The following is a 57,671-nucleotide window of genomic DNA, read 5'->3' on the forward strand; positions in this document are numbered from 1 at the left end:
AGCAAATATTATCTCGTATCGTTCCATCCACTAGAGGACTTTCTTGAGACACATAGCCAATATGCGAACGCCAAGATTGTAAAGAATAATTGGTAATCGGTTCCTGACCTAATTTAATTATACCCGAAGTTGGTGTATAGAATCGCTCGAATATTGAGAATAAAGTCGTCTTGCCGCCTCCACTTGGGCCGACAATCGCAGTTACTTTTCCTTGCGGAATCGTAAAGCTGATATCTTCAAGAATATTCTCGCCTACTGTATAAGCAAAATGAATATGTTCAACGCTAATCGGCTTGCTCGCATCCTGTATATCTTTACCGCCTATATGATCTTCCTCTTGTTCCTCCAGAACGGAAATCATATAATCTGTTGCTCCAATTGCCTTCTGCAACTGTGTAAAGGACATCGTGAGCACACTCATCGGCATAATAATTTGAATCAAATATAGAATAAATGCAACAAGGTCACCAGCGGACAGCGCTCCAGATGAAACTCTAAGTCCACCATAGCCAATGATAACAACAAGCAGCGCCATCATTACAAATGACATAATGGGAGAAATAATCGATTGAACAATTCCTTCCTTTATACCAAATCTTAATAGACTCGTGATTCCTCGCTTCCCCTTCTCATATTCCCGTTTCTCCGCATTCGATGCTTTAACTAGTCGAATTTCAGAGAGCACCTGACTAAGAACGGTAGTGAACGATGCAGTTTCATCCTGTAATCCCTTGGATATCTTGAACATTTGTCTGCCTAATGGATACAAGATTAACGCCGCCATCGGAATGATCGCGAGCATAATCAAAGTCATCTGCCAATCCAGATAAAGAAGAACAACGAATGAACCAACAACAGATATAATTCCTGAGAAGAAGCTAGCCATATGTTCTGTAATGAATCCTTTGACAATCGCAGTATCATTCGTAACACGGCTAACCGTTTCACCTGTTTTATGTTCATCATAATAAGACACAGGCAGCACAAGCAGCTTTTGCCATAAACGATCTCTCAAATTTGCCACAACTCGCTGCCCAAGCACATTTAGCATATAGATTGATAATCCACCTGCAATCGCCTGAACGACAAATGCTAAAGCTAATAGCACAATCTGCATCGGCTCCATGCTTGACACCGTGAAGCCATCCACCAAATTCTTCGTAAACATGGGAATGATAAGCGATACCGCAGTCGAACTTATGCTCAGTAATAAAGCCGTTATGAGCAGAAGCTTAGAAGGCTTCGTCTCATTAATTAATCGCGCAAATTTACGCCAGTTGCTGAGTGGACCTTTAGGTGAATCTTTATCCATCACTCTTCACTCCTATTCGATACTTAAATGATCTCTATGTCATACAGCATAGCAAGCGAATTTAAACACAATTTAAACGCAAGAAAAAAAACGTCCTTAGCATTTGGCTAAGAACGTAATTGATTGCTGTTATTGTTGAATAGTCATAACCTTCGACTTCTCTTTATCAATTTTATGTGCTAGAATTTCGTTCTTCAGGAACCAGCAAACGATAAAAGCAGCCACAGACATGACAAGCGCTATAAAATACATGTTATGGAAGGCATCTACAAAAATGCTCTTGATTGATGTAATGAAATCAGGACTTAGATCATGCGGAATGCCGCTTGTTTGTACTTGCTCCGCTACTCCTGCTGGCAGTTCATTCAAGTCGTTAACACCACTCGCGATCTGTGACGCCATCATACTGCCGAACCAGTTAAGACCAATCGTCGTACCTAATGCCTGAAATAGTTGAACCGTCGATAAAGCAATACCGCTGTTTCTGCTATCGACCGATTCCTGCACAATGAGATTATCACCCGCGAACAATACGCCTAGCCCAGCGCCTAAGATGATAAAATAAATCACATATGTGAAAATTGAAGTTTCTAATCCGATCTGCGATAGCAGAAAGAAAGCAATAATCGGCAACACGAACGAAACAATAAACACATTACGATAACGCAGCTTCGTCAACGTAAATCCATTCAGCATACTCATGGGTACAGCACCAAGCATAAATGCCATCGACAGATAACCCGCTCCAGCAGGGGTTAGCCCGATTACATGCTGCGCGTAGAACGGAAAGCCATACATAACGCCCATAACACCTACACCCACAATAAATACAAGTGTGGACAAAGCTACGATATTGCGATTGCGAAATAAATGTAAGGGAATAATCGGTTCCTGCACTCTGGATTCAATCCAGATGAATAAGCCAATCAAGATAACCCCTAGGATCATGAGGCCTACAATAAGAGGTGAACTCCAGCTATAGCCCATTGTATCTTTAAGAACAGGTGTAAGGAGTAACGATACGATGGCTGCAACAAGAGTTAATGATCCAGCCCAATCAATGGAAGGCTTGCCTTCACGACGATTTTCTCTCAAGCCTTTGACCGTAATGATAGCAGATAGAAGTCCAATTGGAATATTAATAAGGAAAATCCAATGCCAATTCCAATGACTGACGATAAAGCCTCCGACGGTGGGACCGATTAATTGTGGTAAAAATAAAAGTGGCCCTATCATGCTTTGAATTTTAGCACGCTGTTCTAGTGGATATGTGTCTCCCATAATCACCATGGCAAGTGGCATTAGACCACCCGCACCCACACCTTGAATCCCTCTACCAATAAGTAACAACTCCATTGAATTTGCAAATCCATTTACAATAGAGCCCGCAATGAACAAGCTCATGCATATCATAAAGATCCGCCTATGCCCAAATAGATCAGCCAGTTTGCCGAAGATCGGCATGAATGCGGTCATTGTTAACATGTATATGCCTGCCACCCATCCAAATAATTGCAGTCCATGCAGCTCACGTATAATGGTCGGCATCGCTGTTGACACGATTGTCTCATCTAGTCCCGAAAAAATCAGACCTATGAGTAATCCAATAAGTACGAGTGTCTTGTTATTCTCTCTCACTACTACCACCCCAGCGTATTATTTATAGCCCAGGAAATGAAATAAATTCCATTTTTGACTACCTTCTTATTGTATTTCATCCAAACAAAAAAACTTCAGTCTATAGACTGAAGTTCTTCTCATTCTTATATCCGATTTAGATTAATGGAGTAAACAAACTAGAACGTCCAATTTCCTTTGCGGAATACGGGTTCAATCGTTCCATCAGCGAGAATTCCATCGATGTCCAGCTCTGCAGAGCCAACCATGAAATCTACGTGCGTTAAGCTGATATTCGCGCCACGGCTTAGCAATTCCTCTTCCGACATCTTCGTTCCATTCTCAAGCGTAAATGGATAGGCACTACCTAAAGCAAAATGACAGGAAGCATTCTCATCCACGCCTGTGTTATAGAAAATCCGATTCAGATTCGAGATCGGTGAATCATCCTGAACGAGCGCAATCTCTCCAAGATGCTTAGCACCTTCATCCGTCTCAAGCAAGTCCTTCAAGTGCTCATAACCAACTTCAGCCGAGTAATCAACAACCTTGCCATTTTCAAAAGTAAACGAGAACTTGTCCACAATCCGACCGTTCAAATTAAGCGGCATTGTGCTTCTGATTGTTCCATTAACACCATCACGCTTTGGCATCGAGAATACTTCCTCTGTTGGGATATTCGCGACGAAGTGAATGCCTTGCTCGTTATGACCACCGCCGCTCATCCAAATATGTCCCTCAGGCAGCTCAACTACTAGGTCAGTGCCAGGTGCTTTATAATGAAGCTTTTTATAATTTTTGCGATTAAGAATTTCTTGCATACTGTTTAATCGATCAAGATGAGCATGCCATGCAGCAACTGGATCGTCATGATCTGCACGTGTGATTTTGAAGATCGTATCCCACATCGCTTGAACTTGCTCTTCTTCTGGAAGCTCAGGGAAGACTTTAGCTGCCCATGCTTTAGTCGGCGCCTTCACCAAACACCAGCTTAGCTTATTCGTGCGAACATATCCTTGGAACTTCTGTCTAGCAACGGAAGCTGCCTTAGTTGAGGCTGATACCTTACTCATATCGATACCATTATATAAATCAGGATTTGGTACCTTAATGTTGATAAGTGCCCCGCCGCCTTCTGCTAGCTGTTCTCTCATCTCGGCAGACCATTTAGGGTAGAATGTGAAGGAATCTTCTGGTGCGTATTCAAAACGAGTACGAGTCGTCTCTTCATCATTCCAATCCACTTCTACATATTTAGCACCTGCTTCATATGCCTTCTGTACGATTTTACGGGTTAAAACTGCTGTTTCAAGCGGAGATTCGATAAGAAGAATTTGCCCCGGCTGAATATTGGCACCTACTTTAACGATTAGTTCAGCATATTTTTCAATATTGTGATCAAAAGCGTTCATGTTACTGTCTCCTCCTTAATTAGTCAAACTCTTTATGTTCCCATTCATCTTCCGGAATATCAATCGCTTCACCTGAGAAGCGCTGATCCTTGAATGGATCTGCTTCATTATGGAATCCTCTTGTTTCCCAGAAGCCCTGACGATCTTCCTTCATAAACTCAATAGCCGTAATCCACTTTGGACTTTTCCAAAAATAGAGCGATGGAACTACGAGTCTTAACGGCCAACCATGCTTAGGCGTTAGTGGTTCTCCATCATATTTAAGCGCTAGCATCACATTATCCGCTGTAAACTGATCCATTGGCAGATTCGCCTCATAGTCATGGTCAGCATGAATCATCACAAACTTAGCATCTTGTGATAGATTCACCCTCTCTAGCAAATCCTTGATCCGTACCCCTTCCCATTCGGTGTCAAACTTCGACCATCTCGTTACACAATGAATATCACACACCATCTTCGTCTGAGGCATGGCGAGTAATTCTTCATAAGTAAACGCAATCTCTTGTTCGACAAGTCCAACTAGCTTTAACCTCCACGTCGACATATCGTACTCAGGAACTTCCCCTTCATGAAGGATTGGAAACCGTTCCCTTAATATTTGACCAGGTGGAAGCCGATGTGCGAGTGCAGGGTCAACGGAGGGAATTTTCATTTTCTTAATACGATCTGCCTTGCTAGTAACCAATCAAATCCTCTCCTATGTCAATCCTGATGTAAATACCTTCATCAAGCATACTAAAAACGCAGCATCCATTCAAGGAGACTGCGTTCTATGTTAGTGCATGGTTGTATAAAAATTCTGTGTATAATAGATGTCGTAATCTGAATGGCTATCCCCTAGTGCTGCTCCTACTCCTAGCGTTTCAAAATGACTGTTCAGCATATTCTTGCGATGTCCTGAAGAATTGACCCATCCTGCATATGCCTCAATTGCATTCGAGTAGCCCGCGGAAATATTCTCACCATACCAGCTATAGTTGACAAGTCCTACTGCTGCCAATCGTTCTTTCACAGATTGCCCTTGCGGATTCACATGATCGAAGAAATGATTAGCCATCATATCGGTGCTATGCTTTCTTGCTGCTGTAGCGGCAGTCTCGTTCCATTGCAGCGTACTAATTCCATTCTGCAATCGAAATACATTCGTTAAATCAAGCAGCTGCCGTTCATACCCTTGGATAATGGCTTGTCCTGCTGCATCCGTATTTGTACTGCGATTCTTCCAATTACCTGCTATAAGCATAATACCATTTACGCGGTTCGAATCTAATGTATCGTAATAGATAATTAATCGATTTCCTTGATACGTATATTCGCCTTTAGTAGATTGCGCTTTGGCTGCACTTTGCTGACCGAGTACGGTCTTCATTTGATCTTGAGATGTTCCAATAGCAATTCCATCGGCAGAAGCCCATCCATTCGCATTGCTGTATAGTGCGACTACAGTTCCATCTGCAATCCCAATTTGGGCGTACTCTTCATATTTGTGATTATAAATATACCAGGTGTAGCCGTCATTCGTTATGTCCTTACGATCTGGCGTACCTCTCTTAGCAATAACCGATTCCTCAGTATCACCGATTGTAATTCCTTGAAAGGCAAGCGCTTTGCTTGCTTGTTTGTTATGTAGTGTATATACGAAGGTCATTGCTTCAGCACGGGTCAACGTATCTGCTGCCTGATAACCTGCAACTGTATTGCCAGACTTCCCATTCGCCAAGCCTTGATCAAGCAAATATTGAATGGCTTCATTCGTTGATAAATTCTTACCCATAACAGCGGCTATCAGCTTAGCGACCTCGCCTCGTGTGTATGGTTCTTCCGTTGTTTTATGAGATACGGGCCACTTCTGCTCATCTGCTAGATGATAGTAGGGACGATACCAAGCCTCATTTGCCTTAGGAGGATCGATTGACAGTTCTGGAGCCGAACGTATGACCATAGCCAGAAATTCAGGTTCGGAAATAATCTGATTTGGTCGAAAAGTCCCATCCTGATAACCTGCCGTAATTTGATGCTCTACACCCCAATTAATTTGCTTCTGTGCCCAATGTCCTTGAATATCGGTAAAAGTAGCGGCACTTGCTGGCGCTGCTGCCATAACACCACTTAAAACAGTCGTTGATATCACTGCTGAAACAATAAGGCTCGATAGCGATTTGCGTGTAATTATCTTAAGGTTATTCATCATAATCCCCCTATCGATTTTATACGCCTATTATACTATCAGCCTCTTTCAATCAGCATGCATACAAGGACCTAATCAATATCAGGATAAATTAACCATTTACAGTGCCGCTTATCACCCATTGTCTCCACTGTTTCGTACGTTTCAAATCAATGGCGAGCCAAGTACTAACTGCCGCCATTACACACATCACAATAATTATTTGTGTCATAGTGCTTGTGTTACCGATGAATTGATCTTGAAATAAATTATGGACGAAGTGAAAAAGAATCCCAGGTATGATGTTGCCTGTCTTCAGAACGAATAGAACTAGTGTAAGACCAATCAATAAGGCATAGATCAATTGCAATACCGTATCTAGCATGTCCTGTCCCGATAATAAATTGAGCATATGGGTGAGGAAAAATAATAGAGTCGATGTGATAACAGCCGCAGGAATGCTCTTTTTAACTAAAGTTTGGAAAATAAGACCACGATAGATTGTCTCCTCTACGAATCCAACTAGCAAAGCAACAAACAGGCAATATAGCACTTCCGACCCAGTGACTGGCTTAATCCCATTCATAGCATACAGGACTAGAACCGCAATAAGAGGTAGATAGTAAAGCCAGTCGCTTCTCGAAATTGTACGTAGTGAACGAAAACCAATACGCTGCCATTTACGTCTCCATGTGAAATAAATCATGAGTGCAAGTGCGATTGGAGCAAAAGCAATCAATACAGGTGCAGTGTAGTCTAATTCCATTATAGTTGCGTAAGCCCCAGCTGCTGTCATGAGGATGATTACAAGCAGTTCGATTATCGTAACGGTCCAAATCGGATGTTTAACTGAAAATGTTAACTTATTATTCATGGGATTACTTCCTCTCCTTAATGTTCTGAATCCATTGTTTACTCATTTGAAAATGGCTTGATCCATACGTTAAAACGGATACTCGGTAGTAATACGAATTCGGATCTTCTACCTGCTTCAACTCTTGCGTCACAATCTGCTCTACTGCTTGCATGCGTCTAATTTCAGTTTCAAGTTTAACCCCATATTCATTTAAGCGTACTTGCCTTGTTTCTTCATCTAAATAGTCGTAGAAGAAAATTTTGAGCAAATGCTCATTCAGTGAAATTTGGAGTGGCTCTGCGAGCCATGCAAGGAACATCTCCTTGCCGCTTGGCAGAATACGATACAGCTTCTTATTCTTGCTGTTCTCTAGTTCAGTAACGGACACCAATCCTTTACTCGTCAATCTCCCTAGTGCCGGATACAAGCTCCCATAGCTTGCTTTATAGAACATACCGATTGTGCTATCAATCGTCTTCTTGATGTCATACCCGCTTAGCTCGCCTTCCATCAGTAATCCAAGGATGATATTCTCTAACATTTGGTCACCTCATAATGTATCGATTCGATATATCTATTTGATATATTGATCATACTCTTTTTTCAAAATATTGTAAAGGGATTTTAAATTAAATAAATTTTGTCCATAAAATAAAACAACACAACCATCTACAGATCATTTTCCTTGTGGAATCTGACGCTTATAGATGGTTGTGTTGTGGCATTACTTCAGAACTTCCGACAACATCGGAATTGAATTTTGAGCTCCCAAACGAGTTACCGCAATAGATGATGCCATTTGAGCTATGTCAACCGCCTCATCCATGCTTTTGCCTGAAGTGATCATGGCTGCTAATGTACCAGAGAAGGTATCACCTGCTGCTGTTGTATCAACTGCCTCTACCTTGTTGCCTTCTTTATATACATTATGTGTACCGTTATAATAAACGATTCCTCTCTCACCGAGTGTGATCAGTGGATACTTGATACCTTTGTCACGAAGCTTATCCAATGCATGAAAGGCATCACCGATACCATCAATCTCCACATTCGTATATAATTTGCACTCGATTTCATTAGGTATAAAATAGTCTATTCCCTGCAGGATCTCATCATCAATCGGGGCGGCAGGTGCAGGGTTTAAGAAAATCGGCACCTTTCCTTTCACTAAGCGTATTGCTTCATAAACAGATTCCATTGGAATTTCAAGCTGAAGCATGATAGCAGATGCAGACAGAAGCTCTTCTTTACGTTTACGAATGAATTCCGGTGTCACCTTACCGTTTGCACCACTATCTAGAATAATACTGTTATCGCCATCACATACGGTAATCGCAGCAACTCCCGTGTTGATACCAGGCTCGACGGTAATGAAATCCTTGTGAACCCCAAAGTCTTCCAAGCTCCCCATCAATGATTGCCCGAACACATCGTCTCCAACTTTCGATAGGAACCAAGTATCTGCTCCCATCTTGGCACAAGCTACTGCCTGATTTGCCCCTTTGCCGCCTGATGATAGAAAGAATCCGCTCCCTAAGATCGTCTCACCAATTAACGGAACACGATTGGTTTGCATCACCATATCCATATTGGCACTGCCAATAACTACAATTCTCATTCTTATCCACTCGCTTTGCTGTATAGATACTAAATCTCTATGAATTTGACATTACGGTAATAGGTTCTAGCTGCCGTTATTGTACTTACTCCATACATGCCGTAAGCAAAAGTATCGTCTGCATACTTGAGTAGCTCTTCCCCATTGATACTGAACGAAATCAGATTACCTTGGATCGTTGCCGTAAATTCATACTCCTCATTCAATTTCCATTCATAATTACAACCTGTAAGCTTCGTATAACCAAAGTCATTCTTAAACAGCGATACTTGACCCGCTCCATCAAATCCAACATGATAACCGCGCATAGCCCCTTGTGCACGTACCGCTACCATATGTGAATCACCACTTTGTGGATTCAACTGAACGGACATCGTATAATCCTTAGCAAAATAATTCCCTGTATAGGCCTCACTAGGCTCAGCCGTCATCAAGTACATGGCATCATCCACAAGGCTCCATGCTCCGTGATTATGGGCAAACGGCGTTACACAGCCAAAATGAATCGCTTGTTTGCTAAAATCAATTGAATACTTGGCTTTATCATAGATTCTAAACTCATCAACGAAGATGCGTCCTAAGCTCTTGAACTTGGCAGGGGTATAGGATTCAAGTACAATCCCTACCTCATCGATTAAATCCCCCTGTGAATCTGGAATTTCGAACTCGACATCCAGCCACTCATTGTTGACAAGCTTAACATATCCTTGTAAAAGATCCTGTTTACTCTTAGCCAAACGAACATACGGAGCGAAACCAAGTGTTTCATTGCCATTCCATTGATCGAGATAAATTTTCATGGATACCTTCTGACCAGAGTATGCCCTAGGTGCAAAGGTAGGTGAATAACGCTCATCACTAAATTCATCTCGATTATAGAAGGGCTTATAATACAGCTTGCATTGTTCTCCACGCGTCATTCGATCGAACATCACCTCAAGTGAACCCGTACCTTGATAAGCACGTTCAGTCGAGTGTTTGAGCTTGCAGAAGAATGGATTCGATAGACGCATATTATGTGTAGAACCTGGTAGTTCGAAGTCAAAGTATACTTCGTCCTCCTTGAAGCTGATTAACAGCTCTTGCGGGCATTCTTCATTAGCTAATCGATAGCCGAGAATGGCTAGTTCTTTCGAATAGGAAGGAATATCTAGGATATTCATGTAACCTGAAATACCTGACATAACAATGGAGTCATTAATCGGTTTGCGATATTTGTCAGCAATACCTTCAATTCCTACCGCTACACCAACTACCGTACCTACATTCCCTGCATTACAGTCTGTATCCCAGCCGCACATCGTTGCGATTTCAACCGTGCGGTTAAAATCTCCTTCCCCGTACATGAGGGCAAGAATGCATATGCCTGCATTCGGGATCATATGGCATACGCCTTTATATTTATCGTAGCCCCAGTCTCTTTCCAGCATATCCCGGCATGCTCTAAAGTCACCTGGATTGGCTGCATGGAATGCAATAACTGCCTGAGCTACCTTCATATACGTAGAATCCGCAGGAACTTGCGCTAACCCGGCTACTACGATTTCATTTATGTCGCTTGTTTCGAATGCTTTGGAAATCGCTGCGCAGAAGAATCTGGCACCATTCACGCCATCTCCGTCATGAGATACACGCGCTGCAGCTTCACCGAAATCTGCCGCCTTCTTCGGATTGCATGGATTGACCAATCCCCATGTATCGATGAAAATTTGTCCACCAATTTGCTCCGCAATAATAGGACCGTTCTGTTCGATGGAGCCTGATTGTGGAGCTGGAATACCTTTTTTCAAATTAATGAATGCAGTGTGCTCCGTACTAACACCATAACCGCCCCACCAGAACATGCCAACACCTTCACGAGAGTAGTTCAGCCATGCTCTTGCGACATCATTCGGCGTAATATCGCGATCTGTTGCATCATCATAGAGTGCACGTAGAAAATAGAACGGACCATTCGCATCATCATCTGCTGCAAAGTTCTTAAATTCCTTTACATAATCCGTAATTTCCCCATATGTATTGTATATTCTTTCATAAGTCCAGATCGTCGGTTCTACAGGCGCGCCTAGCCTTATGCCAATGTTCATTCCTAAATAACCAGCATATATTTTCTCCAAATAATTTGTAGGTATCATATCCACACCGCCTCTAATTGATTGAACTCAGTTGCTGTTGTCTCAGGTTATTAAGTTGCAGATCCTCTTGAATAATAAATGCTGCTGTTTCAATAAACTCATTACAATTCTGCTCGATGTTCTGCTTATTCACTTCTTCCAATACGGAAAGCTCATTAGCGGGAATAGCTGAAACGCCCTGCATCGCACCTAGAATTGCACCGATCATCACACCGATCGAATCCGTATCACGACCTGAACTTACCCCATCCTTGACCGCTTCTTGTAAATCACCTTCATGCAAAATCATGTAAGCCAATGCCAGTGGCAGCTCTTCAATCGAGAATAACCGACTTGGTGTATAGTGATTCGTAGGAATACCTACTTTATTCATGCTGCGATTCACATCATCACCCATAGGCGAATATTTGGCTATCGATTCATGGAATCTAGCAACCACTTCACTTCGATCCTGCTTCTGTCCTCTTAGAGTGACTGCAAGCGTACAAATATCCTGAATGGCCTGTTTCGTACCATCTTTGGCATAACGAAGTGCGGTCTCCACAATATTGTCCACGGTTACACCAGGCTCGAATGCCTTCGCTACACAACTTGCAAGTACACCTGCTGCTTCCAAGCCGTAACTGATCTGATGCCCTGAGGCAAAAAGTATCGCTTCATCATAAGCACCTTTGGGATTACAAGCATTCACAATGCCAACTGGCGCTATATACATCGCCGCACCGCAGTTCACCATATTCCCATAACCACCTTCACGTGGTTCACAGTTTGCAAGCACATGACGATTGAAAATATGCTTCTCCGGATAGAATAGGCGATCCAGAATTAAGGCTTCTCGACCAAACTCAGGAATATATCTCGGCCTGAATGAAATTTCCTTAACAAACTCATTCGCCATATCATATGCATCCAGATGACGCTTCTCAATGCAATATACTCTCATGAGTGCAAGCGTCATGAGCGTATCATCTGTAACGATCCCCTGACCACGCATTCTGCCTAGTCTAACGACTTCCGGCAAGTCTGCCTTCCACCACTTGGTTAAGACGGTTTCCACTCTTCCATATTGTTCTGTAATTTGCTGATGTGTCATCTTCTCGATAACTGCACCCATCGCATCGCCATATGCAGTTCCGAAGACAACCCCTTTTACGCGATCTGCGAAAGAAATCATGCTATTCTCCCCCTCTACAGGGAGTGCGGGGCGTTCAGCCCCACACTATGCTGTTATTATCAAAATAAGTTGTTATTACTTTATGTTCTGATTAGCATACTCTGTAATATCTTTACCGCCTGCGGCGTTCCAATCCTGTACGAATTTATCAAAATCAGCAGCAGTTTTCTTACCGATTACATAATTGGCAGCGAATTCTTTATATACCGCTACACATGCATCCCATTTGGATGCTAACTCAGCAGGCATAATAAATGCGTTATCCTTGGTTGACATAGCTGCTACCATCTCTAAGGACTTAAATGCTGGAGCAGATAAGAACGGTGTAGATGGGTCAAATTCTTTGTCTGGTTTGAAATTCACGTTAGAGTCAACAAAGCGTGCATACCATTCAGCTGATTTCTCAGTAAGCTTAATTTTGCCATCTACGATTTGATATTGCTCTCCTTCAACGCCAAGTTTATCCAGCATTTGTCCTTTAGGACTAGCTAGGAATTCCAATACAGCAAATGCCATATCCTTGTTCTTGGACGTAGTTGATATTGCAAAGCCACGGCTTTCTTTACTTACATCAATCGGCGAGTAACCCTGACCTACACCTTTTGCTGCTGGCAGAGGCATAACAGTTGCCGTTGCACCATTTTGGCTCGTCATTTTTTGATTATAAAGATCGATTACTTTGCCTTGTGTACCTGCAATAACAGCTGCATCTCCATCATAGAAAGCTTTTTCTTTGGTATCCCATTTCTTTGTCAAAAATTCATGATCTAGCAAATCTTCTTTATACAATTTGGCATAGAAATCCAGCTTATTTTTCTCAAACTCTGTTGTTTTACCAAATGTGTACTTCCCATCAGCACCTTTGATCCATGTTGAAGTTAAACCGAACGCTTGCCCGAATAATGTGTCAATTTCCTCTAAATCTCCAGGTACTGTGTAAGCGAATTTCGTTTTATTTTTTTCCTTTAGTTCTTTAAAGAAGTTATAGTAGTTATCTACTGTTGGATTTGCAATCAAATCTTTGCCTGAGGCAGTTTGGTCAAACCAATCTTGACGCACTACCGGAATCTTAGTTGTTGTTGGGGATAGCCATACCAGGTATGGATAGTTCTTCGTTCTTACTTGGTTAAACGGACTCATTGCAGCTTTGACATAGGTTGACTTCTCGATGTATGGCGTTAAATCTTCAAGAATTTGCTGTGTTTTGGCGAATTGGTAGTCTCCACCTTGGAAGTAAATAAGATCAGGGATCGTACCACTTTGTAGAAGTAAGCCTAGCTTCTCGGAGTATGTACCGCTTTGAACTGGAACGATTTCAATTTTTACATTCTTGCCTTCGGCCTTCATTCCCTCTTCAATCCCTTTAATAAGCGGATCGTCAGCTGCTAAGTCTTTGTCCACGATTGTGATCTTGACTGGATCTGCACTTGCTGCTGGAGTTGAGCCAGCGTTAGGTGTTGGTGTTGAGCTTGCCCCTTTGTCTCCTCCGCCACTGCTGCATGCTGTAGTTACAAGCATTAGCATTGCAACTAGTGTAATAAGCATTTTTTTCATTTTTCAATTCCTCCCTTTTTGTAAACGTGCTTATTTATTCTTTAATGCCGCCTTCCATTACGCCACTTGTATAATGTCTTAGGATAATGGGATAGAGCATAAGAATCGGTACCATGGCAATCACGATAGTCGCTGCTTTAAGTGCTGAGAAGTCCAATTGCGCAATATTACTGTTCTTTAGCAGTTCTGCTGTACCAACGAGTGCAGATGTGTCTCGTTCGACGATGAACTGTCTGAGCAATACTTGCAGAACGGTATTGTCCCTACTCGATAGGAAAATACTGGATTTGAAAAATTCATTCCATTTGGCTATCGCATAGAACATTCCTATCGTCATAACAGGAATACGTGCTAGTGGGAATACAATCCGCAGGAACAATTTCATATGACCTGCTCCATCGATTCTCGCTGCTTCAACCAAGGATTCAGGTATCTCTTCCATAAATCGCATCATGATGATCAAGTAGTAGACATTGATCGTTCTATAAATCACCATGGACCACAAATTATCAAGCAAAGATAAATCTTTCATAACCAGATATTCTTGAATGTACCCTGGTTCAAAAATCATGATAATGATGAGCAGAATCATAATTGGTGTTTTGCCAACTAAGTTCTTGCGAGTTAACACATAAGCCGTGATCGTTGTGAAAAAGACGCTTATGCATGTTCCAACTATCGTGATAAACAGAGAGTTCACAAGTGCTTTTCCGACAATCGGATTGTTAAGCACAACTTGAAAATTAATAAGAGAGAAACCCTTGGGTATAATGTCATAGCCTTTGAGTAGATGGACCTTGTCAGGGTTCGAGAAGGCTTTGGCAAACAAGCTCACAATCGGTACGAACATGGTTAGTGTCAAGAGCGTTAAGATAATACCGATCAGGAATTTAGAGACGGTTAACTTTCTCCCTACCATATAGAAGCCTCCTTACCATGCGCCTTTTGAGGTCAATTTTTTGGAAATAAAATGTGTCGATAGCACAAGCACTACACCGATAGCGCTCTTGAATAAATTAGCTGCAGTCGCATACGAATACTGGCCATTCAGCAAACCAACTCGGTACACATACGTATCAATAATATCAATGTGGCTAGCAACTGAATCGTTCGTGAAGTTAAGCACCTGATCGAGACCTGCATTCATAATGAATCCAATGTTCAGAATGAAAATAGTAACCATTGGTACATACAAGTGCGGGAGAACGATCTTGGTTACGATATGCCATCTAGTTGCACCATCGACATAAGCTGCTTCATACAAACTCGGGCTGATGCCAATAATGGCAGCTAGATAAATAATCGAGTCCCAACCGATACTTCTCCAAGCTTCACTGAATACGAGCACCCATCTAATACTGTCTTTATCGATTAAGAAATCCTTCGCTTCAAAGCCAAACAGCTTAATCAATTCGTTGATTGCCCCAGTGGAAGGAGATAGGAATTCAAACCAAATCCCTGCGATAACGACCCATGACAAGAAGTGAGGCAGATACGAAATCACTTGAATCGATTTACGAAACTTGCCATTGATAAATTCGTTCAGCATAAGTGCGAACAGAATTGGAAAAGGAAACACAATAAACATCTTCATCGCACTAATAATCAACGTGTTGGTTAGCACCTGTGTAAAGACATTCGTGCTAAACAGCTCTTTAAAATACTTCAGTCCGACGAAGATATCCTCTCCAATAATCCGGTAATCGTAGAATGCCAGCTTCATCTCAATGATTGGCCAGATATGAAAGATGATAAAATAAACGAGTGCTGGCAACAGCATCAGATAGAGAACTTTATCCATCCAAATTTGTTTGAGCTTGGTGTTCTTCCTTCTGCCAATCTGACCTTCCGTGCTGCTCATAGATCCACCTCCAATTCCATAAGCGGTGCGTGCTGCTGTGCGCCATATACATCACGATCAAGGAATGTTCCCGAGGATACCTTCCGAGCGAACGTAACTTTGAAGCCTAGCGCTTGGTCGAAGAATACGATATGCATAATTTGGTCAGGCTCAATATTATAAAGTCTGGAGATTACCTCTTTATTGATGACTCCAGAATCTTTAATTGTGTGGTAGATAATCGGATCATTAAATAAAGCATCAACTGTAATTTCAAAAGGGCCACTGTTCTTGCTTCTTAGCACTGTAGCTGCGTCATATAATTTCATCTCTACACCTCTACATACTCGCAAGGGAACATTGTGAGCCCATCTGCGACTTCCATCAAATGATATACGGAGAACTCATATACGGCGCCGAATGGCACATCACTAGGAGCAAATGGAAAAGCAAGATTGCCTGCTGTCGACTTACGTCCCTTGTAGCCATAATGCAAGAAGGTTGATCTTACCGAGCTGCAAACTGCATTTGCAAGATCCTGTGTCGCTGCAATAACCTCGAACATAATCCCCAGTTCATGCCCTGCCCGAGGTGTAGGCTCCAGTTCACCTAATACACCGTTCAAGCCATAATTGACAAAATTAATCTGATAATCCTCACGTGGAATTTCATTATAGTAATCATAGACCTGCTGTTTAACGAGTTCTTCAACCTCTTCAATCTGAGCAATGAGCAAGGGATCACGAACACCAGCTACGACAAATGTGCGATACGCTACTTTCATTGCGCCTTCAAGCTTAATTTTGTAAACAGGCGTTTCTTCCACCTGACTACCATGAACCTCCACACTACCATCACCAAGATCTGTGAATGTACAATGCTCCAAGTTCAGCACCAATCCAGGTCCATGTAAAATATAAGGATGATCCTTCTCATAAAAGGTATGGGCAGCAACCGATATCGTCGTGCATTTGCGACTCTCATTCAATGGCTTCACAATAAAGGAATCCTTCTTCAGAATGCCGAGCATACAATCCTTCGTCGTTCCTGGATCCGCACTAAGCGCAGCACATTCGAGAATTTTACCAAGATGATAGGAGAGCGCTGTGCCACATCCGTTATGCATCGCAACAGCTGCGAATGGAGAAGGATCATAGGCTCTACCGCAAATAATGATATCCGCACCTTCTTGAAGCGCTTTCAAAATAGGCTCATGTCCCATCTGTGCTACAATACTGGTCGTCGCTGCTAGACGGTCTGCTGTTAATGACTTCACGCTTAATCCTAATGGCTCACACTCTCCTACAGCTAGCTTCGCTTCTACCGCCTCATGCGGAATGTCCGCCCAAATGGTAGCAACCTTCACGTCATGAATATGATGTTCCTGCAGGATTTCCATAATAATAGCTCGTGTCCATTCCACATGAACCTTTGCACCGCTTCCGCCAGCAGAGCCAATGATTACTGGAATCTTCGCTTCAACTCCGGCTGTAATCATGAGTTCCAAATCTTTTTTGCAAGCTTGCTTGCTTACAATAGCCGTACCTGCGCCAAGCTTATGAGGCCCTGCATCAGTCGATCCGGCATCAACGACAATTGCATCTGGCGAGCAAGCCATTCCATTCCTAAACGACGACTTTGGAAATCCATATCCCAACATTCCACATGGTGCCAAAATTTTGAATTCTTCTTTTGTCATAAGTTCCTCCGCTAGTTTAAGAAGAAACGGGCTTATCCCTACGATGCATAAATCCGTTTCTTATGGTGACATTCCACTTACAAATACATTCTCATCGTTTCTTTATCAGGCAAAGAAGGTTGAGCTCCTTCTCTGCTTACTGTTATTCCTGCAGCTAGACTAGCAAACTTGATCGCATTTGCGATGTCCTTACCTTCTGCGAGCGCTACTGCTAAACCACTAATGAACGAGTCTCCTGCTCCTGTCGTATCAACAGCTTTGAAAGGTGCCGCTGAAAAGTACTCTTTGGTGTTTCTATTGACGAGCAAACAGCCTTTGTCACCAAGCGTTACAATGACATTCTGGAAGTTTTTCTCCAGCAGTTTATAGGCTTTTTCCTCAATCGTATAATCGCCAGGGATCATTAAATCAATTTCGGTCTCATTCGGTACAACAAGGAAGCAATCTTCAAAGCATGTATAATTAATCTTCTGAGCAGGCGCTGGGTTCAAAATCAATTTAATATTGTTCTTGCGACATATCCCTGCTACATATTCAATCGTATCCATCGGAATTTCCATCTGAATCAAGCAATAATCTACTTTGTCAAAGATCCACTCGAATGAATTCACTTGCTCAATGCTTAATCTGGAGTTTGCACCGGGATTAACCACAATGTTGTTATCCCCACTATCCGAAACATAAATATAGGCATTGCCTGTCGGAAGCATTTCATCAAATACGATTCCACTAGCATCCACGCCATTCTTGACCAAGCTGTTGAACAGCTCACGGCCATAAAGGTCATTGCCAACGCGTCCAATCATGAACACTTTGCCACCAAGCTTACCTGCACCAACCGCTTGATTCGCTCCCTTACCTCCAGCTGCGTTCTTAATGTCATAGGACATAATCGTTTCGCCAACCCTCGGAATATGTGGAACCCGTAAAATAATGTCCATATTCAAGCTGCCGACAATAGCAATTCGCTCCCTTGGTATATCGTTAGCACGAAATGGACCCGAAACACTGTCCTTCAAAGCAATTAAAGGCTCATAAACGACTCTTTTTACCTCAGGCTCATTGCGAATTTGCTTAATTAATGTCATACAAGCCGCAAAACCCATCTCATACATAGGGTAACTAATGGAGGTTAGCGTTGGTGTAACGAGATCACAGATATCGGAATTGCCAAACCCAATGACCGATAGTTCATTCGGAATTTTCATGAGCGCTTCACCAGCTGTTAAATAAACGCCACATGCAAGAATGTCATTACTCGTAACAATTGCAGTAACATTCTTAGCGAGAAGCAGCTTCGTTGCTTCACTTCCGCCAATTTTGCAATCACTGGCAACGCTTTCAATTACAAGATTCTTATCAAAACTAATATTATTGTCATACAATGCCTTCTTATAGCCTTCCAGTTTATCCAGTTCATCCTGACTTGAGAGTGAACTGCTGATATAACCAATGACTTCATGCTTCTTCTCAATTAATTGCGTGGTTGCCAGATAAGTGCCTTGTGCGTAATTCAAATTCAACTGACTTACATCGGCTTCATAGCTCCTTCCACCCGTAAAAACAACAGGCAGCTCTTCATCCATATAATGAACAATGTCCTGTTCGGTCAAAGTGGCTGAAGGAGCGAATAATACACCTTCAACATTGCGTTCTCGAAGAATGTCCCAGTGCCGCTTGTCTTTGGACTCAGCTACATCTGTATTGCATAGGATGACACTCATATTCTCTTGATAAGCTGCATCTAATGCACCTTGAACGAATGGCTTATAGAAGACATCAGATACATTATCAATTACTAAACCAATGGTCGATGTTTTGGCAGCCATTCGTTTAATAACCTTCTGATATGGACTATAGTTATGCTCACTAATAATCTTGGCGATCTTCTGCTTCGTCTCTTCTCCAATATCTTGATCCTTGTTGTTCAATACTTTGGAAACGGTTGCAATAGAAACTCCAGCCAATTTAGCAATATCTTTAATCGTCATTGTATTGGATCTTGGGGGTCCTATCCTGAGATGAGTCATTGTTAAATACCTCGCAAAATTCGTTGAATTGATAATATTAGAAAAATTGCGAAAACATTTTAGGAAAATGTTTACTTAAGCTTAAAATAGCACAGCCCATAATGGGAGTCAAATGAATTATTTAAAAATTCATAATGTTATATTATTCACACGGTCATCTATTCCAAACTCCTCATTCAAAATAAAAAAAGAAACCAATCCAACGTATGATGAGATACAACCCAGCATCGTTGGAAGGTTTCTTTATGGATTTTATATAGGGAGACCGTTTGAATGCATATCATGCAGGCAAATTCTCTAGTTTTTGTGAAATTTAGCTTTTGCCTGTATTTCATACATTCAAAACCCATCATTTTCGCCAAATTCACCATATCCGTCACTTTTGACTGTATAAAATGCAATCAAATCCTACATTTGCTCATCTGAGCCACTTTTGACTGTATAAAATGCATTGAACGAGCTCATGGATGGTTAAATAGTTTCCGTCTGTCTACATTTGGAAAAATCTAAAAAAATAGAATTGACGAATAAGTAACCATTGGTTATATTATAACCAGTGGTTACTTATTTTCGCACTGGAGGTGACTCTTATGTCAAAAAAACAAGAGCTTCGCTCTGAAGAAACGAAGAAATCAATCATTACTGCCGCTTATGAGCTTTTTGCAGTAAAAGGATATGAAGCGGTCACGATGAGAGAAATCGCCAAACAAGCAGGGTGCTCTCACACGACAATCTACATTTATTTCAAAGACAAGGAAGTACTGCTCTATGAACTTTCGAAGCCTGCCCTTCTAGAACTAAAAAGCACATTGAAAGCAAAACTTGAAGATCATAAATTACCTGCTGACGAGCGCATTAAAGCAATTAGTCGTCACTTTATCGATTTTTGCCTCATGAATCACAATATGTACTTGCTTATCATAATGACCCAATCTTCTCGGGTTGATCAAGAGCCGCAAATCCAGCCAGAGCTGAACACTTTACGAATAGAATTATTCTCCATTTTGAATCAAGCACTTCAGGAATATCTACAACTATCTAGTGACGATAAAGATAAGCTATTAAGCTGTTCTCGCATTTATTTTTACATGCTGCAAGGAATTGTGAGCACGTACCACTTGAGTGAAGAATCATCGGAAGACTTATTCAAGAGATTAGATCGAACCTTTGAAGAAGCCTTTGAAGTGCTGCTCACTGGATTCAGATACCGAGAGGGGATGCATGATTAATGAGCTTTATCGTGTATATGCTGCTTTTTGCCATACTCTGTTCTTGGTTAGATACCAGGGTCGATTCAGATAGGAGGAAGGTATAATGTTCGCAGGTCATTTTGGTTTGGCTGCCGCAGTAAAGTCCAAATCTCCTGAGTTACCTTTATGGACCCTGATTGTAGCTACACAATTACTCGATGTCTTATTTGTTCCCCTTTATGTTTCTGGAATTGAAACGCTGGAGATCGTTGATCAAGGTGGATACGGTCATGCTATCATTCATGCGGATTACACGCATTCTTTATTAGTCGCTCTAGTCTTATCGTTAGTTGCTGGGTGGTATGCCTTGAAAAAATGGAATAAACGCAACGGTATTGTTATAGGGGCTATGGTCTTTAGTCATTGGATTCTCGATTTGCTTGTGCATCGTGTCGATCTTCCCATTCTTCCAGGCAATTTGGGGGACCTTCCTTTATTAGGATTTAGCTTATGGAAGTATCCTGCAATAAGCATCATGCTGGAAGTACTATTGATCGCTCTGGGGATTGTGCTGTATTTTCGTTCTGTAATCGCAAGAGCACGTATGAACACCTCTTCTAATCACAAGAACAGCCTAAACAAAGCCTATACAGCTGGAATTGTCTTTGGAGGACTCTTAATCCTGTCTCTTATAACCGATATATTAGGATTGGGATAATAATCAAACAACCCACACTTTTCAGCGTGGGTTGTTCTTATTATGTTATGGTTACACCATAATTTTGCACATATCGTTCGTGAATTGAACAGGGTCTTGAATTGGCAAGCCTTCGATTAAAAGTGCTTGGTTGTACAGGAGATTCGTGTACAGGTTCAGCTTATCTTTATCTTGGCTATAGGAAGCCTTAAGTGATTTGAATACTTCGTGATTCACATTGATTTCGAGAACCTTGTCAGCCTTCACATCTTGGCTGTTAGGCATTGCCTTCAAGATTTTCTCCATTTCAATCGTCAATTCACCCTCGGTAGACAAGCAGACTGGATGAGTCTTCAAACGCTTGGAAGCTTTCACGTTCTTCACTTTATCAGCAAGAATACCCTTCATCGCTTCAAAAAGTTCCTTATTCTCGTTCTCTTCATCAGCTGTTTCATTGTCCTTCGCATCAGGCTCAATGCCTAAGTCGCCGCTAGATACAGATTTGAATTCCTTCTCTTTATACGTCATGATCATCTTGATCGCAAATTCATCAATATCATCTGTGAAATACAGAATTTCATAACCTTTGTCCGCTACCATCTCCGTTTGTGGAAGCTTCTCAATACGCTCTACAGATTCACCTGCAGCATAGTAAATGAACTTCTGATCTTCCGGCATTCTGGACACGTATTCATCCAATGTTACCAGCTTCTTCTCTGTGGAAGAATAGAACATAAGCAGATCTTGGAGCACATCTTTGTTGCTACCATATTCACTGTATACACCATACTTGAGCTGTCTGCCAAAGGACTTATAGAATTGCTCATACTTCTCTCTTTCATCCTTCAGTAAGCTTTGCAGCTGACTCTTGATTTTATTCTTAATGTTCTTCGCGATTAGGCTGAGCTGGCGGTCGTGCTGAAGCATCTCTCTTGAAATATTCAGCGATAAATCCTCCGAATCCACCATTCCTTTAACAAAACTAAAATAATCAGGAAGCAGATCCGCACATTTATTCATGATAAGTACGCCGTTGGAATATAACTCAAGCCCTTTCTCATATTCCTTGGTGTAATAATCGAATGGCGTATTCTCTGGTATAAAGAGAATGGCGTTATAAACCGCAGCTCCGTCAGCTTTGATATGAACATGCGTGATCGGCTTATCGTAACCATAACGCTTCTCGTTATAGAAGTTCTCATAATCTGCATCTGTCAGCTCACTCTTATTTTTACGCCAGATCGGAACCATACTGTTCACTGTTTGTTCTTCTTGGTACTCTTCCAGCTCATCATCAGCACCCTCTTTAGGACGCTGACCTTTGACATCCATCTTGATTGGATAACGGATGAAATCCGAGTATTTCTTGATAATTGCCTTCAAGCGATACTCTTCCAAATACTCATCGTACTGATCATCTTCCGTATTGTCTTTGATCGTCATTATGATCGTTGTACCCACTGAATCCTTCTCACAAGGTTCAATTGTGTAGCCATCAGCACCCTTAGATTCCCACTTGTATGCCTCATCACTGCCAAAAGCTTTTGTTGTGACTGTCAAAACATCAGCTACCATGAAAGCAGAATAGAAACCAACCCCGAATTGACCAATAATATTATGGCCATCTTGCATTTCATTCTCTTTTTTGAATGCGAGCGATCCGCTCTGCGCGATAACCCCGAGGTTATTCTCAAGCTCTTCCTTGGTCATCCCGATCCCTGTATCGGCAATCGTGAGTGTTCGGTTTGCTTTATCAGCTGTTATCTTGATGAAGTAATTCTCTTTATCAAACACTAATTGATTGTCAGCTAACACCTTATAGTAAATTTTATCGATAGCATCACTGGCATTCGAGATTAACTCTCTTAGAAAAATCTCTCTGTGTGTATAAATGGAGTTAATCATCATTTCTAATAATCGTTTGGATTCTGCTTTAAATTGCTTCTTAGCCATGGATCGATCTCCTCTCAGTTTTCATTTAGCACTCATGATTGCCGAGTGCTAACCCTTTCTTTTATATAACATAAATTAAATTTCAAAGTCAACTAAAGATGTGGTTCCTGAATAATCGAAGTGGAAAGAAAGTATCGTTAAACAGCTCACTTGTATAAACAACGACCAATCGATCCTCAGGTGACACAATGATATACTGTCCACCATAACCCATAGCAAAAAACACATTCGGATCATACGGCTGTTTCTCCTCATTCGCAAGCACCCAGAAGTGATAGCCATAAGAACCGATGGAATTATACGTATGGAACTTTGCTGTTGTTGAATTTTCAATCCATGAACGCGAGACGACTTGCTTATTGCGCCATAAACCGCCATCCATTAGCATTTGACCTATTCGGAGCATATCAGCAGTTTGCAGACATAAGCCAAAGCCGCCAATTGTTACTCCTTTGGAATCCTTATACCATCTGTAATCTGTTATTCCAAGAGGTTTAAATAACATCTTCTCTGCAAAAGCAGCCGTATTTCCATTTGTTTCCTTCTTTAAAATAATACTTAATAAATGAGAGCTGCCAGAATCGTATACCATATGCTGCCCTGATTGAGACACCATTTTCTGTTCTAAAATAAACTTCTCCCAATGCTTCGTATTAATCATCGGAAATGGGAGACCCTGCCACGTACTAAATTCTCCCCACTCCCATCCAGGCGTCATCGTGAGCAAATGTTCGATTGTAATCTGTTTCTTATCAGCACCTATGTAGGGAAAATAAGTTTCAATCGGAACTTGTACACTTTCAATTAATCCTTGATCAATCGCAATTCCAATTAGAATAGATACAATGCTCTTCGTACAAGAATGGACTTGGAATAACTTAGTCTCCATTTTTCTATTCTTGTAATACTTAAACACAACCTCATTGTTATGGGAAATCAGACACGAGTTTATCTTTTCTTTGCGAAGAGCATGTTCAAATTTCTGTAGTCTTGTAGCCTCTAAATTCAAATCAATTCACCTGCTTAAATTTAATACTTATACCAAGTTTTATAAAATATTAAGATCAGTTCCAAAGCCTGCCGCTTCTTCTTCCATCCTCTCCGCTAGTCTCGCTCTCAAATTCATTAACCACTCAGGTTCATGATCCCAGCTATCTGCAATCGATCGTAGCGTACGGGCATATCCATATAAACCGGCAAATCTCTTGCATGCTGGAACGATTGTTTCCCAATCAGATGGAAGATCGTATTCTGTTCGGTAACCATCTATAAAGCATTGCATCTTTTCGTTATAGACTTCGGAAGGGATGAATTCATGCAAGCATTCAAATACCTGAACTAAATCCATTACATACCAGTGATACATCGCATCATCAAAATCGATAATATTGCATCCCCCAGACTCCTGATCGTAAAAAACATTATCAAATTCAAAATCATAGTGGATCAGCCCATAATGACTTGGTGATTTCGGCAGCTTATCAAAGTAATCCCGCAATATTGCGACTTCCATCCGTGTTTTCGTTTCATTCGGCAAGTCCCTCAATTGATCTTCGATCCAGTCCAGGACATCGCCATATGACCATCTCGGTGCTCCGACAGGTGTGTACTGGCTCGACAAACGGTGTAGCTTACCTAAAGCTTGTCCATAGCGGTAAATAATCGTATCATTCAAATCCGTTCGATCCAGCTGCACGCCAGACACACGTTTAAAGACAGAGGCGTAGTAAGCGCCCCATGGCGTTTGCACTTCAACCAGTTCTTCCCCTGCACAAGATTGAACCGTTTCCAGAACACCACAACCGTTATCGCGCAAATAAGCAATAAACTCAAACTCTGCTAATACATTATCTTTATTTTTCTCCACCACAGGCGCAAATCTTAATAGATGCGTCTTACCTTCGAATCGGAACGGATAAATGGCATTTGACGATATACGATAATATTGAAAAAGTTCAATTGATTCTGGATCATACTTCCAATTCTTTAACAACATTTCAGCTAAATTCTCATTATTAAAAAGATATTTCAATTTCATCATTGGCATACAGCTCCTCGGCTATTTGGTTTTTTGCGCGCAAAAAGACCGCAGGCTATATCTGCGGTCTACGAAATCCTTATATAAAGTGAAGTGGCAAGAAGAAACGGTTTCACCGTCTTTTAGGACGGATGCGTTTCTTACGCATAATCAAATAAACCTCACTTTTAATCAGGAAAAAATAACAGCATATCCTTGAGTGATTGGCGGACCTACGTGTCCACCTGCCTTATTCAGTTCACGATCACCTTAGTAGTTGTATTCATTGAATTAGCCCAGCGTTTCATGCTGCTCACTCCCTTCACAACAAATTAAAATCATTGTATCCTATTTTTACCATGGTAGCAATTAGAAAAATGCATACAATCCATTTTCAAAATACTTGTAATCATCATCTGTAATGATCGTTTCTCCATAGCCATCGAAGAATGCTTGATGGTCATGATCGGTTTGGAAAATGTTCGGCTTCGGCCTAATCGCTAGTGATACATCATATCTAGGATCTCCGAGCGCACCACCACTCCAGTCAATGATCCCAGCTATTCTTCCGTCATGAACTAACACATTGTCTATCGTAAAATCACCATGAATGAGCGTTTGTCTATATGCCTTCGGCTTATTATTCTTTAGTTTATCCAGCTGTTCCCTTGTCCCGTCAACTTGATAATGCAATAGATTATATTCTGCCTGCGTAAGCATATCATCAATCCAATCGCCACTATTCCTTAGCTGATCAGGACAAATTGTCGCATGCAATTCCCGCAATTGACGTCCGTATTGAAAAATCAGTTTATATCTTACAGATGGATTATCCTCACGAGTCAGAACACTCCGTAAAGGTTCTCCCTCCATGTACTCCATTAGAAGCCATCTGATGTATGCCCTTGCCTCGGATAGCTTATCGTATGTATTTCACCTAACGTTTGCATCTCCCACTAACTATATATTCTTCTATATTGAGCGACACATTGATACTTAACTGGAAGTCAATCGTATCCTCATCCTTGAATCTTACGGTATAAGTGACCACATAAGGTGTCTCTATATAGAACAACGTTAGCTCTAAAGCATCTCTATCCAGCCATTTAGCATAGGTTACAACTTCTTGTCTGTGCAAAAGCAGGTCTTTATTGAACACATCTGTCGTATGAATAGGTTTGAACCAATTGAAAGCCAGCACATTGTCCCGCTCGTCCCCGTAACTAGTATGAAGCTCCAATTGATCATCCTTCTGATAAAATCTAATTTCCTTCAGCCCATGAGGATTATTACCCATGATATAGCATCGATTATTTAGATGTAGTGTACACTCCGGAACTGGCATAATCGTTGGAACAGCAGAGCTAGCCATACGATTTAATCTTGCGTGCAACTCCAGTTGATCTTCTTGGCACACAGAATCGCTATTGCCTAAATGATCCACAATATGCTCATAAATCAGATCAAGCAATGTCTGCAATGACTTCATGCTTGGGAAACTAGACGTTGCTGCAATTACAATCTGCTCATTGGGCGCTACAAAACAAACCTGACCAAATGAGCCATCTCCTCGATAGCATCCTCGCCGACACAGATGAAATTGATATCCATACCCCTGGGCAGAATCGTTTCGTTCCGCTCCAAGCCGATTATCGCTTTGCTCCTGTGTAGCTAGTTCGATGTATGACTCCGAAATAATTCTCTTCCCCGCATACATCCCTTTGTGTAACAGCAGCAATCCAATCTTCGCGATGCTTTCCGTGGATAAGCTGAGGCCCATCCCACCAGCGATAACTCCCATCGGGCAAGTCTCCCAAGTAGGTCTTGGTATTCCAAGTGGTTCAAATAATCTCGGCATTAGATAATCGATGAGATTCAGACCTGTTGCTTGTTCCATAATCGCTGACAGCATATAGGTGGAATGCGTGCTGTATCGGTAATAGCTTCCTGGTTCATGTTCTACCTCTTGAGATAGGAACGCTTTAACCCAATCCCGTTCATTTACGACAGCTGCATATATATTATCGTGATGTCCTGAATTCATGGATAAAAGATGATGCACATTCATAGCAGCCAAATTAGATGAAACAACATGCGGCAGTTTGTTCGGAAAGAAGGATATCACCTTATCCTCCAAGTTCAGCAAGCCTTCATCTATTGCAATTCCCACTGCCAAGGAAGTTATGCTTTTGCTTAATGAAAACAACAATTGCGGATGATCCAAACGATAAGGGGATCGAACATACTCCGCAGTCATCCTACCATTTTGCAGTAAAATCAAGCTATTGACCTCTAAGTTAAGCTCATCGATCCTAGCAAAAAAATCAATCAGTGATCTGGAAGTCAAACCATGATTTTCAGGAAGGTCCTTCATAATGCCCATTTTCATTTACCTCCAGTTCAGATTGTGATACGATTAATGGCAATTAAAGCCAAAGGGGGCGTTTGTCGTTATCAAAGAACAAGTACACAAGGGCATATTATATCAAGGGGTATCGCATACTTAGCCCTATAAACTGCGACTTCCCCCTACTTTACAAAGGGGTAATTCAACTATGCAAGCAGCAAACAGTCTATTAATTCGTAATTTTCAACAAACAGATATGCCACAACTTGGTGTATTCTATCAATCCGTCAAAACAAGAGGCAACGTTGTGTTCTGGTGGGTTGGTGACGAGAACAATTATGGTAACGTTTTCTGTGCTTTTGAGGATAGTCTAATGATCGCTAAAGGTCAAGTCGATATCATCAATATTGTTCCACCTGATCGTTTGCCAGATAATAAACATGCTATTTATCTCAATCTCAAAACTCTACCTGACAGAGAGCAAGATTACGAGCTGATGGACAAACTCTATTCGTATCTTTATCAAAGAGCCTTGGAGCTGAAAGAAACTTTACCTCCAGCCTACGAAACACAGCTTTGTGTAGGCAATGATTCTTCAGAGGTGGCTAACAATCAATTTTTTATTCAAAAAGGGTATCGTCATTTGAAGAGCCTGTTTACCATGACGCGAGATTTGAATGAGCCTATTGCTAAGCAAACTCTGCATGAGCAATTTCAATTCGCCTTGTGGAAGATGGAATCTCCTCAGGAAGAAACAGAGTATCTTAAACTGGATGCCGAAATTTGGCCAGATGCAACCATTGGATCCAAGAGATTAGCTGATAATAAGAACCATAAGCTATGGACCTCAATGGTAGTTCGTGAGGGAGATACAATCGTTGCAGGCTTGATGGTATGGCAAGAGGAAGATCAAGGTGCCATTGAGGATGTGTTCGTCCGTGAACCTTGGAGAAAACGTGGGTTAGCTAAATTCCTCCTTACTGCGGCATTTGAATATTTACAATCGCATGGATTGCAATCCGCCTATCTGATGGTACTCACCGATAATGATTCTGCACTGTCTCTATATGAATCTGTGGGATTCCGTAAGGTACAGGAAGAAATCAGGTACTGCATTGAGCTAAAATAAGCTAAACATAGCTTATATCTCACGCATTCGCAAATACGGAACGCCGTCTATACGCAAACATTGAAGTTTGAATGCATTTTGTGCAGTCAAATACCGCCATATGGCGTAAAATAAAGTTTTGCCTGCACTTTGTGCAGGCAAATTTTGTTTTCTAGCCTATTTTGAGCTCAATCCCAACTTTTGAATGTACCAAATGCAGGCAAAACTTATTTTTCTCCATCCAGACGACTTTTGAATGCATAAAATGCAGGCTGGCACAAGAAGAAGCGGTTTCATCGTCATTAAGGACGGATGCGTTTCATAAGCGAATACCTAGAATTTATGACAGCACAATTTCCATTAGTGGTAGAAATCTTCCTTTCGTAACAGTTGACTCTACATCACCAATCCGTTTGGCCCCCATCGATAAATAGAAGCCTTCGGCATGAGGATCGCTATGAATTATCACTTTAGGAATACCGAGTTCCTTGGCTAGCCCCATGATGTGCTGCCACAATACCCTTCCATATCCAAGGCGAACCGCAGATGGATCTATGAAAACATCACTTAGAATACTACTGTCGCCGTCCTGTTCCAAAGCAATGAAGCCTTGGATCTTCCCTTCATCTTCAACCACATATACATGTGCAGCTGCGATAAATTCAGGCGTGATCGTTAATGCTGCTCGACAAGATTCAATAAATTCATCACTGTATCCCCAGTATGCTTTAGAACGAATAGCAAGCTGGGTCAAATCATCTGCTTCCTGTATTACCGCTTTACGAATATTCATAACGGCACACTCCTCCCTTCTAGAATATTCTAAATCTTTTCCTTGATTAATCAACCAATTGAATGATATTCAGTTAGCAGCTATATACGAAAATGCAGCCCTGTAAGGGCTGCAACAGATATTGTATCCTATTATATAAACTGTCTTACATCATTGTTTCTTCCGAAGCGATAGATGGCGATCAAGGCAAATGCAACAGCGAATGCAAGTAAGATTGCGATGTTCAGGTATAAGCTGCCGAATGTTTCTCCTTGCTGCAGCTTATTAATCATATCCAGCAGCCAGTGCTGTGGCGTGAAATTCGAAATTTTGCGAACCGTGTCTGGCATGATATCCACTGGGAAGAAACATCCTGCAAGCAGACAAGTTGGCACGATCACGAGATTCTGCAAAGCACCTGCGCTCGTGCTGCCTTTGGCAAAAGCGATGAGCATAAGCGCTAGCGCAATCGCTGTAAGCGAGAACAGAAGCAGCGCTGGAACTAACTGAACGAAAGATATTCCCGTGTCGATTTGAAGTACGTTCTTCATGACAATGAGTGTGACTACGATCTGAATCAACAGAATAATTATACTGACGACCACATTAGAGAGCACATATGCCCTGGAGGACATAGGAGATGATAGCAGTCGCAAGAAGGTGCGGTTCTCTTTTTCCCTAATAATGCCTTCCATCATATTGAAAGCCGAGAGCATCATGAACATGACGAGGAAACCAATGGATTGATAAGTCATCATCTTCATATTCGATGAATCCTGCAGCGTCTCCGAAGTTAGCTTAAAGTTATGCTTCGTGTATGCTGTATACAAGGTATCGAATGCAGCAGCATCACCATGCGAACTTTGACCAATCGCTGCGACATTGCCAATATAGCTCTGCAGCATTGCCTTCACATACGCTGTCACCTGAGCGCCTTTGACTGAGACAATATCAAGCTGTGATGGCGTACCCGATCGAACGCTATCGGCAAACCCTGCTTTAAATACGATGCCACTATCCAGTTTGCCCGCTGCAATTTCACGATTCATCGTTTCCTCATCGGTTAGCGTAATCTTGACTTGATTCAAACCTTCCACAAAATGAATCGCATCGCTAGTAATCGTCTGATTGCTATCTTGATTGATAATGCCGATTTTCAGCGTGCCTGTATTCACATTGCTATATAAGAGCATGGAAACCAGTACCCCGATAATCGGTAATCCGATATAAAAGAACCAGTTTTTCCTATTCCTAAAAATAACGGATAATGATTTGCGTACCAACCATAACATTTCACTCATATTATACCGCCTCCTGTTTCCGTATGCAGAAGATCGCGAAGATTAAGAAGATCGCTGCGATTCCCACATTCAATCCAATCGTAGACCATGCAGCAGCCACATCATCTGCATAAATGAGCTTTGTTAAAGACGAATTCGCCCAGCGAATAGGAGAAAGATTCGCTAGAATGTCCATAATGCCTTCTCCATCACTAATTGGGAAGTAAGCACCGCCCAGGAAGGAAGCAACTTGCGTGAAGAGCATAACCACCATTCTTGAGCTTTCATTCTTAAATATGAAGCTGATGCCGACCCCCATACTGACTGCGAGTAGAACTTCTGTCAACAAGACGAGGAGGACTATACCGTAATGACTTCCCCATTCCGCATGGAAGACGAATTTGCTAAACAGAACAACGACTAATACACAGAGTAGATTGATAAACGTAGCTCCGATAATACTCCCTGCAAAAAATTCTATTTTTGATACAGGTGACGCCATCAATCGTGCATAAGTGTTACGAAGCTTTTCAGTCTGATACAGATAGCTACCGAGTATGATTGAATAGAATGCGATCATGGTTGACATGGCGACCGCGTAATAATCCATTGAACCGGGCAGCTTATCGTGATCGAGCGAAGTTTCTCGAATGTAATCTCCACTTTGCATGGCACTTGCTACAATCTCCTGAACGGCTGAAGGATTCGCTTCGTAAGCTGCTGCGGTTAAAGAATAGCGATCAGCGAATGTCGTCAGCATGCCTTGCAGAATATTGCTTTCAATCGTCCTCTTACTGCTGCCATAGAACTTGATGCCATCATCCCGAAGCTCAGCATAGGCTGTATATCGATCAGAACGAACCTCTTCCTTGCTGTCCATGCCTGCTTCCGCTTGCGTTACTTGAACACCTTGTTTCTCAATCGCTTCGACAAACCCGTTCCAATAAGGCGTTATTTGCTGATTCGTCCATTCATTCGAAATGAGCAGCTTCATGTCCCCGATCTTCGATCCATCCGTGAATGCATTTGATAGGGCCGTACCCAGAATGAGCATCATGACAATTGGTAGTGCTAGCATGAGCCAAAATGTCATTTTGCTGCGCATCGTGGATTTGATTCTTTTTAGCGCAATATTCCATATGTTCATTGCCACACACCTCCTAGTCCCTCAAATTTCTACCTGTTAACGTCAGGAATACCGTTTCAAGATTTGGCGCCTGCTCTTCTACCGATCGAATTTCAACTTGATCCTTGATGAGCTGCTGAATGATTCGATTCAAATTATTAACCTCAGCTTTCGAAATAATCTGCAGCGCTTGCTCTTCCTGACGAACAGAGACTACACCTTGAATCGTTTTGAGTGACTCAAGCTGGAGGGTATCACCTGGTTTAACGCCGATCCAAATTTCTTTGGAATCCGTAATAATTGCTTTGAGCTGCTCCTTCGTACCTTCTGCTATAACTTTCCCGTGATCAATGATCGCAATATTAGTGCAAATTTCCTCGACTTCTTCCATATAATGGCTCGTATAAATGATTGTACAGCCCATCTCATTCAGCTTCTTGACCGAATTCAAAATATAATTGCGCGAATGCGGATCAATTCCCACTGTCGGTTCATCCATAATGATCAGCTTCGGCTGATGAGCAATCGCACATGCAATATTCAGCCTACGCTTCATCCCACCTGAGAAGTTCTTCGGGAAGCTCTTATGTTTGTCCCCAAGGCCTACGAATTCAAGCGCTTCCTCTGTTCTCTCTTTAAGTAGCGTGCCTCTTAAACCATATAGCCCAGCGAAAAAGTATACATTCTCATAAGCCGTCATATCCTCGTAAATCGCTAAATCTTGCGGAACAATCCCAATGTTCATTTTGGCAAATTTGGCATTCTTCTTGATGTCCTTACCTAGCAAATGGATTTCACCCTTTGTGCTGCGCAGCAGCGAGGCAATCATGTTGATGGTCGTACTTTTGCCTGCCCCGTTTGCACCAAGGAATCCAAAAATTTCGCCTTCACGAACATTCAATGTCATATTATCAACTACGATGATATCGCCGAACTTCTTGGTCAAATTACGAATTTCTAAAACATTACTCATCCCGATCACTCCTAATTCCTTAATGGTTATGTCTGTATTGTAAAGAAAAAGGACGCCCTTACGTCAGTGCATAAGTTCATCCTTTGGATATGAAAATCTTCATTATGTTCATCATGAGAAATCTCATTCATTTCTGCTGGGCAGCAGCGTCGTCACGCTAAAGCCCTTCGTTCCATCGACAATTACGGTACCGCCCACAGTTGCAGCTCGTTCCTCCATGCCGATAATCCCCAGCCCTTTGACCAGCTTGACAGCCCCTCGTCCATTGTCCGATACAACCGCTTTGATAAATTTATTAAGCACGCGTATCTCGATATGGATCGCAGTGGCTTCAGCATATTTAAGCGCATTCGTGACAGCTTCGGTTGCATTCTTCTGGATGATCTGCCACTGAATCGGCGTGATGCGATCAATGTCTCCGTCATAGGTCAGAGAAGCAATCACCGTTTCCTTCGTTGACAGCTCGTCCACAAAGAGACGCAAACGATTAATACCTAGCTCCTCTGAGCTTGGCTTCAGATCTTTAAGCGTCAACCTTATGCGTTCGAGACCGTCTTTGGAAATGGCAATTGCATTGCCTAATAGCTCGGCTGCTTTCTCCTGATTCGTCGCAAGCAGTCTGCGTGATGCCTCCATCTGGATTAAAGCTCCCGCCATCGAATGACCAATATCATCATGAATTTGCTGGGAAAGCCGATTTCGCTCCTCCAGCTTAATGGTATATTCCGATTGCCGGATGTATTCCGTGTTTTCGCTAAGCGAATGTGTCAATCGCTGAACATTCTCCCGCAATGTTTCTCGCTCTTGCTCGATTCTAACAAGCTTATCGTTTAGTACGCAGACATAGGCATACATCATGAAACTAATAAACGTACTTAGCAAGTAAAGCAGCTTTAGATCGGGAGTATTCACAATTGCAATGGGCAAAAGCATACAGAGCAAGGTGAGCAGCTTGTTCTTGGAAAAAAGTCCAATTAGCTCATATATACTAATCGGGATCAGCAGGATAAATAGCGGATCGGAATAAATCGTAACGAACAGAATATAGCAGATAGATGCAGCAGCGAGCAGCAGTTTCAGCTTGATGCTGCGAAAAATATAATAAGCAATATTCACTGAGAGATAGATTAAATAGGCAAATAAATGCCAAGACTCAACTGCAACTACAAAAGTAGAATTAGCTAAGAAATTGGCTGCTACAATATAGCATAAGATTACCGCTTTATTCCCAAGCGTCAAATTCTCCATACGTGAATTTACTCCTATTCATCCGACATTCGCGTTTCACCTGTTAAATAATAGATGGCGATTTGGGTGCGATGCTCAAGCCCCGTTTTATTCAAAATAGAAGTAATATAGTTAGCAACCGTGCCTTCGGAAATAAAAAGCTTCTTGGATATGCCTTTGTTCGATAAGCCCATCGCAATTTGCTCCATAATATCGAGCTCCCGCTCCGTAAATAAGCTTCGGTCAATTGCGCTGCCTGCTATGGACGTGGGCGAATTTGAAGGCGCTGAAGAGTTCGCGATCAAAGTGGTAGGAACGGAAGGTGCTGCTATCGCAGCGTCCTGACCTGCCATAAGATTCGATTTGATCTTATCTAACACGACATCCTGCAGCACATGATGATCGTTATAAACGCTCTTGATCGCGTCGCGAATTTGCTCGGGATCGTTATTCTTCAGCAAGTACCCTCGTGCCCCTGCCTTAACCGCTTCAAGAATGAATTCATCATCGTCAAATGTGGTCAGGATCAAGGATTTGACCTTGGTCTGCTCCGTTAGCAAACGTGTTGCTTCAACTCCGTTCATATTCGGCATTCGCACATCCATCAGCACTATATCAACGTCACTATTTTTACAAAATTCTACCGCTTGCACTCCATCCTCTACAGTACCAACTACGTTAAACTCATCGAAGCTGGTAAGAATAATTTTCATCCCTTCTCGAATAAAGGAATTATCGTCAGCGATCAGCACTTTGATCTTCACTATAATCTGCCCCCCATGATACACGCTTCCCTCGTCATGAAGTCCAAGGCTTATGCCCACACTTTCATAATTAGTAAATTTATTATAGCAGAAGAAGATTGCGCGAGCTTCCAGTATTTGATAAGGAATAGAAAAAGTTTTTTATCAATGACTATTGAAAACGACACGTATGTCGTTTATAATTCATTTCAGCGACACACGTGTCATTATAAAATCGATGCAAGGAGGACTACATAGATGTCACCCAAGATCACGGATGCCCAGCGCGATCATAAGCGTAAAGAAATATTAGAGGCTGCCATGCGAGTCTTCACTCGCCAAGGCTATCAAGCAACCACAATGAAGGATATTGTTGATGAAAGCGGACTTAGCCGCGGTGGGGTGTACCTGTATTTCACAAGTACGAAAGAAATGCTTATAGCGATTATTGAAGACATGGATCGTGAAAGCTACGATCAGCTTGATGAGCTTCTTACTCAATATCCGTCCGTATGGTCCGCCCTTAATGCCTTATTCGATCAAGCGGAGCTAGATATCAAAAACTTTGAAACTTGCTTAATTCCCGCGTTATATGAAGCCTTAATGTTCGGTTGGCGGAACAAGACGTATGAAGACCTCAATAACGCAAGGTATGATAAATCAATTGCCAAGATCGTTGATTTATTGCAAGCAGGTGTAGAACGTGGTGAGTTTCGACCTTTGCAGCCATTAGAAACAATCGCAAGTATGATCGCAACTTTTAATGATGGACTTATGATCCATGCGATGCAGCTCGGACCCGAAAGATCACGGTCAGCAGAGCAAATTAAAGCCTATAAACAGGTCTTCAAAAATTTACTAGGCGTACAAGAGGAGGGGACCGAATGAAAGAGCTTTTTGCTAATCGTAATTTTGTCAAAATGTTCACCGCTACGTTTGCGTCCCAATTTGGCACAATCGTAGGGAATATGGCGTTCGCTTTCTTTTTGCTAGATCGCTTCAGTACCCAACCTGGCTATGCATCACTTGCCGAAATGATGTATTCACTACCAACACTGCTTGTCTTCTGGGTTGTTGGCGTTACGGCTGACCGCTTTAACCGTCAGAAAATTGCAGAGTATTCAGGTTGGATTCGCGTAATGCTTACGGTTCTGCTAGTCTTGGTGATCTATATGGAGTGGTTGCCGCTTGCCTTTGCTGTGCTCTTCCTGCGAAGCGCTGTATCCAAGTTCTATGCACCAGCTGAAACGGCGCTGCTGCAAGGAGTCTTAAAGCCCGATCAGTATGAGCAGGCTTCAGGGCTTAATCAAATGTTAATGGGATTATTCATGATGTTTGGTGTGGGGCTTGGTGCTGTTGCCTATCAAACCATTGGGATTGTAGGTGCGGTCGCGTTAGATGGGGTTGGACTCACCTTATCCGCCTTACTAATTCGCAAATGTGAAGTTCCTGAAGCAGTAAGACAACCAAATGGTGCTGCTTCATGGCGCGGAATGAAATTTCGTAAAGTCTGGAGCGACTTTGCCCAAGGACTTGGCTATATCAGACAAAAACCTTTGCTTCAAGCACTCATCTGTGGATTCTTACTATTTGGTTTATTAAACGGAGGCATATCTGTTCTTCCTTTATATACAATGAAATATAAGTTAGCTCCTGACAACTACACCGTCTATTCATCGCTTTATGCGTTATTTATGGGTGTCGGAATGCTAGTAGGAAGCTTGATTGGAGTAGCGATTGTGAAGAAGGCTAAACCGCATATCGTTATTATTAGCGGAATATTCGTAGCAGGATTACTCGTGATAGGTCTTCTCCAGGCGACGAACCCGTGGGTTTTCCTTAGCTTTGTTCTGCTCGTAGGGTTAATATTAGCGCCGGTCAATATCGCCATTGGCGGCTGGCTGCCTGCACTAATCGATCCTCGGCAGATGGGGCGTGTCTCCGCTTGGTATGACCCGCTCATGATGCTCGGTCAAACCGTTGCACTTGGGCTCATTGCATGGCTGTATCCAGGTACAATCGGATTAAATGCGATTTACTGGTCCATGTGTATCATCCTTCTACTTGCATCCTTCTTCTATCTTCTCACTTTACCTCGCTTGCGTCGTAAGGAAGAAGCTAAGGTAGCAAGCAATAGCGAGATCCAAGGAGTAAGCTCCTGATCCATAACTACAAAGACCCAGCCAAGAGATCTCTCTGGCTGGGTCTGCTGTTATATCCATTCGCCGTCTTCAGGTATCATAACTTGATCCTGCAAGCCTTCATTGTCGATCCGCTGGCGCAAGTCTGCTCTTGTAACCAAACAGTGGTTGATCGTATCCATATGTACGGCGGCAACTTTCGTATAGGGTGCATACCGACATAGCTTCACTACATCGTTTGCATCCATCGTGATTGGACCTCCCATTACAAAACGCGCCCCACCGGCATTCACAATCGTTACTTGGGGGTGATAAGCATCTAAAGCATGCTTGACCTCATCACACCATACAGTGTCCCCTGCGATGTATAATGTAGGATGTTCAACTGCTTGTAATACAAAGCCTGATACTTGCCCCATCCTTTTACCTATCATCCCAGTGCCGTGCTGGCCACCCGTACGTGTAATCGTAACGCCCTGAATAGTAATCGATTCCTGAATCGGAGTCACGAATTGAAATCCCGAAGCTGTGAACGTTGATTCATCACCTGGTTGGCATAGAATTGGCGTAGTATGAGATAACACCTCAGCTGCTGCTTCATCCCAATGATCTTGGTGCAAATGAGTAACAATAACTGCATCTGGTTGAAGCGCATGTTGATAAGCTGCTGGCAAAGGCACTAACGGATTCCTTCGTTTATTGCCAGATAGAGCTATTGGTGGGTTCACCCCAACGCTGCTAAACATCGGATCAATTAATAGGTTTAGTCCAGCATATTGCAGCCATAGTGTTGCATGACGGATCAATTGAAGCTTCATTCTCGTACACCTCTTATCATTCGTTAAGTTCTGATATAATTGTAAGATAAGAGAGCAGGCTCGAATATAACTTGCTGAAACCATTAACCCGCTTTTATTTTCACATTGAAAGGAATCCCACGATGCTAAGCAACCAATCCATTGACGAAACCGATCTCCTCATCCTAAACTACTTGATCCAAGATGCTGCACAATCCCATAAAGCCATAGGTCAGCTTGTACATTTGACAGGTCAAGCTGTCAGTGCCCGCGTGCGCAAATTACAAGATCTCGGCATTATTGAAGGGTATACGATACACTGGAATCCGAGCAAAATTGGACAAATCATCCATGCTTTCATTACCGTATTCATGAAATCCGGCAACGCTCACCAGTCTTTTTTAGCATTTGTTCAGCAGCGTGAACAGATCATCGAAACTCATCGAGTTAGCGGAGAAGGCTGTTATTGGATGCGTGTGCGTGTCAGTACACCAAAAGAGCTAAGTCTTTTGCTAAATGAGCTCTTACATTATGGGAACTACAAAGTTAGTCTATCAATCGATCAAGTTAAATAAAAATATAATAATCAACCTTCAAGGTTGCTAGGCGGTTCAAGGGGGATGATCTAATGGAATTCCAGAGACATGCTATTGATGAATTGACTACAGCGTTCTACAGTTCTTTTACAAATAAGAACGGGGCGTCACCGAATATAAAGGGGATATATGAACTATTCATTCCACAAGGAGTAATTATCAAGAACAGTGGTACGATTCCCGAAATTTATAATCTTCAGCAATTTGTAGTGCCTCGGGAGAAGCTATTAAATGAAGGCATGCTCATTGAATTCGAAGAAGAGGAATTGTCTCACACAACTGAAATAATTGGCAATATTGGTCATCGGCTGAGTATATATCGAAAATCAGGAATATTAGCAGGAGAAGCATTTACAGCACATGGAGTGAAATCAATCCAATTTATTCGTACACCTAATGGATGGAAAATTAGCTCATTAGCTTGGGATGATGAAAGAGAAGGTTTAAAGATTCAGGCTTGATTTGAAAAAATAAACCGACTTCAGAAGCTCTTACAAACTTCCTCAAGTCGGTTTATTATTCTTTTCTTTGATACGTTTGGCTTGCAACAGTCTGAACATCTCCAGACTATCCTTCAAATGCTTAGCTTCTTCCTCGGTTAATTCTTCCCGTTCCCCGTCTATGCATATTTCATTGTTCCCCTGTTTTTGGCCAGCGCTTCCTCCAGTAAATAACCAGTCTATCGTTATATCATATAAACTGGCTAACTCTTGCACGGTTTCATTATCCGGTTGTGATCGATCATTCTCATATTTGGATATCGTTGTATAATCAATCCCTATCAATTGAGCCACTTGGCTTTGTGTCAGCATTTTCTTGTTTCTGGCTTGTCTTAATCGAGCACCAAATGTCTTCATCTAGGTTTATCACCTCTAACATTAAGTATAAGGGATTTGAAATAAACGCAATACAAACATGAAGAATATTCAAAATTACCCTTGATAATTGAACATACTTCAATATAGAATGGAATTATTGAATGTTTTTCAAGTTGGAGGTGATCCTTGTTGCTTAACTTATCTTCCCGTATGAGATATCCAACAACAAAAATTTATTGGTTGCTTCCTGATGCAAGAACAATTGAAAGTACCGTGTCAGATGTAGATTATTTACTTTTATTATTAAAATTGGTTGACACTGTTTCAATTAATGCAAATACATATCATGTGCTTCATACTGAGCTCGTAATTGATAGTGAAGCGGTTTCGATATCCATATCTCTTCAATAAACTATGACATGACAAACAATCCCCACCGTTCAAAACCAGTGGGGACTATCAATTTAATTCCGTTCTAGCACATATTGGATGTGCCTAGACAGCCCCATGTAACTCTGAAAATATCAAATACCTCTATGGAGTAGTCTCCACATCTGTCTACGATGGCAACGATTTTGAGGATCTATGCAGCAATTCATCAGCCACTGGACTGCGTTCTCTCTTTGATCGGGTGTGACAGGCACTCCCAAACAATCGGATAGCCGATTAATCATGCCGCAGCACTTGCCATAGTCTTTTAAATCATCATATTGGTGGGAGCTAAGAATTCCGTAAACACGGCCGAAATACAGAGGATTCATGCATCTGTTCCGAAACGTTCTCATTAATTGCGGATCAAGATTTGCCATAATGTCTCCTTTCGTATCGCTCATTTTTCTCGTCAACAAGATGGAAATTAAAGCTTTCTCAAGCTACGTGACGGTTGATTTAGCATATGTGATCGTACAGAAAGGGACAGGGCTGTTTTCGCGCAACAAATGAAATTGGTTACATATAGTAGTCTTTATATTTCTTCATATAATGACTTAAGGTGAGTAAGGGCCAAATATGGGGATAACTGTGATATTTAATATAGAAATGTCCGGGCAGTCCGGCACCCATTGGGTACGATGATCGTTTGCTTTCCTTCCTGTTCCATTCTATTAAATGGGCCAGTCCTTTATTAATCTCTTCAGTTGGCTGATCATGGATAGCAATAAGGGTATCAAGTGCCCAAGCCGTGTGAACCACTGTAGAGTAGGGAGCAGGAACATACCTTTTTTGTATATCGCTCTTGCAAGACTCGCCCCACCCGCCGTCCAATTGCCTGATCTTTAACAGCCAGTCACAAGCCTTTTGAATGATCAGATGATTGGCAGACATCCCAACTGCTCTCATCCCGGTGACAGCCGCCCATGTACCATATATAAAAGAAATTCCCCACCGGCCATACCATGATCCATCGTTTTTTTGATTTTTGATAAGCCAATGTACACTATCTTGAACCCGGGGATGAGTCATTGTTAACTTTAAGTGACTGCCCAAAAATTCAAGGGTACGACCTGTTACATCTGCAGCAGAAGGATCCGCAGCCGTATCGGTAAAATTCTGTATACGGAAGAGGCGAGTGATAGATGGGATGCTGTTTTTTTCAAAAGCCGCCCAGCCCCCATCATCATTTTGCATATCTAACAGCCAGTTAACTCCTTTTCTCCACGCCTCCCGATAATCTAATTGATGGTCGGCAAACCGTGTAAGCGCCCGCAGAACGGCTTGCGTATCATCCACATCCGGATTTGACGTGCTGCTTTCAGAAAATCCCCATCCTCCTGCAAGGTGAACAAAAGAGCTTCCTCCCCCCTCCTTTCGTTCTTTTTGCTGAAGAGCAAGTAAATATTGAGCGGCATTCTGAATCGCAGGATCTTCTGTCGTTAGTCCCGCTTCCTGTAAAGAATGACAGATCAGCGCTGTATCCCATACCGTAGAAGGAGAGTTCTGAATATGGGCCTCATCGTTTATTTGGTATCCATAAGAGGTTAACCCCTGAATAGCATGCTGAATAATAGGAGAATCGAACTGGTAGCCAAGAGACAGTAGAGCATAAATCATGAAGAAGGTAGCGCTCGCATAACTACTGAGAGTACCATCCTGTACGATATTGTGCAGTATATAACGCTCCGCTTTCTTAATTGCCGCCTTAGAGATTTGATTGTCTGGCCGGCGTTTTGAAAATAGTTGTAATAAGCCCCCTTTGCTCTTGCTATCAAGTCTCTCGTGTTTACGCGTTACATATAAGTGAGTGATGTCCGGCGCGGATGAGTTCCTTAGCGAGAATTTCTGGTGACAAAGAATCAGTACGGAGGCAAAATGAGTGCGAACATAATAACTCCATCTGTAAAAGCTAAGAGGGATAAACTTAGGCATATGCAATAAGAATAATGGGATCGGATACAAGGTAGGCCAAGGGTAGAGATGATTTAAAGCCAGCATGAACTTGGTGGAAATATGAGCATTCTCAACTCCGCCGTTACGAAGGATAAAGGCTTCTGCCAGTTGCATATGGCGTTCATACCGATCTGAATATCCAGAAAGAAGCAGCCCCGTATAAGCCTCGATCGTAGAAGAAAGGTGACCTTCATCATCATCGTACTGCTTCCATGCTCCATTCGCTGCCTGTTTGTTCAGCAAGCGTTGACCCAGTAAGGGAATTAGTCTCTTGTCTTGGTTGTTAAGGGTGCTTAAAAGGATCATCATATAGGCGTCTGTCACTGGGCCTGTTTCAAAATAATACCTCCAAGACCCGTCTACATGTTGTTCCGTTTTAAGACGGTTGATGTACCGTTCAATTTCTAATTGTACTCTCTCCAGTAATTCCATTTTTCACCCCCGGAACAGGTGGTCCACACCGTATTTGGCTCATACTATGTAAGGTGTGATACTTCGGTGGAGGTTTTCACCCAAGCAGGCTGAATTTCAATCATTTGCCTAACAAGAAAACAGGACACCTCTCCGTTTAAGATTCCGGGAAAGGTATCCTGTTTATTAGACCTGTAGGGATAAGTTAATTTATCCCCGTTCTATCGCATTCTGGATGTACCCAAAAATCGGGTCAAGCATATAAGATGAGAAACCATCCGCTTGTGAAGGAATGATATCTCTAGAAACCAATACTGGCCCTTCCGTACTGACATCCTGGCAGATTTCTAGAGGTGCAGTAACATTCGCGTAATAAACATTTTTGATAATTGAGCTGTTATCAGAAGCTGTTATTCGATATTGCCCAACTAACCACATACTCGCAGCAATCCCGCCTGTTTCTTCAAACAGTTCTCTGATAGCTGCTTGCAATGGCGTTTCGCCCTGCTCAACCTTTCCTCCCGGCCATTCTATCCCTCTATCCCGGTGTCTCGTAAATAGCAAACCATCCTTATAATGGGCATATACAGCCACATGCTCAGCCTCATCCCCACATCTTGGAAAGAGGATAAGCTCTATCGGATTCCCATCTATTCCTACAAAAGAATGCTTCACCTCTAAAGGAAATTTGTTTAAATTGTTCATTTTCATACCATATCCTCATAAAAGTGAAATTGATTTTTACCATTTTCCTTCGAAGCATACAGGGCCTGATCAGCCTTCTTGCATAAAGTGTCCGGATCAACACCGTCCTCTGGAAATAGAGAAATACCGATGCTAACGGTTACATTTTCATCCTTTAAATCAATTTCACTTGTCGTTGACTCTACGATCGCATCGATGATCCTTGCTGCAATTTGTCCCGCTTCTCGTTTATCTGCTGAAGGCATCACAAGGACGAATTCATCTCCGCCCAATCGAATCGTAATATCATCTTTGCGAGCAGATTGCGTGATACACTCAGCTACAGATTTTAATAATTGATCCCCTCTGTCATGCCCTAAATTGTCATTGACTAATTTAAAGTTGTCTAGATCAATCATTAATAATGCAGTCGATTTATTCTCTTCCGCTATAGTTGCCTTTAATAACTCGTCAAATGCAGCCCTATTCTTTAATCCCGTCAGACTATCATGAAAAGCCAAATGCATAGGCTTCGCTACCCATCCCGATATAATGAAAGACAATACAATCGTAATGATCAGAATAATAAACAATTGAAAAATGAATGCCTGCTTGTTATTGCTAAGAACCGTTTCCAAGTCCTTATCATTATAGATAATTTCCAGAACCTTATTTCGTGTAGTGCCTGTGTCATATTTCGAAACATAAGCGACATAGCGGTAAATCGCAGGCTCGTTGTTCCATATTCCCCGGTATTCAGTCGTTTCTCCTGTTTGAAGCGTCTGTTCGAATGATTGTCTTCTTCCACCGGAAACCTTCTGATCATCATTAATACGTGCATTACCTAAAATATATCCCCCGATATTTAGTACATTAATCTTATTAGTAGATGGCGAACTTTTCACTAATTCGTCAATCGTATTTAGAAAATTGAATCTGTTGAATATATCACCCTCTTGAAGTGAATAACCTAGTTGGATAATATACTTTTGGTCATGCGTCGGCATGTAGCTATATTTCTTGATCAATCCCGTATTTAGTTCATTATCCATGCCATCATCATAGAACTCGCCTGATAACCTTCTTTCATTCATAACGCTAACGAGCTTCTGACAGCATGCATTAAAATCAAGTCCAATATCGGGCTTATAGCTGCTATAGGCAATCACATTATGCTCATCAATAAGATAAATATCCATTCCAAGAGATTCTTTAAGCGATGCAAAATCCCATGTATCAACAGAAGGATTTTTAATATATAGATTATCCAAATTTCGGGAATTTTCTCTCATTTTAAGGGTGATGTTATTCCCGAATACCTCGTAGGCCTTCTCTATCGTTTCTAAAGCATACTTCGCCATCAGTTCATTATTCTCCACCTGATTTCTTTTATTCTGAATGGCTTGATCTCTTAATCTCACATGATCAATCGTTGCAATGGTAAAAGAAATAACAACCGCAAATACGATCATGGTAAATGTCAATTTGACTCCAAAACGAAAATTCACCTCATGCACCTCGTTGCTATCCCTTTATTGACATAAGGATAATTCCACAAACGGACATCAAATCCCTTTTTTCGACTAAAATATGATGCATAGAATGATGTCCTCCAGGCTACCTTAAGAAAGTTATTACTATAACAGGAGGGATTACATTGGCTAAACCAGATAATCGCGCAGATAACGCGGAGCATCTACAACAACATATCAATCACACGGAAGAAAATTTACATGAGGCTGAAGATTATCTTGATGAACATGCAAGTGAGATTTCGGCAGTCGAGAAACAGACAATTGAGGCCAAAAATGAACGTCGCAAACAAAGCATTGAAGCTTTTGCGGATGAAATGAAAGACGAAGCTGATCAGTAGAACCAGCTCACAAAGAGGAGCTGTCTCAAAGCCTTTGTTTACGACTTTGGAGACAGCTCGCTAACTAAATATAATAACACATTTATCCTCCATATACCTCACATCGTATTCATTCATCATTACTATCCCCTTCTATGAGTTGTATTATTAATATCCATATATTAGTATAGAAACGAATGACTACTATTTTTTAAGAGGCGGCGTATTGGATATTATGGCGTGGATTGATCTAAGCGTATTTCTCTTATTATTCATATTATTCGTATATGTATTTACTACTGTCACGGTAACGCCTTTGCATAAGGCTTATTTGGCATTTCATTTTGCGATGATGCTATGGCCCTTCTGTCAGTTTGCAATCAAAGCGACGGACAATAGCTCACTTCAGTTATTTTATGTAAAACTAGCATTTGTTGGTTCAGTACCGCTAGCGATAGGTTGGATATTTTTTACCTTATTTCTTACGGGTCAATCGCCAAAGCGAAGAATAATATATGTATTAATTACTGTTCCAGCAATGCTCTTACTGCCGATCATTATCTTCAATCCTCATCAATTGTTTGTTCTTCCTGTAGAAGGCGGATATGTGGAAAGATACTATGGTTCCCTATTTTGGTTAACGATGGTGATCGTCTTAAGTTATTTTATCGTCTCGCTAATCATCATGCTTCGAGCTTTAATCGGCAATAATTCGACACGGATCAAAAATCAAGTGAAGCAAGTTCTTAGCGGAGTGTTTGTCATGACTGCCTTTATCCTGTTGGATCTGCTGCTTAATGTCGGGTTCCCACAGAAGCAAGCGGTCATTCAGGGCTTAACTTCGTTCGGAATTTTGTTTTCCGCGATTTTTTTTGTCATTGCTATTCATCGCAATAAAGTATTTGATATTGTGACCATTGCACATCAAGACATTATTGATACGATCTGTCATGGAATTCTAGTAATCGATGAAAATGAGAACATTATTGAAATCAATCAATCATTATCTCCCTATTTGAGTTTGCAGGTAGGAGACCGATTTGATATTAAAGCTATCCTTCCCCAAGAGGTTCTAGACGATAAGGACCAAGCTTTTGTTCGATCTTATCAAGAGCGCCCGCTTGAGCGGGCTGAAATTGAAGCCGTCTATCAAGAAGCCGTAAATATCCACGTCCATATTCAAGTCTCGCCTATTTGGGTTGGTGGTACAATGGTTGGACGAATTATTACGTTCCAAGATAGGAGCGAGCTTCGCAATCTGCTTATAGAGACCAAGCTTCAGAACGAGATCTTACAGCATCGGAATGAAGCCTTAATCGCGATTCAGCACGAGCTATCGAGAACCAATTTGAAGCTGGAACAAATGGCGATAACAGACAGCCTGACGGGCTGCTATAATCGTCATTACCTGATGCAGCGATTGGAACGAGATTTCAATCAGAATTTGCAGGATCAAGTACCGTTCTCCGTCCTGCTGCTCGATGTCGATCATTTTAAGTCAATCAATGATAATTACGGTCATTTGGTTGGAGATGACGTCCTATGCAGAACCGTCGATATCATCCAACATCATCTAAGACAAGAAGATATTCTGTCTCGATACGGTGGTGAGGAGTTTATCATCTATTTGCCAGATACAGAGCAATCAGAAGCGGAGATCTTAGCTGATCGAATCAAATACGCTGTCGAAATGAACATCATAAACCTATCGCAAAGCGCTTCTTTATCCATTACGATTAGTATCGGTTTGCTGTCCAATCATACCTTTGCTTTTGAGCCTTCGACAGATTCTGAAACTGCATTGAATGAGATGTTTCAAGCAGTAGACCAAGCCTTGTATCAAGCCAAAAGAGAAGGCCGTAACCGTATTGTCAGTGCGGCCAGATAAGATAAAAAACCAGATACCCGCAGGCTCTGGTTTTAAATACATGTGTTTTAATCGTTTAACATAATCCAATCTGAATCGTATTTATTTGTTCCACGAGAGTCGAGAAATACAAGTCATGGCCAATTGCTGTCGGATGCACGCCATCATCAGCTCCAGCATTATCAAGATTGCGCAGAACACCATTCGCACCAGTCAATGTCCCTCCGAGGGCAAGATGATTCGCGAATGCTGACGCTACATCTGCCAGTCGTACGCCCATTTCGGTTGCAACATCTCGAATAATCTGGCTATACTGATCAATCCATGCCTGGGCTCCCAATGGCGATTGATACCATTCCTGTGGATGCCGATTATAGTAATACTCATCCTCATTTCCTTCGATAATTGGTGAAATCGTGCAAAGAATCGGTGTGCATTTTATATCCAGAAGGTTCTTAATCATCAAAGTTAAATTCTCTTTAAATGTTGCAGGATCTACAGCCTGCTTGTCTAGTTCAGTAGCTACATGATCGTTCATACCAAACTCAATAATACAGATATTCGGCTCTTTATTGATAACATCCGTCTGCATGCGAGAAAGCCCTTGCGAAGTTGTGTTACCTGGAACTCCCGCATTGTAAATATCAAATCCATATTTAAGACCTAGCTTATATAAGAACGTATCCTCTACAGACAAAAAAACGCCAGCCGTAATGCTGTCTCCAAATCCTACAATCAACATAAGATCCACCTCCATAAGGTTGAATTTACCTAATTCTATTATGCCATAATTGAATGTCCCAATATAGTTATTAAAATGGCCCAAGGTTATAAGCACCTTGAGCCATACTATTGAGAAATTCAGACCAACATCACACTCGAAAGTGATCTGCTCTCCAGTTTTTGATCGATCTTTTGATCTTATCGGGTTCCATCCCGGTTTCAGCTGCTTTCACACATAATGCTGGATAAGCTTCATCATCTGCAAAGCGCAGCGCGATGATTTGCTTTAAACTCAACCTTGAATCTAAAGGCTTGCCCGTTAGGTTCATATGACGATAGGTTTCCTCTTGACGAATAATTCGATCTTGAAGCTTTGCTGCAAATAACCGTATAAGCACCGTGAGTATCATGATACACAGTGAAATGCCTGTAAGTAGAATTGAAGCAAAACTAAAACCTTCTATAATCATATGGACAACAGATGCGATTAGAATGACAGGGGCAATCAATGCCAAAACATAATGATACAACGGTGTAAATTGCCTGTGATTATCATAATTTTGCGGTTTCAAATTACTCATTGCTACCACTCCTCTTTTAATTAGGTGCAAAAGCATGTCTATACTCTTTAATTATTAATATTAAACAATTCATAAATAAAAACCTTTATTTGTTAGTAAGAACCAATTTATTTATTCCTCCGCTCACCACAAAAAAAAAGTAGTTCAAGTGATGCTTCACTCAAACTACTTTACCTATTAAAGTAATGATTAAGTCTAATTCCTGATGTCAGTTACGAAGCCAATCCGCCAAATGCTCAGCTACAAATTTATCATCGTTCAGATGAGGATAATCACGATAAATACGATCGATTTCTTCATATTGACCTGGAGATAAAATCTCGTGTGGATTCAAGCACCAAGTGCCTTGCAGCAAGCCTTGGCGTCGCAGTACTTCATGAATGCCTGGAATACAGCCAGCAAATTGATGTGCTGTATCGAAGAAGGCAGCATTCGCATCCGTCACTTCAACATTTCTCGTCAGCCACTCTTTGGAGATTTCGGCATTGCCTCGAATCGCTTTAATTTCATCCAGCAGTTCAACCGCTTTATGGGTCCATACTGCCCAGTGACCGAGCAGACCGCCAACAATTGCCTTCTCCATCTGCTTACCGTTAACATTAAATCGATAAACGGTTAACAAATCATCGATGATATTATCATCATTGCCTGTATATAGAGCAATTTCATTACATCTGCTGGAATAGCATACGGCACGCACGACATCGATTGTTTGGTAACGATTGAATGGCGCCATCTTGATTGCTACGACATTCTCGATATCAGCAAACTTCCGCCAGAAATCGAAACTAAAAATTCTTCCGCCTACAGACGGTTGCAAATAGAAGCCAATCACGGGCATAATAGCAGCAACCTTGCGTGTGCGCTCCAAAATGTCCTCTTCACTATAGCCTGCAAGCCCACCCATGCTTAGCAAGCCTGCATCATAACCAAGTGATTGAGCAAGCGTCGCTTCTTGGATCGCCTGTTCAGTTGGACCGCATATCCCCGCCACTTTAATGAATGGTCTTTGCACATCAGCCTTCGCGATTTCCTCGGCTGCCATTCTCAGCAAGGGCTCATACAGATTATACTTTGCTTCGCGAATCTCGAATTGAGTCGAATGAACACCAATTGCTATTCCTCCAGCTCCAGAAGCAATGTAATAACGCGTCAGAGCACGCTGGTGCCGTTCATCAAGCTTACGATTCTCATCTAGTGCTAGCGGATGCGCAGGGATAACAAGCCCCTCATGTAACGCTTGAAGCATCTCTGCGGAAAGTGTCGTCTGAGTTGTCATTAGAATTTCCCCTTCCGTTCTTGGAAATGTGTTGGTTTATTCCATGTCGCTCCGCCTTCTTGCACCCATTCTGCAATCCAATCGATCATTTGGAGAAGAGATACACTTGGATAACCGAAGCGCTGATGTGATTTGGATGCATTATTAAGAAGGGCGATTTCCGATTCGGTTCCTTCAATAATCGCTTCTTTACCGATTCGTTTCGCGAATTGCTCAGCAGCCCATCTGATCGAAACCGTCTCTGGCCCTGTAATATTCATAATACTCGGCGGGCTTGTGCATTCGGTCAAGCAGCGCAGCGCCATCGAATTGGCATCACCTTGCCAGATAACGTTAGCATGACCCATCGCCACGTTAATCGCACGTGATTCATTAACCGCTTTCGCAATCTCAAGCAGAACGCCATAGCGCATATCAATCGCATAGTTCAAACGATAGAACAGCATCGGTGTTCCGTTCTTATGCGAATGGTACTCAAAAATCCGCTCACGTCCGAGACAGGATTGTGCGTACTCACCAATCGGTTCAGGCATAACAGATTCGTTCGCGCCACCGCTGCCATATGGCATGAATGGATAAATGTTGCCTGAGGAGAAAACGACGATTCGAGAATCCTTGTACTTCTCAGCTACTCTACCAGGCAAATAGGTATTCATCGCCCATGTAAAATGTTCTCTTCCCGTCGTTCCAAACTTATTCCCCGCCATGTACAGGATATTCGCTGCATCAGGCAGTGCATGAAGCTCCTCGTCACTCAGCAGGTTGGAAGAGATCGTCTCCACTCCCGCTTCCTCAAGCTCGCTTCTCACTGTGTCGTCAGAGAATCGGGATACACCAATAACGCGTTTATTGAGTCCTCCCTCACGAATTGCATTTACTGCAAGTCTTGCTAGGCTTGGCCCCATCTTTCCTCCTACCCCTAAAATGATAATGTCTCCATCAACACGGGATAAATCTTGGATCAGCGCCTCTGATGGTTCAGCAAGCTTCGCTTCTAACTCTTGAATCGTTCTCATTGTCCTTGTCCCCTTTCTAGGAATCCATCTACTTCCATCATATCGATAAGAGACATATAAAGACAGGACTTTTAATAGACTTTAAATAAACAGATTCAGGCACTGCCTAATAGCCTGTGCCAATTGTTATTCCAGCTCTTGCTGCAAGAAAGCAAATCGATAAATTTGTCTTGGTCTTCCTTTGGGAACCTTCTCCATGCCCGAAATGTCAACAAGCCCATTATCGATCCACAGCAAAAGTAAACGATGTGCGCTTCTAACCGTTATGTCAAGCAGATTCGCAAGCTCATGCACTTTGTATTCATATTTGCCGTACCGAGACATATGTGCGAGCAGTTTGCTCAAGTATCCACTTGTCATTCCAGCATCCTCTGCTTTCTTAATAAGCTCCAAATGCATCGGCTTTAGAATCGTTTGTACAGGAGCAGACATCTCAAGCGGTCCGATTAACGTATGATCTTCCCGAACAATAAAGCAAGTATTGCCTCCTGCCTCCTTCGATTTGCGAAGTGCTGCTCTCGCATTCGTTCCAGCGTCATTCGCCGATGTTCCAAATCCAACTCCGAAGCTTAATGAAATGCCGAAGGATTGAGCCGCATCTTTGGCTAATGCAATCGTTTTGTAACCACCTGTTTCTCGTTCGAATATGCCACGCGTCGTAAAGAACAAATATTCATCGCCACCAAGTGTTGTCAAATAACCATCCAGAGATTCCACATAGCCAAGGACCATTCGGTGAATATCCAGCTTCAGCTTCTGCACTTCATGCTCATTAATGCGTTTCACAGCTATTTTTCCAAAATCATCCACATTAATCATGCCGACTACAATCTGCGCCTCTTTGTTTTTGCGTGATTCTGTCGATAAGAGTGCTCTCTCCAGCGCAACGATGATATCCTGTTCCGAGGGAACAAGCCACTCGCTTGCGATCCCCAGCCCTTGCAGCTGCTGTGCCACAGATTCTACACCGGTAATTGCAATCGAGCATTCGCCTGAATCTGCCTGACCACGATGGAACGCAAGGAGCTTCTCAGAAGAAGCATGGGCTGGACCGTTGTAAATCACCAGCTTCGTATTCTCTATCCCGAGATCCTGGAGAGCACGCATCACCATCGATTTAGTCAACGTATCTACCGATAGACCTCCCGCAAGCTTCCCCTGCTTAAGCGCACTAAACAGCGTCTTATACAACCCTGCCCCCGTCAATGGCACGTAATGAACTGGAATTGCCGCATGAATATGCTCCTTAACCTTGCGGTGAGATTGCGCGCCAAAGAGAAGAAGCACCTCCACCTCGCTCATCAACTGCTCTACTGCCAGCGGCGTTTCTTCATCAGCTTGGACAATGCGAACAATGGGTTCGAATGTTGGGAAATTACGGATGACTTTTTGCAGCTTCTCAACGACGTGACTTGTCCCGACAATACCAATTTTGATCTGCATCTATTCCCCTTCTCTCGTTATCATTGGCTCTATTATACATTAACAGCCATCTACTGGGGGCACATACAATGGCAGTGGAAACCATCCCTGCGGGATGTTCGTATTCCGTGATAAGGAGTTCCAATTCGCAAATTCACTAAGCGATGAGAAAATACCCGACATTGCCTCCCGCTTCGAGAGCCAGAGATCCGCTTGGATACCCGCACCTTCGGTAAGTTTATTTACAACAACCTGATTGTCCTGTACGACAATCTCCACTACATCACTACCCTCAATCCCGATAACGAATCTGCCATCTTGCAGCTTAACGTTCCGTGCTTTGCATTTCATGAACGCTTCAATTACCAGTGCATAATCCAGGATCATATAATTATGATCGTAACTAGTGGAATAGAATTCACTTGCATCGCCTAGCAAGCTAATTTTATCCCGATCATACGCTGGAACGGTAAAATGAAGGACAGAGAGCTTCTTATAGGCAATCAATGCCTTGCATACGATAGGTAGAAGTGCTGGATCAACCAGTTCTATCTCATGAACATTCCCACCATCCTTCGAAATCGCAACATAGCCAACAAATTTATGATGATGGAGAATGACCAGAGGCTTAATATGCCAGCTCCTCAATATAGACGCAAACTGCTCCTTGCTGCGTGCACCACTCACGATCCCTTGCTCATACAACTGATGGGCATCATCGAACTGCGAACTGTTGCTAGATAGGGGCTCAAAGCTAATTCCGCTAGCATCCAGACCGCCATATTTATGCCGGATATTATCTTCCGTTAGTGTGAAGTTTAGCTTGATGCCTGCCGGCTCATAGCCAAAATATTCATACCGTTGACGTTGACCACCAAGAAGGCTAAAAGAATAGCCCTCTGATTGGATATCCTCAATCGCCATGCTCATCAGCTTCTTCATATAGCCTTTGCCACGCGCCCGAGGGTGCACGGATACGGTTCCAATACAGGCGAGCTTAAGTTCTATACCAGCTACGTTCAAATGCACTGGGAGCACGCAAACCATCGCTTTGATTCTGCCGTCTTCCTTAACCAGATAGTGATATTGCTGTGTGTCCGCTCCGTCTCCATACAGCTTCGGAAGCATTTGACTAAAATCATGCGGTGCCGCATCTTTACTGAAAATAAAATCGGCGAAATCCACAATGTCCTGGGCATCCGCTGGCGTTCCCTTGACGTATTGCTCCATTTAGAACCCTCCTATTTAACTCTAGTCTATACAATTGATAATGAGAGGGACAGCTTGTAGCTGCCCCCCTATAAGACCCTAATATTTAATTAACGTAGAGATCGTCTTCGTAGGCTTCTTATAATTCTCATAAGCCTCTACCGCATGATCAAGCGGGAATACATCGGTGATAAGCGGTTTGATCGAAATACGTCCATCTGCTAGCAAACGGATGTACTCTGCTATATTTCTTCCTTCGGTCCATCGAACATGACCAATCGGATAATCTCGATTCTCTTTTTCGTAAGCTTTATCATAACGACCAGGCCCGCCAGCTCTGGAGATAAGTACCTGCGCTTCTTTACTGAACATCAGACCTCTCGAGAATTCCGCTGTTAAATCGCCGACAATAACAATTTTACCACGATCACGAATCCATTCCAAAGATCGATTTATCAATGCCTCGCCAGGTCCACTGGCACACAGAATCACTGCGTCCGCTCCAGCAGTGCCTACAGCATCTGCCATATACTCTTCCAACTGTTCCTGCGATTCATACACATGTGTCAAGCCTTGCTCGCGAAGCATAGTAGCTCGCTCACTGCTCAGATCAACACCTGCGATTCGAAATGCAGCAGCATTCGCGATTTGAGCGATGATATTGCCAAGGGTGCCCAAACCAACAACGACAGCCGACTCTCCAAATCTGAGGTCGGCAACGCGCAGTGCATGAATGGCAATTGCTCCTAGGCCGGCGAATGCAGCCTCCTCTGGATCGACATGATTTGGTACAACGGCCGTTAGATTAGCTGGGACCGACAACCACTGTGCATGATACACATATGGCGCACCATAACAAGCAACACGCTCACCTACCTCAATGCCGCTTACGCCTTCTCCAACCTGCTCAACAATCCCAACCGCACTATAACCCAGTTTTATTAACTGGTCGGAGGCCTGTTTTACGAACCCCATCTCTGTACCTGGGCTAATAGCTGAATATTCCGTGCGTACAAGTACATGACCAGCAAACGGTTCAGGCTTCGTCAACTCTGTAATCATAATTGTCCCTGATTGGGTTGCGATAGCTTTCATCCTGATTTCCTCCCAAAAGTTATGCTTTAGCAAAACTTGCATCGTAAGCATCTACTGAGTTTTGCTTTAGCAAAACTTGCTTCGTAAGCATCAACTGAGATGTTAACTCATGTTTTGTTTTCTGTAATCACTAGGGGAAATGCCAAAAAATTTTCTAAATGTCGTACTGAAGGTTGAAGAGTTCAAGTACCCTGTCTTCTCTCCAATTTCTGCGACCGTATAAGTAGTGTCCTTCAGCAATTCCCTTGCGTGAGACAATCTTACTTTATTGAGATATTCGACATAATTGATACCAAATGTCTTCTTAAAATAGCTCGAGAAATACTTAGACGATGTCTCTGTCACCGCTGCAATATCGTCGAGATACAGATTCTCCATGTAATGCAGCTCAATATACTGCGAGATGAACGCTGGATTCAGCTTGCTCGCTTGCTCTGGCTTACTATGCTTGGCAATATACTTTGCAGCCTCAATCAACGCATCCTCGATAACTGTGCAATTAAATGCATGATCCACCTTGTACATAAATTGCTGCTCAAGCTGATACAGTTCATTGTTCGTATTCGCTTCAGCTCCTGCGTGCTTGACCAAATAGAAGAAGATCGTCTTAGCGATATGCGTTAGTTGATGGTGATGAATGTCCCGATCGGAATTCTCTTTAATCGTCTCAGCAATGATTTCTTTAACTTCCTTCAGCTTGCCTACCGTCACATAGTTCGATAGCTTCTCTATTTTCTCGAATGGGAAATACACGCTCCACTCATACTGAATTTTCATCATATCCAGCACGTTACTTGCTTCATTCACGCTTCTATAGAGCATACCATTCATCACATTGCGATACGCATATTTAATGTTGGCCATCTCAGAGGAATACAGTTTACTTACGCTCGCTTTAATCGAATAGCCTGCCAACTCATCGTTCTCCATTCGAGTCAAATGGGCTTTAAAATGTTTAAGCAGCGTATCGCGTTCACTCACTTGATTCATATTCACAATCGCAATGAATTGCAGCTGCCTCTCGTAGAACAGACTTGCATTCATCCCTGATAGGCTGACCTGAATAATTTCGCTAATTCGATCGATTGGCATCATAGGCCCATGCTCATTCGATTTCATACTTAAGTGAAACATGACCAGCACAAATTGCTTACTACGGAAGAAGTCCGAACAATAATTCTGAATTTGCAGATCAAGCTCACTGGAATGCGAATATTCATCTAAGGCCTGCAGGAATACGCCCCTACGCGCTTCCGATCCGATTGTCTTTAGCTGCTTCTTGTACGAATCGATCTCGTTCTGCATCTGGACAATATCACTGTGTATTTTGCGAAAATCATTGCCGATGGTCTGACCTCTGCCTAACTGTTTGAGAATTCGTTTGACAGGTCGATTCAAGAAAATGCTAAGGAAAATAGATAAAACGATGGAACAAACGATTGTCGTAACCATCATCACTCTATTCGCACGTGAAACAGAATCAATATTATTGAATTGATAAGGGACCTTATCGATATAAATAAATCCGTTAAATTCCGATTTAAAGAAGTGATACTCATAATTCTCTTTGGTGAGGGACTCTTCTTTGGATGAGCTTAAATAAATTTCATCGAGCATGCCCCTAATATCCGGATTAGGGTCTGTGCTGAGAATCACATTGCGATTCTGATCCAATATCATCATCGATGCGCCAGGAATCATGAGGTTCTGGTTCGCATTCTTCATCAGGGCTTTCTCATCAATTAGAAGAATGATATTCTTATTGGATATACGAATCTTATTTCCGTCTACAGCAAGCATCAATTTTTTCTTGTTCTGCTGAAACGTCTCCGATGAAATTTTGTAATACTCTCCAGCAAATATTTTGAATGCATTCTTGGTGCGCATATAGTTGCGCCAATAATTGGCATCATACATACTCTTATATTTCTGATTGAACACATGGTCCAGACTGCTCGTTCCTTTGGCCGTAATCGCAATGTCATAATCGTCGTAGAATACGATGACATCTTCGATAAAATCGATCGAAGAGACCAGCGTCGCAATGCTATCCTGCATCATATAAACCTTCGTCATATCGATGCGCCCCGCTTCGTCCGACTCCAAGTCATTGAAGCGCAGTCCATGAATAGCATGAAGAATGTTGTTAATGGAACGAAAGCTGTCGTCATACGACTTCATCATCGATTTAACGGCAAGCGTGTTATTCTCCGTCACTTTCTCGTAAATACTGGAGATTGAGTTCTTGTACACGAAGTAATTGGATACAAACATAAAAGCGATGACAAGGAGCAATGAGCCGAAAATTTGGATAATTCCCTGATTCGTAATATAACGTTTCATAGTTATAGCTTACCCCCGATCGATCTGGATGCCTATCCAATACTTCTACATCCAAGCACCTAACCCTTCTCGGAGCCTAACATTACACCTTTTGCAAAGTATTTTTGAACAAAAGGATAAATAATTAACACGGGTACCATCGCTAAAATAATGGTTGCATTCTTCTTCGCTTGCGGTGCGATTGCAGCAGCATCTACAAGTGATGAGCTGCTTCCATCATTGAAGATCAGCATATCCCTCAGTACGACCTGCAAAGGAAACATATGCTGGTCATTCAAATAAATCATAGGAAGGAAGAAGCTATTCCAATGTCCCATAAAGTAAAATAGACCAATGGAAGCAAGTGCAGGCTTAGATAAAGGAATCACGATATTGAACAAAATTCGGTATTCGGATGCGCCATCGATAAGTGCTGCTTCACGGATTTGCGATGACATGCCTTCATAGAAGCTCTTCAAAATAATAAGCTCCATCGTCCAGATCGCATTCGGAATAACGAGTGCCCATACGGTATCCGTAAGCCCCAACGTGTTAACGATCAAGTAGTTCGGAATAATTCCCGGATTGAGGAACATGGTCGCGACGATTCCGAACATCCAATACTTGCGCCAGATGAAATCAGGCTTCGATAACGGATATGCAGCGACCGCTGTAAATAACAAGTTAATAGAAGTACCTAATCCTGTATAGAAAATGGTATTTAAATAAGCTCTCGGGATCTTGGGATCCTTAAGAACTTCCATATAAGCGTTTAAGTTAAGCCCTTTCGGCCAAAAGGTTATTTTTCCTTGTACAACATAAGCCGTATCACTAATCGAGATGATCAGAATATAAAATATTGGATATAGCATAACGATCGCAATGAGGCTGAGTACTAAGGTAATGATAACGCTGGCCAGATTAAATCTCGATTCTCCTACCATAGTCCTTTACCCCCAAGTCTCCTGCTAATCTTATTCGCAATTAATAACATCGTCATGGCAATTAGCGCTTCGAACATTCCGACTGCTGCCGCATAGCTGTAATTGGTCTGAAGCATCCCTTTGCGGTATACATAAGTCGAGAATACATCGGCAACTTTGTAAGTGGAAGGCGTATAAAGCAGTAATACCTTCTCATAACCAATACGGATCATGGACCCTGTTTTCAGAATGAACATCGTAAGTATAGTCGGCATAATACTTGGAATCGTAATATTCCACATATTTCGCCATCTATTGCTCCCATCCACTCTTGCTGCCTCATATAAGGTCGGATTAATGCCAGAAATGGCTGCCAAATAAATAATCGCTTCATAACCAAGAAGTGCCCAAATATCAGAAGATACATATATCGTCCGGAACCATTCCGGCATGCCAATAAAATAAATTTTTTCAAATCCCAGACTCGCAATGATTTTGTTAATGAGCCCGCTGCCCGGCGATAGAATATCGATCAGCATACTGCTGATAACGACAACTGATAGAAATGCAGGCAGATACGTAATCGTTTGAATCACCTTTTTGAACCATTTGACTCTAACTTCGTTCAGCAGTAAAGCTAGTAGAATTGGAAATGGAAAGGTAAAAATTAATGCATAGAACCCTAACAAGAACGTGTTCT

General features: G+C 42.1%; 49 protein-coding genes and 3 pseudogenes (2 of these 52 running past the window's edge). 9 read left to right on the forward strand and 43 right to left on the reverse strand.

The features are described from left to right. From E0485_RS13445 to rbsK (E0485_RS13520), 16 genes are all read right to left on the reverse strand, one after another. Window positions 1-1,312, reverse strand: partial view of an ABC transporter ATP-binding protein gene (locus E0485_RS13445; protein ID WP_132418570.1) — the 5' portion only. The gene continues 455 nt to the left of window position 1, outside the view; only the first 1,312 of its 1,767 coding nucleotides appear in the window; it begins with the start codon at window positions 1,310-1,312; the stop codon falls past the left edge of the window. A gap of 129 nt (window positions 1,313-1,441) precedes the next feature. Next, the gene (locus tag E0485_RS13450; RefSeq protein ID WP_132418571.1) at window positions 1,442-2,950 is read right to left on the reverse strand and encodes an MDR family MFS transporter; all 1,509 of its coding nucleotides are present in this window, start codon (window positions 2,948-2,950) and stop codon (window positions 1,442-1,444) included. A 158-nt stretch (window positions 2,951-3,108) separates the two neighbouring features. Next, a complete protein-coding gene (locus tag E0485_RS13455) occupies window positions 3,109-4,341 on the reverse strand; it encodes an aminopeptidase (protein WP_132418572.1) in 1,233 nt (410 codons plus the stop codon). Between the two features lie 19 nt (window positions 4,342-4,360). Next, the gene (locus E0485_RS13460; RefSeq protein ID WP_132418646.1) at window positions 4,361-4,996 is read right to left on the reverse strand and encodes a sulfite oxidase-like oxidoreductase; all 636 of its coding nucleotides are present in this window, start codon (window positions 4,994-4,996) and stop codon (window positions 4,361-4,363) included. A gap of 123 nt (window positions 4,997-5,119) precedes the next feature. After that, window positions 5,120-6,535, reverse strand: coding sequence for a CAP-associated domain-containing protein (locus tag E0485_RS13465; protein WP_132418573.1), 1,416 nt, complete (start codon window positions 6,533-6,535; stop codon window positions 5,120-5,122). Between the two features lie 88 nt (window positions 6,536-6,623). Further along, window positions 6,624-7,385 (reverse strand): CPBP family intramembrane glutamic endopeptidase, encoded by a 762-nt coding sequence (locus E0485_RS13470; RefSeq protein WP_132418574.1) that lies wholly within the window; start codon window positions 7,383-7,385, stop codon window positions 6,624-6,626. Between the two features lie 4 nt (window positions 7,386-7,389). Further along, window positions 7,390-7,908 (reverse strand): PadR family transcriptional regulator, encoded by a 519-nt coding sequence (locus E0485_RS13475; protein WP_132418575.1) that lies wholly within the window; start codon window positions 7,906-7,908, stop codon window positions 7,390-7,392. A 183-nt stretch (window positions 7,909-8,091) separates the two neighbouring features. Next, window positions 8,092-8,985, reverse strand: a complete 894-nt coding sequence (gene rbsK / locus E0485_RS13480; protein ID WP_132418576.1) for a ribokinase — start codon at window positions 8,983-8,985, stop codon at window positions 8,092-8,094. Between the two features lie 29 nt (window positions 8,986-9,014). Then, window positions 9,015-11,120, reverse strand: coding sequence for an ADP-ribosylglycohydrolase family protein (locus tag E0485_RS13485; protein ID WP_207910986.1), 2,106 nt, complete (start codon window positions 11,118-11,120; stop codon window positions 9,015-9,017). Window positions 11,121-11,133: 13 nt separating this feature from the next. Then, window positions 11,134-12,294: an ADP-ribosylglycohydrolase family protein gene (locus E0485_RS13490; protein ID WP_132418577.1), complete on the reverse strand. Its 1,161-nt coding sequence runs from the start codon at window positions 12,292-12,294 to the stop codon at window positions 11,134-11,136. Window positions 12,295-12,369: 75 nt separating this feature from the next. Continuing rightward, a complete protein-coding gene (locus tag E0485_RS13495; RefSeq protein WP_132418578.1) occupies window positions 12,370-13,848 on the reverse strand; it encodes an extracellular solute-binding protein in 1,479 nt (492 codons plus the stop codon). A gap of 34 nt (window positions 13,849-13,882) precedes the next feature. Further along, window positions 13,883-14,767 carry a carbohydrate ABC transporter permease gene (locus tag E0485_RS13500; RefSeq protein WP_132418579.1) on the reverse strand — a complete coding sequence of 295 codons (885 nt, stop codon included), beginning with the start codon at window positions 14,765-14,767 and terminating at the stop codon, window positions 13,883-13,885. A 12-nt stretch (window positions 14,768-14,779) separates the two neighbouring features. Then, the gene (locus E0485_RS13505) at window positions 14,780-15,709 is read right to left on the reverse strand and encodes an ABC transporter permease (RefSeq protein WP_132418580.1); all 930 of its coding nucleotides are present in this window, start codon (window positions 15,707-15,709) and stop codon (window positions 14,780-14,782) included. Next, entirely contained in the window at window positions 15,706-16,017 is a 312-nt protein-coding gene (locus E0485_RS13510; RefSeq protein WP_132418581.1) for a DUF4387 domain-containing protein, read from the reverse strand. Before E0485_RS13510 ends, E0485_RS13505 begins: the two co-directional genes overlap by 4 nt. Before the next feature lie 2 nt (window positions 16,018-16,019). Further along, window positions 16,020-17,387 carry an acyclic terpene utilization AtuA family protein gene (locus tag E0485_RS13515; RefSeq protein WP_132418582.1) on the reverse strand — a complete coding sequence of 456 codons (1,368 nt, stop codon included), beginning with the start codon at window positions 17,385-17,387 and terminating at the stop codon, window positions 16,020-16,022. Window positions 17,388-17,464: 77 nt separating this feature from the next. After that, window positions 17,465-19,378, reverse strand: coding sequence for a ribokinase (gene rbsK, locus E0485_RS13520; protein ID WP_165921176.1), 1,914 nt, complete (start codon window positions 19,376-19,378; stop codon window positions 17,465-17,467). 629 nt (window positions 19,379-20,007) lie between these two features. Between rbsK (E0485_RS13520) and E0485_RS13525 the strand changes: the two genes are divergently transcribed. Then, window positions 20,008-20,646 carry a TetR/AcrR family transcriptional regulator gene (locus tag E0485_RS13525; protein WP_132418584.1) on the forward strand — a complete coding sequence of 213 codons (639 nt, stop codon included), beginning with the start codon at window positions 20,008-20,010 and terminating at the stop codon, window positions 20,644-20,646. 85 nt (window positions 20,647-20,731) lie between these two features. Then, entirely contained in the window at window positions 20,732-21,325 is a 594-nt protein-coding gene (locus E0485_RS13530; protein WP_132418585.1) for a permease, read from the forward strand. Window positions 21,326-21,376: 51 nt separating this feature from the next. Here E0485_RS13530 and htpG read toward each other — a convergent pair whose 3' ends face one another. The 5 genes and pseudogenes from htpG to E0485_RS13555 form a co-directional block, all read right to left on the reverse strand. Further along, window positions 21,377-23,257 (reverse strand): molecular chaperone HtpG, encoded by a 1,881-nt coding sequence (gene htpG / locus E0485_RS13535; RefSeq protein ID WP_132418586.1) that lies wholly within the window; start codon window positions 23,255-23,257, stop codon window positions 21,377-21,379. Between the two features lie 88 nt (window positions 23,258-23,345). Further along, a complete protein-coding gene (locus tag E0485_RS13540; RefSeq protein ID WP_165921177.1) occupies window positions 23,346-24,266 on the reverse strand; it encodes a serine hydrolase domain-containing protein in 921 nt (306 codons plus the stop codon). Window positions 24,267-24,305: 39 nt separating this feature from the next. After that, window positions 24,306-25,298, reverse strand: a complete 993-nt coding sequence (locus E0485_RS13545) for a phosphotransferase enzyme family protein (RefSeq protein WP_132418588.1) — start codon at window positions 25,296-25,298, stop codon at window positions 24,306-24,308. Window positions 25,299-25,643: 345 nt separating this feature from the next. After that, window positions 25,644-26,177: pseudogene (locus E0485_RS13550) on the reverse strand (phosphotransferase family protein); the annotation flags it as partial. Window positions 26,178-26,211: 34 nt separating this feature from the next. Then, window positions 26,212-27,657: a serine hydrolase domain-containing protein gene (locus E0485_RS13555; RefSeq protein ID WP_132418590.1), complete on the reverse strand. Its 1,446-nt coding sequence runs from the start codon at window positions 27,655-27,657 to the stop codon at window positions 26,212-26,214. 172 nt (window positions 27,658-27,829) lie between these two features. Here E0485_RS13555 and E0485_RS13560 point away from each other — a divergent pair, with 172 nt between their 5' ends. Then, entirely contained in the window at window positions 27,830-28,750 is a 921-nt protein-coding gene (locus E0485_RS13560; protein WP_235857562.1) for a GNAT family N-acetyltransferase, read from the forward strand. 319 nt (window positions 28,751-29,069) lie between these two features. Here E0485_RS13560 and E0485_RS13565 read toward each other — a convergent pair whose 3' ends face one another. The 7 genes and pseudogenes from E0485_RS13565 to E0485_RS25920 form a co-directional block, all read right to left on the reverse strand. Further along, window positions 29,070-29,522, reverse strand: coding sequence for a GNAT family N-acetyltransferase (locus tag E0485_RS13565; protein WP_132418591.1), 453 nt, complete (start codon window positions 29,520-29,522; stop codon window positions 29,070-29,072). 131 nt (window positions 29,523-29,653) lie between these two features. Continuing rightward, entirely contained in the window at window positions 29,654-30,802 is a 1,149-nt protein-coding gene (locus E0485_RS13570) for an ABC transporter permease (protein WP_132418592.1), read from the reverse strand. 1 nt (window position 30,803) lies between these two features. Next, window positions 30,804-31,928: an ABC transporter permease gene (locus E0485_RS13575; protein ID WP_132418593.1), complete on the reverse strand. Its 1,125-nt coding sequence runs from the start codon at window positions 31,926-31,928 to the stop codon at window positions 30,804-30,806. Between the two features lie 13 nt (window positions 31,929-31,941). Then, complete coding sequence (locus E0485_RS13580; RefSeq protein ID WP_132418594.1) at window positions 31,942-32,880, reverse strand: ABC transporter ATP-binding protein; 939 nt, start codon at window positions 32,878-32,880, stop codon at window positions 31,942-31,944. 123 nt (window positions 32,881-33,003) lie between these two features. Further along, complete coding sequence (locus E0485_RS13585) at window positions 33,004-34,128, reverse strand: sensor histidine kinase (protein WP_132418595.1); 1,125 nt, start codon at window positions 34,126-34,128, stop codon at window positions 33,004-33,006. A 14-nt stretch (window positions 34,129-34,142) separates the two neighbouring features. Further along, window positions 34,143-34,355: pseudogene (locus E0485_RS25915) on the reverse strand (response regulator transcription factor); the annotation flags it as partial. Between the two features lie 98 nt (window positions 34,356-34,453). After that, window positions 34,454-34,871, reverse strand: a pseudogene (locus tag E0485_RS25920) (response regulator); the annotation flags it as partial. A gap of 237 nt (window positions 34,872-35,108) precedes the next feature. Between E0485_RS25920 and E0485_RS13595 the strand changes: the two are divergent. Both E0485_RS13595 and E0485_RS13600 read left to right on the forward strand, forming a co-directional pair. Further along, window positions 35,109-35,738 (forward strand): TetR family transcriptional regulator, encoded by a 630-nt coding sequence (locus E0485_RS13595; RefSeq protein ID WP_132418597.1) that lies wholly within the window; start codon window positions 35,109-35,111, stop codon window positions 35,736-35,738. Continuing rightward, on the forward strand, window positions 35,735-37,012 hold the full coding sequence (locus E0485_RS13600) for an MFS transporter (protein ID WP_132418598.1): 1,278 nt from the start codon (window positions 35,735-35,737) through the stop codon (window positions 37,010-37,012). Before E0485_RS13595 ends, E0485_RS13600 begins: the two co-directional genes overlap by 4 nt. Window positions 37,013-37,062: 50 nt before the next feature. On the opposite strand, the gene E0485_RS13605 is transcribed toward E0485_RS13600, so the two are convergent. Then, window positions 37,063-37,809 carry an MBL fold metallo-hydrolase gene (locus E0485_RS13605; protein ID WP_132418599.1) on the reverse strand — a complete coding sequence of 249 codons (747 nt, stop codon included), beginning with the start codon at window positions 37,807-37,809 and terminating at the stop codon, window positions 37,063-37,065. 122 nt (window positions 37,810-37,931) lie between these two features. Between E0485_RS13605 and E0485_RS13610 the strand changes: the two genes are divergently transcribed. Both E0485_RS13610 and E0485_RS13615 read left to right on the forward strand, forming a co-directional pair. Continuing rightward, a complete protein-coding gene (locus E0485_RS13610; RefSeq protein ID WP_132418600.1) occupies window positions 37,932-38,363 on the forward strand; it encodes an Lrp/AsnC family transcriptional regulator in 432 nt (143 codons plus the stop codon). Between the two features lie 53 nt (window positions 38,364-38,416). After that, window positions 38,417-38,845, forward strand: a complete 429-nt coding sequence (locus tag E0485_RS13615; protein ID WP_132418601.1) for a DUF4440 domain-containing protein — start codon at window positions 38,417-38,419, stop codon at window positions 38,843-38,845. 42 nt (window positions 38,846-38,887) lie between these two features. Here the strand turns inward: E0485_RS13615 and E0485_RS13620 are convergent, their stop codons facing one another. From E0485_RS13620 to E0485_RS13635, 4 genes are all read right to left on the reverse strand, one after another. Then, window positions 38,888-39,241 carry a helix-turn-helix domain-containing protein gene (locus E0485_RS13620; RefSeq protein WP_132418602.1) on the reverse strand — a complete coding sequence of 118 codons (354 nt, stop codon included), beginning with the start codon at window positions 39,239-39,241 and terminating at the stop codon, window positions 38,888-38,890. A 909-nt stretch (window positions 39,242-40,150) separates the two neighbouring features. Next, window positions 40,151-42,019 carry a terpene cyclase/mutase family protein gene (locus tag E0485_RS13625; RefSeq protein WP_132418603.1) on the reverse strand — a complete coding sequence of 623 codons (1,869 nt, stop codon included), beginning with the start codon at window positions 42,017-42,019 and terminating at the stop codon, window positions 40,151-40,153. 189 nt (window positions 42,020-42,208) lie between these two features. Continuing rightward, window positions 42,209-42,709, reverse strand: coding sequence for an NUDIX domain-containing protein (locus E0485_RS13630; RefSeq protein WP_132418604.1), 501 nt, complete (start codon window positions 42,707-42,709; stop codon window positions 42,209-42,211). Then, on the reverse strand, window positions 42,706-44,190 hold the full coding sequence (locus tag E0485_RS13635) for a GGDEF domain-containing protein (RefSeq protein ID WP_132418605.1): 1,485 nt from the start codon (window positions 44,188-44,190) through the stop codon (window positions 42,706-42,708). The genes E0485_RS13630 and E0485_RS13635 overlap by 4 nt, the downstream gene beginning before the upstream one ends. Window positions 44,191-44,339: 149 nt before the next feature. Here E0485_RS13635 and tlp point away from each other — a divergent pair, with 149 nt between their 5' ends. Both tlp and E0485_RS13645 read left to right on the forward strand, forming a co-directional pair. Then, window positions 44,340-44,555, forward strand: a complete 216-nt coding sequence (tlp, locus tag E0485_RS13640) for a small acid-soluble spore protein Tlp (RefSeq protein WP_132418606.1) — start codon at window positions 44,340-44,342, stop codon at window positions 44,553-44,555. Window positions 44,556-44,769: 214 nt separating this feature from the next. Continuing rightward, a complete protein-coding gene (locus tag E0485_RS13645) occupies window positions 44,770-46,422 on the forward strand; it encodes a histidine kinase N-terminal 7TM domain-containing diguanylate cyclase (RefSeq protein ID WP_132418649.1) in 1,653 nt (550 codons plus the stop codon). A 55-nt stretch (window positions 46,423-46,477) separates the two neighbouring features. Here the strand turns inward: E0485_RS13645 and E0485_RS13650 are convergent, their stop codons facing one another. From E0485_RS13650 to E0485_RS13695, 10 genes are all read right to left on the reverse strand, one after another. After that, complete coding sequence (locus E0485_RS13650; protein WP_165921178.1) at window positions 46,478-47,143, reverse strand: SGNH/GDSL hydrolase family protein; 666 nt, start codon at window positions 47,141-47,143, stop codon at window positions 46,478-46,480. Window positions 47,144-47,273: 130 nt separating this feature from the next. Continuing rightward, on the reverse strand, window positions 47,274-47,705 hold the full coding sequence (locus E0485_RS13655; RefSeq protein ID WP_132418608.1) for a DUF6526 family protein: 432 nt from the start codon (window positions 47,703-47,705) through the stop codon (window positions 47,274-47,276). Window positions 47,706-47,913: 208 nt separating this feature from the next. Beyond that, window positions 47,914-48,984 (reverse strand): dihydrodipicolinate synthase family protein, encoded by a 1,071-nt coding sequence (locus E0485_RS13660; RefSeq protein WP_132418609.1) that lies wholly within the window; start codon window positions 48,982-48,984, stop codon window positions 47,914-47,916. Beyond that, window positions 48,984-50,000: an NAD(P)-dependent oxidoreductase gene (locus E0485_RS13665; RefSeq protein WP_132418610.1), complete on the reverse strand. Its 1,017-nt coding sequence runs from the start codon at window positions 49,998-50,000 to the stop codon at window positions 48,984-48,986. Before E0485_RS13665 ends, E0485_RS13660 begins: the two co-directional genes overlap by 1 nt. Before the next feature lie 126 nt (window positions 50,001-50,126). Continuing rightward, on the reverse strand, window positions 50,127-51,443 hold the full coding sequence (locus E0485_RS13670) for a hypothetical protein (protein WP_132418611.1): 1,317 nt from the start codon (window positions 51,441-51,443) through the stop codon (window positions 50,127-50,129). Between the two features lie 39 nt (window positions 51,444-51,482). After that, complete coding sequence (locus E0485_RS13675; RefSeq protein WP_132418612.1) at window positions 51,483-52,652, reverse strand: GNAT family N-acetyltransferase; 1,170 nt, start codon at window positions 52,650-52,652, stop codon at window positions 51,483-51,485. A gap of 78 nt (window positions 52,653-52,730) precedes the next feature. Next, window positions 52,731-53,726 (reverse strand): zinc-dependent alcohol dehydrogenase, encoded by a 996-nt coding sequence (locus tag E0485_RS13680; RefSeq protein WP_132418613.1) that lies wholly within the window; start codon window positions 53,724-53,726, stop codon window positions 52,731-52,733. A gap of 102 nt (window positions 53,727-53,828) precedes the next feature. Beyond that, entirely contained in the window at window positions 53,829-56,069 is a 2,241-nt protein-coding gene (locus E0485_RS13685; RefSeq protein WP_132418614.1) for a helix-turn-helix domain-containing protein, read from the reverse strand. 59 nt (window positions 56,070-56,128) lie between these two features. Continuing rightward, complete coding sequence (locus E0485_RS13690; RefSeq protein WP_132418615.1) at window positions 56,129-56,992, reverse strand: carbohydrate ABC transporter permease; 864 nt, start codon at window positions 56,990-56,992, stop codon at window positions 56,129-56,131. After that, a protein-coding gene (locus E0485_RS13695) for an ABC transporter permease (RefSeq protein ID WP_132418616.1) crosses the window boundary here: on the reverse strand, window positions 56,986-57,671 show its 3' portion. Its footprint extends 283 nt past the window's final position; the window shows 686 of its 969 coding nt (coding positions 284-969); the start codon falls outside the window, past its right edge; it ends in the stop codon at window positions 56,986-56,988. Before E0485_RS13695 ends, E0485_RS13690 begins: the two co-directional genes overlap by 7 nt.

Source organism: Paenibacillus albiflavus, from assembly GCF_004344915.1.
Lineage (GTDB): Bacteria > Bacillota > Bacilli > Paenibacillales > NBRC-103111 > Paenibacillus_AM > Paenibacillus_AM albiflavus.

Excerpts from the sequence above, each read along its gene's own strand:
- E0485_RS13455 (WP_132418572.1), bottom strand. The coding sequence starts at position 4,341 with ATGAACGCTTTTGATCACAATATTGAAAAATATGCTGAACTAATCGTT.
- E0485_RS13460 (WP_132418646.1), bottom strand. The coding sequence starts at position 4,996 with ATGAAAATTCCCTCCGTTGACCCTGCACTCGCACATCGGCTTCCACCT.
- E0485_RS13465 (WP_132418573.1), bottom strand. The coding sequence starts at position 6,535 with ATGATGAATAACCTTAAGATAATTACACGCAAATCGCTATCGAGCCTT.
- E0485_RS13470 (WP_132418574.1), bottom strand. The coding sequence starts at position 7,385 with ATGAATAATAAGTTAACATTTTCAGTTAAACATCCGATTTGGACCGTT.
- E0485_RS13475 (WP_132418575.1), bottom strand. The coding sequence starts at position 7,908 with ATGTTAGAGAATATCATCCTTGGATTACTGATGGAAGGCGAGCTAAGC.
- rbsK (WP_132418576.1), bottom strand. The coding sequence starts at position 8,985 with ATGAGAATTGTAGTTATTGGCAGTGCCAATATGGATATGGTGATGCAA.
- E0485_RS13485 (WP_207910986.1), bottom strand. The coding sequence starts at position 11,120 with ATGATACCTACAAATTATTTGGAGAAAATATATGCTGGTTATTTAGGA.
- E0485_RS13490 (WP_132418577.1), bottom strand. The coding sequence starts at position 12,294 with ATGATTTCTTTCGCAGATCGCGTAAAAGGGGTTGTCTTCGGAACTGCA.
- E0485_RS13495 (WP_132418578.1), bottom strand. The coding sequence starts at position 13,848 with ATGAAAAAAATGCTTATTACACTAGTTGCAATGCTAATGCTTGTAACT.
- E0485_RS13500 (WP_132418579.1), bottom strand. The coding sequence starts at position 14,767 with ATGGTAGGGAGAAAGTTAACCGTCTCTAAATTCCTGATCGGTATTATC.
- E0485_RS13505 (WP_132418580.1), bottom strand. The coding sequence starts at position 15,709 with ATGAGCAGCACGGAAGGTCAGATTGGCAGAAGGAAGAACACCAAGCTC.
- E0485_RS13510 (WP_132418581.1), bottom strand. The coding sequence starts at position 16,017 with ATGAAATTATATGACGCAGCTACAGTGCTAAGAAGCAAGAACAGTGGC.
- E0485_RS13515 (WP_132418582.1), bottom strand. The coding sequence starts at position 17,387 with ATGACAAAAGAAGAATTCAAAATTTTGGCACCATGTGGAATGTTGGGA.
- rbsK (WP_165921176.1), bottom strand. The coding sequence starts at position 19,378 with ATGACGATTAAAGATATTGCTAAATTGGCTGGAGTTTCTATTGCAACC.
- E0485_RS13525 (WP_132418584.1), top strand. The coding sequence starts at position 20,008 with ATGTCAAAAAAACAAGAGCTTCGCTCTGAAGAAACGAAGAAATCAATC.
- E0485_RS13530 (WP_132418585.1), top strand. The coding sequence starts at position 20,732 with ATGTTCGCAGGTCATTTTGGTTTGGCTGCCGCAGTAAAGTCCAAATCT.
- htpG (WP_132418586.1), bottom strand. The coding sequence starts at position 23,257 with ATGGCTAAGAAGCAATTTAAAGCAGAATCCAAACGATTATTAGAAATG.
- E0485_RS13545 (WP_132418588.1), bottom strand. The coding sequence starts at position 25,298 with ATGATGAAATTGAAATATCTTTTTAATAATGAGAATTTAGCTGAAATG.
- E0485_RS13555 (WP_132418590.1), bottom strand. The coding sequence starts at position 27,657 with ATGGGCATTATGAAGGACCTTCCTGAAAATCATGGTTTGACTTCCAGA.
- E0485_RS13560 (WP_235857562.1), top strand. The coding sequence starts at position 27,830 with ATGCAAGCAGCAAACAGTCTATTAATTCGTAATTTTCAACAAACAGAT.
- E0485_RS13565 (WP_132418591.1), bottom strand. The coding sequence starts at position 29,522 with ATGAATATTCGTAAAGCGGTAATACAGGAAGCAGATGATTTGACCCAG.
- E0485_RS13570 (WP_132418592.1), bottom strand. The coding sequence starts at position 30,802 with ATGAGTGAAATGTTATGGTTGGTACGCAAATCATTATCCGTTATTTTT.
- E0485_RS13575 (WP_132418593.1), bottom strand. The coding sequence starts at position 31,928 with ATGAACATATGGAATATTGCGCTAAAAAGAATCAAATCCACGATGCGC.
- E0485_RS13580 (WP_132418594.1), bottom strand. The coding sequence starts at position 32,880 with ATGAGTAATGTTTTAGAAATTCGTAATTTGACCAAGAAGTTCGGCGAT.
- E0485_RS13585 (WP_132418595.1), bottom strand. The coding sequence starts at position 34,128 with ATGGAGAATTTGACGCTTGGGAATAAAGCGGTAATCTTATGCTATATT.
- E0485_RS13595 (WP_132418597.1), top strand. The coding sequence starts at position 35,109 with ATGTCACCCAAGATCACGGATGCCCAGCGCGATCATAAGCGTAAAGAA.
- E0485_RS13600 (WP_132418598.1), top strand. The coding sequence starts at position 35,735 with ATGAAAGAGCTTTTTGCTAATCGTAATTTTGTCAAAATGTTCACCGCT.
- E0485_RS13605 (WP_132418599.1), bottom strand. The coding sequence starts at position 37,809 with ATGAAGCTTCAATTGATCCGTCATGCAACACTATGGCTGCAATATGCT.
- E0485_RS13610 (WP_132418600.1), top strand. The coding sequence starts at position 37,932 with ATGCTAAGCAACCAATCCATTGACGAAACCGATCTCCTCATCCTAAAC.
- E0485_RS13615 (WP_132418601.1), top strand. The coding sequence starts at position 38,417 with ATGGAATTCCAGAGACATGCTATTGATGAATTGACTACAGCGTTCTAC.
- E0485_RS13620 (WP_132418602.1), bottom strand. The coding sequence starts at position 39,241 with ATGAAGACATTTGGTGCTCGATTAAGACAAGCCAGAAACAAGAAAATG.
- E0485_RS13625 (WP_132418603.1), bottom strand. The coding sequence starts at position 42,019 with ATGGAATTACTGGAGAGAGTACAATTAGAAATTGAACGGTACATCAAC.
- E0485_RS13630 (WP_132418604.1), bottom strand. The coding sequence starts at position 42,709 with ATGAAAATGAACAATTTAAACAAATTTCCTTTAGAGGTGAAGCATTCT.
- E0485_RS13645 (WP_132418649.1), top strand. The coding sequence starts at position 44,770 with ATGGCGTGGATTGATCTAAGCGTATTTCTCTTATTATTCATATTATTC.
- E0485_RS13650 (WP_165921178.1), bottom strand. The coding sequence starts at position 47,143 with ATGTTGATTGTAGGATTTGGAGACAGCATTACGGCTGGCGTTTTTTTG.
- E0485_RS13655 (WP_132418608.1), bottom strand. The coding sequence starts at position 47,705 with ATGAGTAATTTGAAACCGCAAAATTATGATAATCACAGGCAATTTACA.
- E0485_RS13660 (WP_132418609.1), bottom strand. The coding sequence starts at position 48,984 with ATGACAACTCAGACGACACTTTCCGCAGAGATGCTTCAAGCGTTACAT.
- E0485_RS13665 (WP_132418610.1), bottom strand. The coding sequence starts at position 50,000 with ATGAGAACGATTCAAGAGTTAGAAGCGAAGCTTGCTGAACCATCAGAG.
- E0485_RS13670 (WP_132418611.1), bottom strand. The coding sequence starts at position 51,443 with ATGCAGATCAAAATTGGTATTGTCGGGACAAGTCACGTCGTTGAGAAG.
- E0485_RS13675 (WP_132418612.1), bottom strand. The coding sequence starts at position 52,652 with ATGGAGCAATACGTCAAGGGAACGCCAGCGGATGCCCAGGACATTGTG.
- E0485_RS13680 (WP_132418613.1), bottom strand. The coding sequence starts at position 53,726 with ATGAAAGCTATCGCAACCCAATCAGGGACAATTATGATTACAGAGTTG.
- E0485_RS13685 (WP_132418614.1), bottom strand. The coding sequence starts at position 56,069 with ATGAAACGTTATATTACGAATCAGGGAATTATCCAAATTTTCGGCTCA.
- E0485_RS13690 (WP_132418615.1), bottom strand. The coding sequence starts at position 56,992 with ATGGTAGGAGAATCGAGATTTAATCTGGCCAGCGTTATCATTACCTTA.